Origin of the sequence: Rhizobium sp. CSW-27, from assembly GCF_018760785.1 — a bacterium.
Taxonomy (GTDB): Bacteria; Pseudomonadota; Alphaproteobacteria; order Rhizobiales; family Rhizobiaceae; genus Neorhizobium.
In genome coordinates this window covers 1-56474 of sequence record NZ_JAHHZO010000015.1, presented here as the reverse complement: position 1 = coordinate 56474, position 56474 = coordinate 1, and the positions used below count along the sequence as shown (strand labels likewise).

The window sequence follows — 56474 nt, the reverse complement described above, 5'->3', positions numbered from 1 at the left end:
CAAAGTGTCACAACAGTTGTGGAGAGAAGGACATTACTACCAATCTCTGCTTGCTGTCCCTATGGAAAATTTCCCATAATCACAAACGAATCAAGTGGGGACTACAGGGAATGAAAAATGCTGCTTCGGAAGCCTTGTTCGTTCCCTCGTCTGCAGAGGCGGCACATGTCCTTCGCGCGGATCTGCGCGGTATCCTCGCTCGTGTTGTCGCAGATTCCGGGTTGAGCCAGACCCGGACTGCAAAGCTTTGCTCGACCGATCAGCCTACACTTTCCAAAATATTATCTGGTCGAACCGAGAGCGTGAGCGCCGATCAACTTCTCCGCTGGTTGGTGCAACTGGGCTGCGAGGTCGATATCAGTATTCGCAATTCGCCGCAGGGATGTTCTGGCTCGATAAGGGCATCCTTTCATGAATAATTACAGCCTACCCACCAAACAGGCCCCTGTGGCGCAGCGGACTGCGGTGTACCTCGATCATCATGCAACCACTCCCGTTGATCCGAGAGTTGCCGAGGTTGCAATTCGAATGATGGTCGAGGAATTCGGGAACGCGAACGGCGTGGAGAACATCCATGGTGAGCATGCGGCGTCTGCGGTGGCGGAGGCAAGAGACAAAGTCGCTCGCCTTTTGCGAGCCGAACCCGATGACGTATATTTCACCTCTGGTTCCACCGAGGCAATTCAGCTCGCGATTTCCCATTCGATCGCGACCCATCATTCTCCACTCAAAATTGCGGTAAGCCGGGTTGAGCACAAGGCCGTCATCGATACCGCATTGCGTGCGGAACGCTTGGGTTTGGCCGCAGTAACGTGGATTGAAGTCGATGAAAAAGCTCGGCTCGATCGATCTGGATATAAGCGCGTGCTCCAAACTGGCATCGACTTGGTGTGCGTGATGGCCGCAAATAACGAGGTCGGTACGATCTATCCTGTCGATGAAATCGTTCGAGAGGCACACGAACACGGCGCGAATGTCCTTATCGACGCTACCCAGGCTGTTGGTCGGATGCCTATCGATCTGGAGGAGTTGAACGCCGCTTACGTCGTTTTGAGCGGCCATAAGATCTACAGCCCGAAGGGTATTGGTGCGCTCGTTTCTCCGGTTTTCGAGCGCGCGTCAGTATTCGGTCTCCAGGGTGCTCACCATCCGACGCCCAATGTCAGCGGCATCGCGGCTTTGGGCTCCGCCTGTGAGCTGATGGAGCTTGAGGGCGAGGCGGAGAGCCGTCGGCTCTCGCAGCTGCGAGATTTGCTCCAGCAGCGCCTCCTCCACTTGGTTCCCGGCTTGGTCGTGAATGGCGACGAAGCGGCCCGCCTGCCTCACAACCTGCACGTTTCCGCACCCGGGGCGCTCAATGACGTCGTTTTGAGCCACCTGAGAGGCAAGGTGTCGATCTCAACCGGTTCGGCCTGCAATACGGGCGCGCAGGAACCCTCGCATGTGTTGAGGGCCATGCGATTGCCGCATTCCCGTATCGATAGCTGCTTGCGGATGGGATTAGGCCGCACCACGACGGCCAGCGACATTGAACTCGCAGCTGTCCAAATAGCTCAGGCTATCCACGACGTTCGTACCGCTTTTTCCGAGGACATCGATGTTTGATATTTCCACTGCCGAAGGCCAACTCAATTATCGATTTTCCGGCCATGAAACCTTTGCATGCCGGTACGCTTGGCTGCCTAAGGCGTATCGAGCCATCACTGCAGATGCCACGATTTTCTACGATGAAGATGCTGCGATGGTCGAGCTCGGAATCGGTAAAAACATGGTTCGGGCATTGCGTTTCTGGGTCGATGCAATGGGCATTGCCCGCCCGACTCCCGAGCGCAGACACGAAATCACGGACCTGGGCCACACCGTATTTGGAAGCGACGGCTGCGATCCGTATCTCGAAGATGCAAGAACACTCTGGCTGCTTCACTGGAACCTTTCCTCGGTCGCCACGCCGGCGCTCTTTGCTTGGCACTATTTGCTCGGTGCCTGGCCTTACGCCGAGTTTTCGCGGTCTGAAGCATTGGCAGCATTTGCCCGACTTTCGCAACGGCTGGGGCATAGCCACTCAGAAATCACATTGAGCCAGCACCTGGACGTCTTTCTGCATACGTATCTTTCAGCGCGCGGCTCAAGGTCGGGCATTGAAGATTCTCTGGATGGCCCCCTGGTCGAGTTGCGGCTCCTCCAGCAGACCGGAGAGCGCCGAAGCGAAGGCGGTCGCTGGGAGGCCGTCTATGCGTTTCGGAACGAGCCCAAGGATAGCATTCCCGACGAACTTTTTGCTTACGCAGTTCTGGATTACTGGGAGCGGACGGCGCCTGGCGAGAGGACGATACCGATCCGGCAGATTCTTTCAGCAGCGGGCGCGCCTGGGCAATCGTTCAAGCTCCCCGAGGACGACATTCGCGCACGGCTTGAACGCCTTTCTCTCGATCCACGATACGGCTTCACCTACCGTCCTTCGGCCATTCAAGGGCTGTTGACCCGCGAAGGCCCGGTCAGGGCAGACGCTCGAGCCATTTACACGAATGAGGCAGCCGTCGATGCTTGAGCCGAGCACTGTAACCATCTCTGAGATTTTCTCCATCCCCGGCCGCTTCCTTCGATCTGTCCAAATCGAGAAGGACTTCTTGGACGCATCTGCGCTGGAGAATTATATCGTCACGCCACCCATGGCAGACGCCTTGCTTCAGATATTGGCGAGTGTCCGTGACGGTTCTAAGCGACGTGCATGGCGTATCACCGGCGACTACGGTGTCGGGAAGTCGTCGATGGCGTTGGTGTTGGCTCGCCTGCTGTCGGATCCGACAGCAAAGGATGCTCAACAGGTCGCGAACAGTATCGGCTGGCATCCCTCCGACACCGTTCAACGGTTCGTTCCTGTTTTGGTAACGGGAAGTCGAGAAAGTATCCCGACGGCCGTGGCTCGCGCAGTGCGCGAAAGCATAGCTGATCCAGGCTTAAAGGATTTTCTGAATTCCCGCATGGAAGCGGCGTTGGAAGCTTGTGAAACGACCGGCTCGGTCCGATCGCTGGAGCAGCTTGTTTCTGCGATGATCAAGCGCGCGGCAGAGCGGAACCTCGGACTGCTACTGATCATCGATGAGCTGGGTAAGCTTCTTGAGCATGCGGCCCTGAACCCCGACCACGAAGATGTCTTTGCGCTGCAACGGCTTGCAGAGTTGGCGGCTCGCAGCAACACCAGCCCCCTCTTGTTGGTCGGCGTCCTGCATCAGGGCTTCCAGGCCTACGCAGAACGGCTCCCGCTTGCACTGCGCCACGAATGGGACAAGGTGGCTGGCCGATTTGAGGAAATCGTCTTCGATCAGCCGCTGGTCCATTCCGCCGCCCTTGTTGCCGGGGCGCTGGGTGTTGATGATGCCGCCCTTCCGATAACGGTTCGGACGCAAGCGAATGCGGCGCTTGAGTTGGCCCGGCAGGTCGGGTGGCTTGGTGGACGCGGCTTCGCGATCGAACCCGCTCGCTTCTACCCACTACACCCGACCCTTCTTCCGATCATGGTGCGGTTCTTCTCGCGCTTCGGACAGAGCGAACGGTCCCTCTTTGGCTTTCTCTTATCGAGCGAGCCGATGGCGTTACAGGCATTTGCCGCCACCACACCGGTGGGTGAAGACTGGTTCGACGCAGCGCGGTTCTACGATTACGTCCGCGCTTCCTTTGGACATCGCGTTTCGGCCGGAAACTACCAGAGCCAATGGCTTCGGATCGTCGCAACAATCGATAGCTGTGTGGACATCGATCCGTTCAAACTCAAAATTCTAAAGGCTGTCGGGCTCCTCAATCTGCTGGATTCTGATGACTTGCTTCCGACTTACCGCTCGCTAGCCGCCTGCTTTTCGGGCGCAGGCGACGTCGATGCCGCAATCAACGGTCTTGTCCGCGAGGGCCTGTTGTTTGAGCGCGGCGGCTCGGGAGCTTTTCGCCTTTGGCCAAGCTCCAGCATAAATCTCACAGCTTCGTTTAATGCTGCGAAGCGAGCCGTTGGTGAGATCGAAGCTGTCGCACCGGCACTTACCGAGATACTGGACAGTGAGATGGTGCTTGCGCGCCGTCATTATCTCGAAACAGGCACAATGCGGTATTTCGAGCTGCGCTACGCGACGGCTGAAGATGTTGCCAAGGCAGCTAATAAGGTGACAAACGCTGACGGTCTGATCATCGTGGCGCTTGCCGACCAAAAAGATCAGCAGCAGATTGCGCGCGAAATCTCAGCCGCCTCGCCCATTTCCGACAATCCCGCGATCTTGGTTGCCGTGCCCGGTCCAGTCTGGCAGCTTGCCTCCTATCTCCGAGACGTCATGGTCTGGCGCTGGGTTGAAGCCAATACGCCGGATCTGTCGAGCGATGATTTCGCCTCAGCTGAGGTCAAACGTCAGATCGCAAGGACACACCAAGCGCTGCTTGCCCAATTTGCCGAGTTAACGAAGATCGACGGCAAGTCTGGAATGGAATGGATCTATGCTGGCAGAACCTTTGAAGCGACCGGCAACCTGCCAAAGATTGTCTCTCAGCTTTGCAACGAGCTTTATCCGCTGAGCCCTCGAGTCACCAACGAGTTGATCAATCGTAACGTCTTGAGCAGCGCCGCAGCTTCGGCGCGAATGCGTCTGATCGAGGGTCTGTTCAAAGCACCCGAGATGCCGCTTTTGGGGATCGATCAGCGAAAAGCTCCGCCTGAAAAATCGATGTATCTTTCGGTACTTCAGAAGGGCGCGCTCCATGTCGCGGATGGCGAGAGCTTTACGTTGCAGATTCCCCAAGCTTCGAATGATCCGCTACATCTGGAGCCCAGCCTCGCCGAAATCGTCAATATGATTAAGGCAGGAAAGGGTTGTAGGGTTACGGTCACAGATATCCTCGCTCGGCTCTCGAGCCGCCCTTACGGCGTGCGCGATGGACTGGCGCCTATCCTTCTGGCGGTTGTGGTGAGGGTTCATAGCCACGAACTGGCTATTTATGAAAACGGGACATTCCTTCCGAGATTCGGTGCCATGGAGTTCCTGCGCCTTATCAAAGCGCCGCAGGCTTTCGAAATCCAGCATTGCAGCGTCGAGGGTGTGCGCTCAAGCGTGTTTACACGTCTTGCTACCCTGTTCGCCGCGGGAATAGAGGGTCGTCAGCCCGTCCTATTGGACGTTGTTACCGAGCTTTGCCAATTCGCCGCAAAGCTCCCAGAGTATACGAGGAAAGCGAAAGGCTTGTCTCCGACAACGCTCGCGGTGCGTGACGCCCTTCTATCGGCTCGCGAACCGGCAACACTGCTTTTCGCCGACTTACCCAACGCGTGTGGTCTGCCGATTTTCCGGATCGATGAGGCGGATGAAAGTTCGGTTGAAGAGTTTATCAGTCGATTTACAGATGCGGTGCAGGAGCTTCAGAACACTTATGCGGATCTGATTGCACGCATTATCAAGAGGACGAGCGAGGCAGCCGGTCAAGATCCGGAGAAGTTCGACCGGATCGCTCTGGCGTCTCGCGGTGCCCGCGTCTCTCTCGCTGCGCGCGAGCCGCGCTTGCGCGCATTTGCTCTTCGGCTGCGAGATCCCGCTTTGCATGACGAAGCTTGGGCGGAATCTTTGGCAAGTTTCGTGGTGGCCAAGCCCCCTGCTCGCTGGATGCCAGGAGATGAAGCGCGATTTACCGAGGAGATTGCAGCGCTCGCCGAGTTGTTCGCAAAGGTCGAGAGCACGGCATTCTCGACATCCGAGGATCGACCTGACGCCGAAGCGATCCGCCTGAACATAACCCGTGGTGACGGGAGAGATCTTGTGCGGGTCCTTCACCCAATCGATCTGGACGCCGCGGATCAAAAAAAGATGGAAACCTTCACGGATTGGCTTCCACAGGGCGATGCCCAACGGATTCAGATCCTTGCAAGCCTCCTATGGCAAGAGCTGTCCCGTACGAAAGAACCTTCCGCGGAAGACACGGACTCCGCCGTTCCGACACCTGTGAGAATGAAGAATGACAACTGATTACGCTTCTCAAATCATCTCGTCATTTGGACCAGACCGACCACGACATATCTTGAGCCTTTCTGGCGGTAAGGATAGCGCAGCACTAGCTATTTATCTGCGTGATCGCGTCCCGGACATCGAGTACATTTTCCACGATACGGACAAGGAGCTTCCGGAGACATACGATTATATCGGTCGTCTTGAGGCGATCCTTGGCAAACCGATTGTCCGTACGACCCCGACCGATAGTTTTGACCACTGGCTGACGGTTTATCGCGGAATGCTGCCGTCGAACCACCGTCGGTGGTGCACGAAAATGTTGAAGTTGAAACCATTTGAGACGTATGTCGGCGATGGACCTGTCATAAACTACGTTGGCCTTCGTGCGGACGAGAATCGAACCGGGTACATTAGCACCAAGCCAAACATCTTAGCCGTCTATCCATTTCAGGACGATGGGCTCGTGCGGGCGGACATCATTGGGATACTAGAAGATTCAGGCCTTGGTCTTCCTCCCTATATGGACTGGGGACGATCGCGGTCCGGTTGCTACTTCTGCTTCTATCAGCAGAAAATCGAATGGGTCCGTTTGCTAGAGACGCATCCGACCTACTTCGATCTAGCTATGGAATATGAGGAGCGGGCTGTTCAGTTCGGGGAGCAGTTCTTCTGGTGCCAAAACGAACCCTTGCGCGAACTTGCCAAACCCGAGCGGGTGGCAAGGATCAAATCGGATTGGGACAAGGCACAGGCCAAGAAAAGAGCCAATCGCAAATCCCTCTCTCTTGTTGAAACGCTTGGTGGTCTTGAAGTGGAAGACGACAGCCACTTACGTGATGGTTGTCTCGTGTGCTCGATCTGACTATCGAATAAATTCAGCAATTAAACCCTTTGTAGTCGGCCTGTGGCAATATACATCTGGCACCCCCGCCACTGGTTCCCAAACAGTTCAAACAATGACCGAGCCCGAACAAAAACCCAGCTTCCGCATCAACGCTCGCATGATCCTGGAACTCGGCGCCGAGTTGATCAGCTCGGATGGGGTTGCCCTTTACGAGCTCATTAAAAACTCGGTGGACGCTGGCGCGCCCCGCGTCAAAATCTCAGTCAATGTCTGCCTCAAACACTCGAAGTTTCTCGAGTTGGCGGACGCAATAGATCGTGCGAGGATCAGATTGATCACGCTTACAGAGGATGATGCCCCTCCGTCCGAGAGCGAGATGTTGGCCGTTCTCAAAAGAGAGATCGCTGGTGCGATGGCCCATGATTCGACCGACGTCCAGAAGGCCGAGCTCAAGCGATTTATGGCGACGGCGGCAAACCTGGTACAGCTCCGCATTGCATTTGAACGTTTCTACGACCGCCATAACACAATCATTGTCGAGGACCAGGGCGAGGGCATGACCCTCCAGGATCTCAAGGAGATCTACCTGACGATCGGAACGCGATCCAGGCGAGCAGCGAACACGCAAGCGCAAAAGGACGGCGGAAAATCGTTTCTCGGTGAGAAGGGTGTCGGTCGTCTTTCGACGATGCGCCTGGGCGACCAACTCGATGTCGTAACGACCAAGACTGGCGAACAGCGATGGAATCGGCTGGTCATTGACTGGGACCGCTTCACCCATGATTCCGATGCAAGGCTCGAAGATGTGCGCGTCAAACCGCGCTTGAGCAAACCCAAGGACGATCCGGAGATTCAGGGGACGACCGTGATCATCCGGCATCTGCGCTCCGATTGGTCGGCAGACAAATTCGAGCAGGCCGTCGTCCAAGAGTTCTCCAGGCTTATCGACCCCTTCGAGCCGAAGCGTGGAAACCGGCTCCTGCGCCTGTTTTACAACGGCCATCCGCACTATCTGCCCGAAATCGATCAGCTTCTTTTCAACCGCGCTCATGCTCTCTGCTCCGCCAAATTCGACTATGATGACGAGGGACGGCCGTCGCTGAGGGGCTTCGTCAATTATCGCCTGCGCGGGAAGGAGTACTCGTTCGCGTTAACGGAACCTGATCTGCGAGGCACGACAAAGGGACGCCCCTTCAGCGCTGTGGAAAAGCTAGGCCCCTTCGAGGTCGAGTTCTGGTGGTTCAACCGCCAGCTCTTCACCAAGGCCAACGGCGTGACCAACGCGGCGGAAATCAAAGCATTGATCCGGCGCTGGTCCGGCGGCCTGATGCTGTTTAAAGGCCATTACCGTATCAACCCATACGGCGGGCCGGAAGATGACTGGCTGTCGCTCGACAAGAAGGCATTTTCGGCCCGCGGTTTTAAGCTGAACAGGCAGCAGGTCATCGGCCGTGTGGTCATCAGCGCGGCGAATTCGGGGTTGGTCGAACAGACCAATCGTGAGGGACTGACCGACACGCCTGAAAAGGAGGTTTTCATCGACCTCCTGCAGCACGTCCTGTTCAACGAGTTCAAGAACTTCCTCGACAAGTGCGACCGCGACGTCCGAATTCAGGAACTGACGACGCTTGAGGATCTGGAGGAGAAGATCGAAGCGACGGAGGATGAGATCTCCAGCCGTCTGCGCGGGATCATCGCCAGGGTACCACAGGAGCGCAAAGCGCTCGAGGAGATCGAACATCTGGTTGAACGCCTCCAGGAATACATCGGTCAGGCGCGGACACTGGCCGAAGAGTATGAGTCCGATCGCGCCAAGTTCGTCTACCTCGCGGGCATCGGGCTGATGGTCGAGTTTATCCTTCACGAACTTGGACGAGCAACCGCTCATACGCTTGACACGCTTCGTTCGATCGAGGCACAAACGCCGCGTTCGACCCTGCCCGCCGCATTGCCGGCCGCCTTCGATACCTTGAGCGACCAGCTGGAAACGATCGTCAAGCGCGTCGACACGCTTGACCCGCTCAGCACATCACGCCGCCAGCAGCGGGAAGATTTTGACGTCTTCCAGGTCCTTCGGCAGATCGTCGAGTCCCGCTCAGCTCAAGCGGAGCGGCATCACATCCAATGGGAGGGGAACTTCAAGGGTTCGGGCGAACTGATGATCAACGGCGTCAGGGGCATGTTCATCCAGATCATCGAAAACCTCATCTCCAACGCCGTCTATTGGCTCGGCGTTCAAAAAGACATCGAACCTCGGCTTCAACTAACCATCTCGATCGAAATCGACCCCGATGAGAAAACCGTCGCGGTGACTGACAATGGCACGGGCGTCGATCCAAGCCACAGCGAGCGCATTTTCGAGGCCTTCGTCAGCCACCGCCCCGCGCGCGACGGGAAGGGCCTCGGCCTCTACATTTCTCGTGAGATCGCGGCCTACCATGACTGGCAGCTAAAGATGCTGCCGCAGAGCACGGTTCGTCCCGACCGCTATAACACCTTTGTTTTGGATCTTTCCGCCGGCCGTAAACCGAAAGCTTGATGATGCCACACGCTGCAGAAGCCCTTGTCGCGACTTTTGAGAAGAACAACGTCCTGTCGATCGCCATCGTCGACGATGGTTATGACCCGCCCGACACGACTATTATCAACGAGCAGCGCTGGATTGGCTTTACGGTTGCCGTCGACGATCTGAACGGGAAACTCGGACGTCATGCGAAAATCCTCGCTGATGTCGGTGAATTGCCGACTTATGGCAGCCTGAGGAATGACGAGGTCCGCAAGCTTTGGGACTATCTCGTCGATCTCGAAATCGGTGACCCAGAGTGCCTCAAGACCGATACCGTCGCGAAGGCGCTGAAATCCGTCTTCCAGTCGTTCAGCGGCCAGCGCATTCAAAAGAGGGCGCAGCTCCGGCACGTCGAACGTGCCGCACGCGAAGCGACGGGTAAGGAGCCGGAATGCTTCCCTTCCACGGCAAACGCAGCGGCGCTTAAGAGTTTCGATCTCATTTTTATGGATTTCTTTCTAGGCGACGAGACCGACCCCGCAGACGAGCGTCTCAATGAGAAACTGTCCCTGGCGCAGGAGAATGCCTGTCGGCTGGTGAGAGAGGTTTCGATCGCGGCAAAACCGAACGCCACGCCGCTTTTCGTGGTGATTAGCAGTCTTGCGACCAACGACGACGTCCCGCAGTTTCGCGACAGTGCCGAACTGCTTGCCTCAAAATTCCGCTTCCTGTCTAAGACAGACATCGAAAAGGATCCCGCCCGCAGAGACTTCGTGCTCAGAAGTCTTGTGAGTCAGCGCGCGGCCGGTGACGCAGTCGAGAAGCTGACTGCGGACTGGGAAGGATCGATCCGTCATGCGCTTGACGACATGATGAAGTCGGTCCGACGGCTGGATCTAGCCGACTATGCCTATTTGCAGACTTATCGACTGACCGACGAAAAGATATCGTTGCTGAACTATCTGACCTGGCTCTACAACGGCTACCTGGGCAGCTTTGTCGAGGAGCGTCTGGCCAAAACAGACGCCGACACCACCAAGCCACTCGCCGAGTATACGAAACCGTCGGCCGTGTTGCGGCCCATGTCGGAAATCCCCCGCATCTATTCGCGTATCACGACCACCAAGGTCAGCGATTTCGGGGATAGTCCGGCGCCCAAAATCTGGACAGGCGACCTATTTGTGCGCAAGGCGGTCCTTGGAAAATATGCTTTACCGGAAGCGACGGCACCAGCCGACGACCAGGATCTTGACGCCTCAGTCGCTGTCCCCGCTGCCCCTCCCGCTCCGGCCCGGGACCTCGCGGCGGCCGTCGAGGGCATACAGACAGGAGAAGCCGGCGCAGCAGCGGATGCTTCACCAGCACCGAAAGAACAGCAGGAGCCGGAACTACCCGACGTCGTTGCCGCGGTCACCCCGGTTTGCGATCTTGTGCCCGGCCGCGAAAAAGCGCGAACGGTCATGCTCGTTGGCGGCGAGCTGACCGAGCTCGGCAAGGCCAAAGAGGCTTCGAACCATCTACTGGTCTATGACCGGCCGGGCGGTCTTCCAGATCAGGGCGTCGAATTCCTGATCAAGTGGGATCCGAAATGGCCGCTGGCTTATCCGCACTCCGCCTTCGATGGTGAAGGCGTGTTGGGAACGGATTATATTCGCGTGACGCGGCTGCGTGAGCTCTACGCTGCCGAAATCGCCCAGTCCATGGCCGCAGATCTTGCGCGTGTCGGCGTCCCGATTGCGCCCCCGTTCACACGTCCCCTCGATGTCCAGGTGAGGATTGCCGGCAGGAAGACGCCGATCCTCAGCACGGTTGGCGTGTCGCAACGCCCCTATGCTTGGGACCTCCACAAAAAGAAGACCGGCGCCGGAAGGGAATGGGTGTTTTCCGAGACCTTCCTGTGGGACCTGCGCGCGGCCGTCAAAGCGAACGCCCCGGAGGATCATGCGGGCTTGGCACTGGTTGACGATCTCGCCAACCTGGAGCCACTTCTCCGGCCCTTCCCTACGAGCAACAAAACCCCCAACCCTGCTCAGCCAAAGCTGGTCGTCAGGGAAGAAACCGTCGCGCCAACGGATGTGCAAAAACCGGGGAATAACGAGATTATCGTGATATCAGTTTTTGCTATCGACTAGGTGCGTAACGCCGCCAAAGGAGTAACCGTGCCAGCATTGATCGATGGTGCAGAGCAAGCCGGAAAATATCTAAGCTTTCGACCTCGAGCTCGATTGCCGAATAGATCCGCACCGGAGTTCACCAGCTATCGGCGTCGAGTGAAAGATCGGCGTCACGCTCCTCACACCCCAGCTGCGGGAGTCGCGGCCGAATGAGCGTCTAAAGATTGCCTTAAGCCGGAGACACGTCCCTGCGTCAGCACAGATCTCCTGCTGTCGCGAAAGCACCTCTCTGCCGCAATTGCTAACAGCAATTGCGGCAAAATCTCCGACGGGCCGCCGCCTCCGACGATGTTTTGCTTTGCCCTGCATCCACGCAGGACTCGCACCCCGACCAGGCGTCTCGCCGCGGTCGACTTAGTCGCAAGGCTCGAAGAAAACGCTCTTTAGCGGCGGCGTCACAAGGCTCTAGCGCAGTCGGTGCGAGCAACGAGACAAGAGCACGCAATTCAACTTACGATTACCTTTTCGTTTGACAGTATTTCTGCGAATCGGCCACCGTCGGACTCTTGGTGGGGACGGAAATGCGAAAACTTTTCGAACAACTTCTTGCGGCGGGTACGGAGAACGAGGTTCAGGCGATCTTGGACGCTCAAGGACTTTCAGGCGACAATGACAGGTGGCGCCCCTACGGAGATAACGAAGCCTTCTATGGTGTCGTTGAAAACCAGCAAGCCCATCCGGTCCCGGCCCTTGTCGAGAAGGTTATGAACGGTATCGACGCGATCCTTGAAAAGAAGGTCGTCGAACACGGCATCGACATTCGCTCGGAGCACGCCCCCAGCAGTGTGCAGGAAGCGCTCGACCGTTACTTTCCCAATCATAAAAACTGGGATATCGGCGATGCACGCCGCCAGCAAGCGAGGGACCTGCAGATTGTTGCCTCGGGGCCCCGCCGCGATACCTCACTGCTGATCTACGATAATGGTGTCGGACAGGCGCCGGAAGACTTTCCAAACACCTTTCTCTCGCTCCTGCGTGGCAACAAGAACGACGTTCACTTCGTACAGGGCAAATACAACATGGGCGGCGCCGGCGCGATCGCGTTCTGCGGCGACCTGCGCTACCAACTGGTGGCGAGCAAACGGTTTGACGGTTCACGCCCGCTGGGCTTCACACTGCTTCGCCGCCATCCGCCGAAGCTTGCCGCGGCCGCCAACCGGAAAAATACCTGGTACGAATACCTTGTCTTCGATGGCAAAGTTGCCAGTCTCGACATCGACGAAATGGACATCGGTCTGGACGGACGCCGGTTCAGCACGGGTTCGCTGCTCAAGCTTTATTCTTACCGTTTGCCAGAAGGTGCACGATCGATCATTTCCCGAGACCTGAACGTCAGCCTCAACGAATATCTTTTTGAACCGGCGCTGCCGTTCCTCACGGTCGACAACAACGACCGCTACCCCGACAATCGGGCGCCGGTGACCGCCGTTTATGGTCTGAAGCGCCGCCTAGAAGTCGATAAAGACTCTATCGAGGCACGTTTTTCCGAGACGTCGACTACAGCTGAATTCGGCCAGATCACGATTACCACCTATGTGTTCAAAGCGTTATCGCGCGAAACCGTCAAGGAGACGAAGCAATACATCCAACGCGAGTATTTCAAGAACAATATGACCGTGCTGTTTTCTCTCAACGGCCAGGTGCAAGGCTCATATTCGTCCGAGTTCGTCACGCGCGGACTGAAAATGCCGCTTCTCAAGGATTATCTGCTTGTTCATGTCGATTGCACCGACCTGCATCTAGAGGTTCGCAACGAGCTTTTTATGGCTTCCCGCGATCGATTGAAGGCGAGCGACACCGCTGAGGCGCTGCGCAAACATCTGCGCGAAATTCTCTCGACCGGCGAGCTCAAGGACATCGCAAAACGCCGCAAGGCATCGTTGACCGTCGACAGCGAAGACGCAGGCCAGATGCTGCGTGACATGACCCGCAATCTGCCAATGAACGACGCACTGACTAGAATTCTACAGCAGACGTTCCAGCTTTCGACGCAACGACCCGGCGAAGCTCCAAGAAAAGATCGGGACAACGAAGACCGCCCGAAGCGCGAGCCACGCGAGACCATACCCTTCGATCCAAAACGCTATCCATCCACCTTTCAGGTCAAAGGAGGAGATGGCAAGCAGAACGACATCAAGCTGTTCAAGCTGCCGATGGGCGGGTCGCGTACGATTTCCTTCGCCACTGATGTCGAGAACGAATATTTTGACCGCAGTGACGATCCGGGCAGCCTGCGTCTAGCGGTCCTCCAGCAGGGAACGAGCCACCGGACGGGTGGACCTCTCTCGCCGCCATCTCAGAAAGGCGATCTACTTGATCTGCGACGCTCCAATCCCTCGGACGGAACGATCAAAATCGGCCTGAAGGCGTCTGGCGAAATGAAGGTTGGAGACACCGTAGAGGTCCGCGCCAGCCTCTCCAGTCCATCGGGTGAATTGGTCGAGACCGTCCTGGTGCAGCTCACCGAGCCAGAACGCAAAGTCGTCGAACCGAAGCCGGAGCCTACACCTCCACTTGGTATTCCCGACCTCATCCTATGTTCGCGCGATGGGGTCAACAACACGAAGTCTTGGCACGATATTCAGGCTGCGGGCGTTGAAATGAGCTTCGACGTCGTCGTTTATCCCTTTGTCGATGAGGACAAGCTCTCGCGCATTTACATCAACCTGGACAGCAGCGTACTTCGAGATTTCAAAAGCGGAAGCCGGTCGCCGGACGCGGTCGAGCTTGCCGAGCGGCGCTATGTCAGCACCGTTTATTTCCACACGCTGTTCTTGTTTGCGACGACAATGTCCCGGAAATATTCTGTTAGACGCGGAAAGGAGCCAGAGGCGCTGGAAGAAATCGAGATCGCCGATTATATAGCGGACCTATTCACCGCATCGTACGCGCAATTTCTTCTTAGCTTCGACACCGCCGACCTGGTCGATGTTATCGGCTGATTCACGATAGTGTCTCATGCAGCTCCGGGCCGGGATGGCGCAGGTCGAATCGCGCGCCGGAACCAGCCGTGAAGCCAAATATGAATGGTTTCATACCGGCTAGAACCCCTCTCCGCCGATCTCGTCCGAGGCAATCACCTCGTCACAAGACACCCCATGCCCGAAACCTCCCTCTCCCGGTCATCTCCCTCAAACCCAGCTCCTGAACGATCCGCCGCGCGCCTTGCGGCGTGACCTCAAGCGTCTTCGCCACCATGCCGGCCGAGATCAGCGGCCGCGACATGACAAGCTCGACGAGCTCCGGCAGCCTGGATGACGTTCGCCGTCCTTCGAGTTTGCGCATCATCATCTGCCGCGCCAGCACCAACCGGTCATGTTCTTTCAGCCCCGTCTCGGCGGAGATTGTTAGCGCCCTTGCTATCGCCAGCAACCGTGTCTCGCGATCACGATGCCGGCGCCGATCGACGGGGATCGCTTTCAGCCCGAGATTGATCGCCGCGAGATGCCCACCGGTGGTCACGCCACCCTCACGCAGGATCGAGGCGGCCAATAGCCGACCGAGCCAAGGCGCATGCTGGAGCACGGCGATCTCGTTCCAGGCATCGAGTGCCACGATGGCCTGCAGGACCGGCGGCAGATCCCGGGCCCGCGCCAGCACAGCCTGCCACTCCGCCAGCCGCTCGTCCTCATCCCAGTCGAGGTCGTAGACGAAGGGATCCTTTTGCGGAGCGTCTTTGACACGGCCCGGCTTCTTCACCTCTTCGATCGCCGCCTCGGATCGGGCAAGCACCGCATCGATCGCGGCAAACGCATCACTAAGACCGTCGGCATCAGGATGTTCGGCCTCCCCTACCCCAGCCCCAGTGCCGCCCACCTCAACATTGCCATCCGGCACCCCCTCCTCGTCTCCTCCCGATGATGCCGCGAGCCACGCCCGCCCGCGCAGCGAAGCGAGGCCTTGAGCAGAGAGCGCCCAGGCGGGTGGATGGGCGGCGATACGGCGACGGGTTTTCAGGATGTCGCGGGCGATGGTGAGTTCGTGCGTGGGTGCGCGGATGTCGCGAAGCGCGTCATGCAGGACGAGGTCTTCGAGATGAACGAGTTCACCGTCGACCCAGAGCGAGGCATGCGCCTCGAGGAAATGCGCGCGCTCGAGAAAGCCCTCACCGACGGGGGAGCGGCCAATGCGCTCGTCGAGACGAGCAAGCGCGACCCCTGCCTCGGAGATCGACCGCAGCAGGCTCTGGATGGGCAATTTGGCGAGATCGTAAGACATTGAAATTATGGTAAATCATTCGTTAAGAGAAAGCTATAACACGATTACGGTTCCGTACTTCTCATAAATGTGCCCGCGGTGGCTCACCGCCGATAAGTAACCCTTATCGGTGGTGATTGATTTGACGGCTCTGAAGGCTTAACGTCGTGGCAAATCACGGCGAACATCACAGCGGAATTCGTAGATCTTGATGACGAACAAAAGGATGAAGAACAACTCAGTCGCTACGAACGGTGGCCTTATGACGCTGGCTTCTGGCGAGGTCAACGAAACGGCACCTCACCTCTTCGAACAAAGCCGGAGGCAGCGGGCCGTGATATCCGCTCTCGCTGTCAACAGGGCGAACATCTGGCCCCGGCCAGACGAAACGATTGCTTTCGGTCAGCACGATCCAGGATCGCTCGTCATCGAGACCCAGGCGGCGTTTGGTGGCCGGCGGGATTTCGATCGCATCTCGGGGATCGGATGGTGGGGAATGGGTGATCGGCAGGACACGTACTGCAGGCGTCCCGTCCTCAAGCGTCGCAACAATGGCCAGCACCAGAGCGGGGCGGTCCTTGTCCCCCTCCTCTCGTCCGTCCAGATGCTGCCAGTGCCAAAGATAGGAATAGCGAAAGACCCAGCCGACCTTCGGTTCAATCGGCAGCATTCTTGTCCATCAGCAGTTCGGCATTGAGATGATCCAGGCCCGGCTCCATCGTCGAAGCCTCGATCGCGGCAAGCTCGTCGTCAGTGATCGCAGCCGTCAGATCGACCCGCCGATCGCGCTTGGCGAGACGCAGATAATCTTCATAGGCCATGAGCACTGTACGCGGCCGGCCGTTCTTGGTGATGATGACCGGCTCTCGCACAGCGGCATCCTGGTAGGCGCCAAAATTCTTCGATACCGCAGCTGCTGTCACAGTCGACGTCATGGCAAATCTCCTTTGTTCCGGAATATACGGGCTTTCCGGAACTTTTGCAAACATGCTACTGAACGTGACGGAATGCAATGACGCGAAAGCCACTAACATCCAAATCGACCGACGATGTGGTTACGCGACGTGTGGAAGAACTCGATACCATCGCTGCCGTACTCCCAATGGAACGCCGTGACGAATTGGCTGAGCTCCTGACGGACCAGGATGTCGAGACGCTCCGTCATCTCGTCAACGAAGGCATGGGCGCAAATACACTGCGCGCGCTCACCTCCGATCTCGCCTACCTGCAGGCCTGGTCGCTGGCGGCATCAGGACGATCACTCGCCTGGCCCGCGCCGGAAGCGCTGCTGCTGAAGTTTGTCGCTCATCACCTCTGGGATCCGGAAAAGCGTCTGACGGATCCGGATCATGGCATGCCGGCCGAGGTCGAGGACAAGCTTCGCCTCCAAGGGTTTCTCCGTTCTTCAGGCCCCCATGCACCCGACACCGTGCGCCGACGTCTGGCAACCTGGTCGACGCTGACCAAATGGCGCGGACTGCAAGGTGCCTTCACCTCCCCTGCCCTCAAGTCGGCCATCCGGCTGGCGGTGCGTGCAACGCCACGCCCGAAGCGGCGCAAGAGCGTCAAGGCCGTGACAGGCGATGTCCTGTCGAAGCTGATTGGCACCTGCCGGGCCGGCAGCCTGCGCGATGTCAGGGACAAGGCGATCCTGATGGTTGCCTTTGCCTCCGGTGGGAGGCGCCGCAGCGAAGTGGCGGGGCTGCGTAAGGAGCAGTTGGTCATGGAAGCACCGATCCCGGTTGAAGGATCAGCTCCTCTGCCATCTCTGTCCATCCATCTCGGCCGCACCAAGACCAGTGGCGCCGACAACGAAGAGGTCGTCTATCTCACTGGCCGGCCCGTCGATGCGCTGAATGCCTGGCTGGAGCTTGCCAGGATCGACAGCGGCAGTGTGTTTCGCGCCATTGATCGCTGGGGCAATCTCTCACACCGTGCGTTGGATCCGAAGGCCATCAACGATATCGTCAAGCAGCGTGCCGCCATGGCCGGGCTGAACCCTGCGGAGTTTTCCGCCCATGGCCTGCGCTCCGGCTACCTGACCGAGGCAGCCAATCGCGGCATCCCGCTTCCAGAAGCCATGGAGCAATCCCGGCATCGATCGGTTCAGCAAGCATCCGAATACTACAATAGCGCAACGAGACGGAGTGGCAGAGCAGCCAGGCTGCTCTAGTTCGGTGATGCTCTCTCATGGGAGGGCGCGCCAGCTATAAACCGTGGAACGAGTGCTGTATGAAATGCGGCGCCACTGCCGTACGATCATGCCTCTACCTTGTACGTCGTACAACCCATCACCCCGTTTTCCGATCGCCGTTCGCATTGGCACGCATCAGTGACATTAGCATCGGTCCAAGCCCGAACTCCCCTGCCCGCGCTCGGCGCGTGAGATCGCGGAGATATCCACCTGCCGAGTTGATATGCCCTGCCCTCTCCAAGATTGCAGCCATGGCAACCGCGGCGTTCTCGGGACCCATCACCTCGCAAGCTTCCTGGTAAGCCGACGGGCTGACGCCAAGCATCGATCGAACAACCACCGCGGCCCCCATCAGCTCGCTCCAATGGGAGATCGTGCCGCCGGGCCCGTAATCCAAAATCTGCGGGCAGGCTTTCAGGACCATCGACAGCGGGAACGCCTTCATCTGTTCCGGCTTTGCCAACGGCTGAGCAACCGCATTGGGTGCTACTTCCAGCTCGACGGCTCCGCCCTGCTCTTTTCTAGAGCCAGGTTCAAGTTCATAGATGGATTCGGGTTTTGAATTCTGTATGTGACAGCCATTTTGGACAGCATTGCCGTCCATATTTTGAGAATCTAACTGATTTTTCAGAAGGTTGAGGATTTCGGTGCGCAAGAGCTGAATCTCGTCAAAGATTGCCTCCACCTGGTGACGGTCAGGATTGCGGGGAAGTCGGCTGACAATGCCGACATACATGTCTTCGATGGCCTCCCAGTCGCCGTCGGCCCCCTCCTCCATTGCGGCGGAAATTAGCTTGCGTACATCACGCCGGCAGATAGTCAGCGCCTCTTTGGCCCGTCTGAACTGCAGGCGCTCGGCAGCGACTTCCTGTGCCAGAATTGCAAGTTCCGCAGCACGAGCCAAAAGTGGAGAAAGATCGAACCCAAAGGCTTGCTCGATATCGCCACCCTTGCCTCGGTGAGCGTAGCGCTTGCCGTTCGGACTATCCTTGCGCTGGATGAGCCCGGCTTCGACCAGGGCAGCCAAATGGCGCCGCAAGGTCGTTCCAGTGATGCCGTGCGCTCTGACAGAAAGCTGAGCGTTCGAAGGGAAGACCACCAATCCGCTATCGCAGTTGAGCTCGCTTTCCGGATAAAACGTCAGCAGTGCGTCCAGCACAGTCAGCGCCCTGTCCTGGAGGCCGAGGCGTTCACGGGCCTCACAGGCGTCGCGAAACACCTTCCATTTTTCAACCGGGCGGTTTGGTTTTGTCTCGGACGTCTGGAGCTGCCTCTTTACAAGAGCAAGCACAGCCGGCCGCCGCCCAAAGGGCGTCGTCACATTTCCAGTCTGCATATTCCTTCACCTTTCTTCAGGCAAAAGAAGTCCGCTCACCAAAACGATGCCAATGACTCTTGACTGCGATTCATGAAAATGCGATTCTCAGGCTGCTTAGACCAATGAGAGAGGCTTCCATGACGGCAACGTTTGGGGGCCTTTTTCTTTTGCTATCTCCCTTCAGTCTCTTTGCTCGGAGATTGAGCTTGATTTTTGAAACTCGAATAGAGTTCCGGAAGCTGCTGCATCACGAATGATGCGAAGTCCTCATCACGAGTTCGATCAATCTGAATTTTGCAAGATTTGCCAGAAACGGCCAATCTTGCGATTTCAGTGCCATCGGACAGTTTCGCGACCAATGCGAGATTTGGCGATGCCGGGCTGGCCTCATTCTTTGCCTTCGCAGCACGAAGGACGACCGCGAATCGCTCATCGCTGTCCTTATGCCGAAAAGTGGCGTGCTCGGTTGCTTTCCGGATTTTTGTTTCCGCACCTGTTTCCTTCAATAGTTCGGCCAGCTCCTGCCATCTTGGACGACCAATCTTTGGAGCTCGACCGATCGCAGTGACTATCCACTGAGGAACGGCCCGGGCCACCGTTACAAGCTTCGATGCTTCCTGGCGGTCCACAGAGAGTGCTGTTTGAATTAGAGCCCGTTGGAAACCTCCGTCTTCAAGCCTCAATGCAAACGTTGCACGTTCGATGAATGTCAGATCTTCACGGGCTGAATTCTCGACGCCTTGTGCAACGATGAGCCGATCATCGTCCAGCTCCCGGACGTAAGCTTTAACTTTGAGACCAAGATCCGAGGCCGCTTTTACTCGCCGATGGCCATAGGCAATTTGATAACGACCGGGAGAGGTTGGATGAACTCGAACAAGTATCGGGATTTCCTGACCATGCTCCTGAAAAGACGTTTTCAGCGCCTCGACAGCTGCTAGATCCTGGTCAGCAAATCTGTCTGCAAAAGGGGAGGGGTCGAGCAATTCGGTATCAAGCTCGACAGGAACCGCGCCGCTTGAAACCTGCCGCTTCAGCTCTTCGTAGTCCCTTTCGACCTCGGAGAATGTATCCTTCAATGAGCGAACCGCTCCGGATGCGACCCGTTCAACCGGAGGCCTGACACCCTCTACGGACGCAGAGCCGGATTCTGCTGCGAAAAGAGATCGGATCGATTGTGTGCGTTTACTCATCTTATCCTCTCGGGGCCATCAAACCAGAACGCCGTCATCTGTAGTCAGCTGACAACAGCTTAAGCCATTGAAAAATAATGACTCAAACTAAGTTCACCGCTGCCATACCTGGTTCAGAAGCCCAACGACTTCTTCGTTTACTGCGTTGATTGACTCCATAGCTCGATCATAAGTGGACCGGCCAACTGCACCTCTGGTCAACTCATAGAGCGACTGCTTTGTAAGCCCAGCATTGGCAATGGCAGTCGACTTCCATGCGGTCGCAGACATCACGTCGGCACCAAATACGTCTCGCATAAGTCCAACAATTTCTTGCTCCGGAACATCGCGAGGATCATGACGCGTGACCAGGAAACGAAGGAAGTCGTAATCTAGGCGACCGCCGGCTTCCTCGATCACGGAGACCAGGTCGGAGGTCATCAACAAGAACTGACTCATGGAAGCGACATCGACCATCTGGGGATGCACGGTGACGATCATGCCAGTGGCGGCATTCAAGGCCCCCATGGTAAGGAAACCCAATTGTGGTGGGCAATCGACGACAACAACGTCAAATTCGTCCTCCACCTGAGCGATCGCCCCTGCCACGCGACGGAAGAAGAGATCCTCCGCTTTACCCCTATTTTGCAGCATGAATCTTGGAGTCTGATGCTCGAATTCCATGAGCTCCAGGTTCCCGGGCACAATGCTGATCCCTGTGAAATAGGTCGGTCGGACCACGTCTTTCATCAGTACTCGTTCTTCATCGTACCGGATGGCGCCGTACAATGTGGTGTTCTCGGCGACGTCGAACTCCGGCTGATAACCAAACATCGCTGAGAGGGAGGCCTGCGGATCCAAGTCGATCGCAAGAACCCGGTAGCCTTGCAGAGCGAGCCCCTGCGCGAGGTAGACAGAAGTGGTCGTTTTGGCCGACCCTCCCTTGAAGTTTGCGACCGTGATCACCTGCAACTTTTCACCGCTGCGCCGCTGCGGGAAGAATCTTGCAGCTTCCTTCGGCCTGACGGTCGCTAGATATCGCCTGAGTTCATTGATCTGTTCCAGAGTGTAAGATCGGCGCCCGCTGTTACCCAAATCCGGTGTTGGCCCCAATCCGTCAATCGAGAGCTGTCGAAGATAGCCGTCAGACACGCCAACAATCTCTGCGACTTCCCCGGAGGTAAATGATCGCAGGGACTTCTGTGCCGTTGGTGGGAATGCACGCTCTCCTACGGCTCGGAGCCTCGCTGAAAGCGCTTCAGCGCGCTGAGTAATGTTGGCTGAAGTTGATGGTTTTCCGATGTTGCGATGGATCACGTTCACTTTTGCCTCTATCCTCAGACGGTTTTTTAGCGTCAGACGCGCTATTTCCGTCTCAAGGATAAGTCACGATTCCCGTTGGTCTGCAAGAGAAATAGGGTTAACAAAACCTTAACAGCTCAGGAAGGAGCTCACACGTCTATCGTTAGGGTCGGCCATTACGCATTGCGACCAATGGCTTAGCGGATTTTGCGACTTCGCGGTCAAAGCGTCTTACTAACACTTTTGTTAGTCACTGAGGCATCCCGCCGAACCCGAAACGTTAGACTCGCACCTGACTGAGCTAGAATCAGCAGCTGACACTTTTGGCAGTAGATCGAAGCTGGATGCCCCGGCAAAGCTCCTCGCACCACCAACGCAGGGGAGATTTGCCCGATGCGCATCATCGCCATCAAGAACCCGAAAAGCGAGGTTGAGCACCGTCTTGTCCACGAAATGCACCGGCTCCGCGCCCGCATTTTTTGCGGTCACCTGGCATGGACCGTTCGTTACGCGTCCGGCCTCGAGATGGACGGCTTCGACAAGCTAAGTCCAACATACATCCTTTGCATTGACCGTTCCGATACTGTGATCGGATGCGCTCGGCTCTTGCCGGCGACCGGCGGCACGATGCTTGAGAAGGTATTTCCTCAACTCCTGGAGACCGGGCAGCTCCCTACGCACAATCGGATGATCGAAAGTTCTCGATTTTGCGTGGATACAAACGCTGCTGCCGAGCGGGAGCGGGCGGGGCTCCATTCGGCGACACTTGCCATGTTCGCCGGTATCGTCGAGTGGAGCATCCTGAATGGTTATCGGGAGATCGTGACAGCCACGGACGTCAGACTAGAGCGCATCCTTCGCCGGGCCGGTTGGCCCCTCCGCCGACTCGGCCCGCCTGCCCAGATCAACGAAACGAAGAGCGTCGCGGGCCTGCTCCCCGCAGACTGGGTGAGCTTCGATTGCCTTCGCCCCAGCGCCTATTCGTCAAGTTTCCCACTTCATCAAAAGGAAGCGGCCTGATCATGCTCAGCACCCAAAACCGCTCACTCCCCCGTCTCGTCAGCAAGCTGCAGAACGCTTTGGGAGATCATCTGTGCGTCGCGCTCGAAGACCCGAGCGTGGTCGAGATCATGCTCAACCCAGACGGTCGTCTGTTCATCGAAAGGCTCGGTCACGGCATGGCTGCAGCTGGCGAGATGACTCGGTCTGCGGCGGAAACCGTCATCGGAAGCGTCGCCCACGTTCTGAACTCGGAGGTCGACGATGACAGGCCGATCGTGTCGGGAGAACTACCGATCGGCGGGCATCGCTTCGAAGGCTTACTGCCGCCGGTGGTCTCGGGTCCGTCGTTCACGATCCGCCGTCGCGCGTCTCGCCTTATCCCTCTGGATGACTACGTATCGAACAAGGTGATGACGGCAAAGCACGCTGAGGTCATTCGCAGCGCAATTGCCTCGAAGCTCAACATTCTCGTTGCCGGTGGCACGGGCTCTGGCAAGACCACCCTTACTAACGCGATCCTTGCGGAGATCGTAGCGAGCTCTCCCGACGATCGCCTGGTCATTCTGGAAGACACCGCCGAAATCCAATGCGCTGCAGACAATGCAGTCAGCCTGCACACCAGCGACGCGGTCGACATGTCGCGTCTCCTGAAAAGCACGATGCGGCTTCGGCCGGATCGGATCATCGTCGGAGAGGTCCGAGACGGTGCAGCGCTCACGATGCTCAAGGCCTGGAACACGGGACACCCCGGAGGCGTGGCAACCATCCATTCGAACAGCGCACGATCCGCGCTTCAGCGGCTCGAGCAACTGACCGCTGAAGCCAGCCATCAGCCGATGCAGGCCGTCATCGGTGACGCTGTCGACCTGATCATCTCGATCGAGCGAACCGCAAAGGGCAGGCGCATCAGCGAAATCCTTCACGTCACCCGCTTTGCGGGCGGCCAGTACCAGACGGAACCCTATGCAGAGGAGAGCCGAGATGCAGCATAACAGATCCTTCCTGACACTTGCCGTGTTGGCTTTTGTTGCAATCGCTGCTGCGTCGCCCGCCTTCGCCAGTTCCGGTGGAAGTCTTCCGTGGGAAGGTCCGCTCGAGCAGATCCAGGAATCCATCACGGGCCCTGTCGCGGGCTACATCGCACTGGCAGCCGTCGCGATAGCCGGGGGGATGCTCATCTTCGGTGGCGAGCTCAACGATTTCGCCCGCAGGCTTATGTACGTCGTGCTGGTCGCCGGCATTCTGCTCGGTGCGACGACGATCGTCGGCTTGTTCGGCGCAACCGGGGCCTCGATCGACCTGCCATCGGAGCAGGTCGCGCTGTTCCATTCGCGTCGGGCAGGGGAGGAGGCATCGTGAGCCTCCACCGCAATCGCATTCATCGCGCATTGTCACGGCCGAACCTCCTGATGGGTGCCGACCGTGAGCTGGTGCTGATCACCGGGCTTGCGGCCGTGATCCTGATCTTCGTGGTGCTGACGGTCTACTCGGCGCTCTTCGGCGTGGCCGTCTGGATCGTCATCGTCGGTTTACTCCGCATGATGGCCAAATCCGATCCGCTGATGCGGAAGGTCTATGCCCGTCACATTTCATATAAACCCCACTACCGGCCAACGGCCGCGCCGTGGCGCAAATACTAGAGGAGTCCCGATGGCAGCCCTCAAACGTTTCCGCGCGACCGGTCCCTCGTTCGCAGATCTCGTTCCCTACGCCGGCCTGGTCGATAACGGTGTTCTGCTCCTGAAGGACGGGAGCTTGATGGCAGGTTGGTATTTCGCGGGTCCGGACTCCGAAAGCGCGACCGACCTCGAACGCAATGAGCTGTCCCGACAGATCAATTCCATTCTGTCACGACTGGGGACGGGGTGGATGATCCAGGTCGAAGCCATTCGGGTGCCGACGGTCGACTATCCCGCGCCAGGCCAGTGCCACTTCCCTGATCCTGTCTCCCGCGCGATTGATGCCGAGCGGAGAACGCATTTCGGGCGGGAGCAGGGGCATTTCGAGAGCAAGCACGGAATCATTCTGACCTACCGGCCACTCGAGTCGAAGAAGACGGCGCTCAGCAAATACATCTACTCCGACGAGGAGAGCCGCAGAAAATCCTATGCAGACACGGTCCTGTTCGTGTTCCGCAACGCGATCCGGGAAATCGAACAGTATCTCGCCAATACCCTGTCGATCGCCCGCATGCAGACCCGCGAGGTCCGCGAGAGGGGAGGGGAGCGGGTCGCACGCTATGACGATCTCCTGCAGTTCGTTCGATTTTGCATTACCGGTGAGAGCCATCCGGTTCGCTTGCCGGAGGTTCCGATGTATCTCGACTGGCTGGCGACGGCAGAGTTGGAGCATGGTCTGACGCCAAAGGTCGAGAACCGGTTCCTCGCGGTGGTCGCCATCGATGGCCTACCGGCCGAGAGCTGGCCCGGCATTCTCAACAATCTCGACCTGATGCCGCTGACTTACCGCTGGTCTTCGCGCTTCATCTTCCTCGATGCGGAAGAGGCGCGCCAGAAGCTCGAACGAACCCGGAAGAAATGGCAGCAGAAGGTTCGCCCCTTCTTCGACCAGCTTTTCCAGACGCAAAGCAGATCAGTCGATCAGGATGCCATGACCATGGTCGCCGAGACCGAAGATGCCATCGCCCAGGCGTCGTCGCAGCTTGTCGCCTATGGCTACTACACCCCTGTCGTGATTCTGTTCGATGGAGACCGCGACGCCCTGCAGGAGAAGGCGGAAGCCATCAGACGGCTGGTCCAGGCGGAGGGCTTCGGAGCGCGTATCGAGACCTTAAACGCAACAGACGCGTTTCTCGGCAGCCTCCCCGGAAACTGGTACGCCAATATCCGTGAGCCTCTGATCAATACGAGCAATCTGGCGGACCTCGTTCCGTTGAACTCGGTATGGTCTGGCAATCCGGTGGCGCCGTGCCCCTTTTATCCGCCTAACTCACCCCCACTGATGCAGGTTGCCTCTGGATCGACGCCGTTTCGCCTGAACCTGCATGTCGACGATGTCGGCCATACCCTGATCTTCGGACCGACTGGTTCGGGCAAGTCGACCCTCCTCGCGCTGATCGCGGCGCAATTCCGGCGCTATGAGTTCGCGCAGATCTTTGCCTTCGACAAAGGTAATTCGCTCCTTCCCCTGACGCTTGCTGCCGGTGGCGATCACTATGAGATCGGCAACGACCAGAGCGGGGAGGGGAGGGCGTTGGCATTTTGCCCGCTATTCGATCTTTCGACAGATGGCGATCGGGCCTGGGCGACTGAATGGATCGAAATGCTCGTCGCCCTGCAGGGCGTCACCATCACGCCCGACCATCGCAATGCAATCTCACGCCAGATAGGGCTGATGGCGACGGCGCCCGGAAAGTCGCTGTCGGACTTCGTCAGCGGCGTGCAGATGCGCGAGATCAAGGATGCACTCCATCACTATACCGTCGATGGCCCTATGGGTCAGCTTCTCGATGCGGAAGAGGACGGCCTGACGCTTCGAGCGTTCCAGTGCTTCGAGATCGAGCAGTTGATGAATATGGGCGAGCGCAATCTCGTGCCCGTTCTCACCTACCTCTTCCATCGAATTGAGAAGCGGCTCGACGGGTCTCCAAGCCTGATCCTGCTGGATGAAGCCTGGCTGATGCTTGGGCATCCGGTGTTTCGCGACAAGATCAGGGAATGGCTGAAGGTTCTCCGCAAGGCCAATTGCGCCGTTGTTCTGGCGACCCAATCGATCTCCGACGCCGAGCGCTCCGGCATCATCGATGTGCTGAAAGAATCGTGCCCGACCAAGATTTGCTTGCCGAATGGCGCTGCGCGCGAGCCAGGAACGCGCGAATTCTATGAGCGGATCGGGTTTAACGAACGCCAGATCGAGATCGTCTCGGGCGCCATCCCCAAGCGCGAATATTACGTCGCCACGCCCGACGGACGGCGGCTCTTCGACATGTCGCTCGGGCCGGTAGCCCTAAGCTTCGTTGGCGCATCCGGAAAAGAAGATCTGAAGCGGATTCGCGCGCTGAAGGCGGAACACGGCCAGGAATGGCCTACCCATTGGCTTGAATCGAGAGGAGTTCACAATGCCACGTCGCACCTCAACGTCCAGTAACTGGATCGTCGCAACGATGACCGCGGCAATCGCGCTGTCGGCGATTGCTCCCGCCTATGCGGGATCTGCAACGGGCGCTGCCACCGAATGGACGCAGCTTGCCAACAACGCTCAGCTCATCGACCTCCTGAAAAGCTCCGGCCTTCAGGTCGATAACCAGCTGACCCAGATCACGCAACTGGCGGAGCAGATTCAGAACCAGCTGAAGATCTACGAGAACATGTTGCAGAACACGGCGCAGCTCCCTGATCACATCTGGGGTCAGGTCGAGAGCGATCTCAACCGACTGCGCAGCATTGTCGATCAGGGGCAAAGCATTTCGTTTTCGATGGGCAATGCAGACGATGTCCTTCAGCAGCGGTTCAAGAGCTATGCCGACCTGAAAACCAACCTGCCCAATGCCGAATCCTTCTCGAACACCTATCAATCCTGGTCGGACACGAACCGGGACACGATCGGCAGCACGTTGAAGGCAGCGAGCCTGACTGCAGATCAGTTCGACACCGAAGAGGGGACGATGAGTTCGCTTCGATCGATGTCTGAGTCAGCCGACGGCCAGATGAAGGCCCTCCAGGTCGGACATCAGATCGCCGCCCAGCAGGTTTCCCAGATGCAGAAGCTGCGCGGCCTGGTTTCCCAGCAGATGACGATGATGGGGACGTGGCTGCAGACCGAGCAAACGGACAAGGACCTCGCGCAGGCCAGGCGAGAGAAATTCTTCAATGCCGACGTTACCACGATCCCGAGTGGCCAGAAGATGGAGCCACGCTGGTGAACCGCACGGTCCTGATCGTCATGGTGCTGGCTATGGTCGCTGCGGCGGCTTCTGGCGCCACTTTCTATTTCGTCCAGGTGAAGACCCCGGCATCACCCGAAATGAGCAAAGAGCAACGCATCACCCGTGAGAAATTCTTCGGCACAGCCAAAGAGCTGCCCCCGATCGAAAAAGGTCAGGAGATGCGGCCGAGATGGTGAAGCGCAATCTTGAACAGACCTTCGTTCTTGCGGGCATAGCCTGCCTGGTCCTCGCCACTCCCGCGCTCGCGCAGCAAGGACAGGTTCTGACAGAACTCGAGAACCAGGTTTCTACTGCCGCCAAGGGATGGGAGACCACCATCATGGACGCGGCAAGGTCACTGTTCTGGATCCTTGCGGGGATCGAGGTCGGCATCGCTGCCGTGTGGCTCGCTATACAGGCCGCATCCCTTGAAAGCTGGTTCGCCGAACTCGTCCGGCGGATCATGTTCATCGGCTTCTTCGCGTTCGTTCTCACCCAGGGGCCAACGCTTGCGCGGGACGTCGTCAACAGTCTCTACCAGATCGGCGCGGGCGGCGGATCGGCCTCACCAGCCGAGGTGTTCGACGCCGGTATCCGGGTGGCATCGCAGATGTCCGAGCAGGCAAGGTTCGGGGTGTTCGAGGACAATGCGCTTGCAATCGCCGCCGTCCTGGCGATGGGCGTCGTCGTCATTTGCTTCTCCTTGGTCGCGGCAATCTTCGTCGCGGTGATGGTTGAGATGTATGTCGGACTTCTGGCCGGCATGATCATGCTCGGGCTTGGCGGCTCGTCCTTCACCAAGGATTTTGCAGTCCGCTACCTTGTCTATGCCTTCGGCGTCGGCATGAAGCTCATGGCACTGGTCATGATCGCGAAAATCGGATCCGAGGTCCTTCTCGGCCTGGCGCAAGCACCAACAGCTGAATCCGATCAGTTCATCACGACACTGGCGATCGCCGGCATATCGGTGGTCGTGTTCATCATCTCCATGTACGTGCCCACGATTATCCAAGGCGTCGTTCAAGGGGCATCGGTCACCGGCGGGATGGAGACCATCCGCCATGGGGGGCAGGGCGCTTCATTTGCACTTGGCGCAACGTCACTCGCGGCCGGCGCTGTCGGGGCCGGTGCCGCTGCAGCTCAGTCGGCACGCGCGGCTGGGTCCTCTGTCGCGGGAGCGGCACTTCGCGGCATGGGTGCCGGGATCGGTTCGGCCGGAAAAGCAGCAGGCTCGGCCGCCAAGGAAAAGGCGATCGGTTCGCCTGGTGCTTATGCCGGCTCGATCATGGGACTTGCCAACGCCAAGCTTGACCAGAGCCGCACGGGACAAAGCGGCCCCAGAACGCCGCCCGAACGCAACGACAAGTAATCATCAGAAAGGCAGAACGCGATGGCAGCAAACCGGCCACCCGACAGTCCTTACCTTGCCGCGCGGCAGGAATGGACAGAACGATATGGATCTTATGTTCAGGCCGCGCGCGCATGGCGGATCGTCGGCATTCTTGGACTATCGATGGCCGTGATCGGCTTCACCTATGCGATGTATCTCAGCACGCAGGTCAAGTTGGTGCCCTACATCGTCGAGGTCGACAAGCTCGGCACCTCGGTAACGGCCGGCTTCCCCCAGCAGATCGAATATGCAGATGCCCGCGTCGTTCGCGCGACACTCGGCAACTTCATCACGAGCCTGAAGTCGATCACGCCGGATGCGGTGGTGCAGAAGCAATATATCGACCGGACCTATGCGCTTCTCAGGACGTCCGATCCCTCGACCCAGAAGGTCAATGCCTGGTTCCGCGGCAACTCGCCGTTCGAGAAGGCGAAGACGTCAACGGTCGCCATCGAGGTCAACAACATCGTGGCGCTCTCCAACCAGACCTACCAGATTGACTGGACCGAGTACGAACGCGACCGAAAAGGCAAGGAAACCGGCACGCGCCGGTTCCGCGGGATCGCGACGGTCGCGCTCACCGCGCCACAGGACGAGGCGATCATTCGCCTCAACCCGATCGGTCTTTATGTCCAGGACTTCGACTGGACCGCACAGCTTTAAGGGCAGGGGAATTCACATGCACAGAACAGGATTGATCGCGGCCGTCGGCTGCATGGCAGGACTCGTCCTCGCGGATTGCGCAGTCGCACAGAGCATGACGTCGAACGAGGTGAAGGGGACCAACATCTCGCGGAAATGGCGGGGGACACCAGGTCTGGTGACGACCGGTCCAGACGGGAAGGTGATCTTTCTGTTCGGCGAGACCCAGCCCTCTGTAGTGTGCTCGCCGCTTCAGGTTTGCGATATCGAGCTGCAGGGCGGCGAGATCGTCCGCGATGTGCTGGTCGGCGACACGGTCCGCTGGAAGGTCGAGCCGGCGACATCGGGGGCGACCGGCGGCCAGGCAATACATCTGATCGTCAAGCCGTCGGAGGCCGACCTCGTCACATCGATGGTCGTCACGACCTCTCGGCGGACTTATCATATCCAGCTCAAATCCCACCCCAGCCAGTACATGGCCCGGATCGGCTTCGAATACCCGGAGGATGTTTCGACCAAATTGGCTGACATCAATGCCCGGCTTGAGACCGGCGGTATTCCGGGAGCCGCTCCGGACAAGCTGAACTTCTCCTATTCGGTCAGTGGCGGCGCCTCATGGAGGCCGAAGCGCGTCTATTCCGACGGCACCAAAACCTACATCCAGTTCCCCCGGTCGATTTCGGGGCAGGACGCTCCGGTGCTGTTCGTCGTCAGCGGCGGCCAGAACCGCATCGTCAATTACCGCATGAAGAACGACATGATGATCGTCGACTACGCCGTCGACAAGGCCGTGCTCGTCTCCGGGGTCGGCTGGCGCCAGCAGAAGATCACGATCCGGCGGGGAGGCTGACCGATGAACAAGACCATCGCCGCCATCATCATTACCGCCGTTCTTTCCGGTTGCCAGACTGCGGATGAAACGCTGGCCACAGGTTCCACTCCGATTTCTGTCACAGGGGCCACCGCAAGCGCAATCGCCGGCGACATAGCAAGCCGGCTTGCTGAACAGGTTGGACCTGCCGGCACCACGACGCTCAAAATGGAAAAAGACACCTCCGAATACGCCGCCGCTCTTGAGGCCGCGCTAAAGGGATGGGGGTACACGGTCGTAACCGATGAGAAAGTCAGTAAGGATCAGAAGCCTGTCGAGTTCGCGTGGTCAATCGACAGTTTCGACGGTCAAGTACTGGCGCAAGTCAGCACACCAGCCCTTGCGCTTGGTCGGGCCTATACGGCGAAGTCATCAGGCGCGACACCCGCCAGTCCGCTTTCGGTCATGCAGCGAAACTGAGGGAAGGCGAGACCATGGTTCAATCGCTCCAGCTCGGCACGGCGGGTAATGCTGACGATCAACAAAGCATGCGGCGCCTCAATCGCCTGCCGATCATCGTCGCGATCGTCATCATCGTTCTGTTCTTCGGCGTCGTGATCGTCGGCCTGTCGTGGCGCGGTCTCACCTTCAACCGTGGAAATGAACTCGACACCACCTCTTCGTCACCGGCGACTACATTTGGCGATCAACTGAAACGAGGCGTGACGGACGGGATCATAGGCGAACCGGAGCAACGAGAAGTGTTTCAGCCGACGCCCGTCGTTGTCGAACGCGAGCCGGTGAGAGAGGCCGTCGTGGAGCGGCAGAATGAGGTCCGGACGGAACGGCGCTCACAACTCGAGCCGGAAGCCGAGTGGAAGGCGCGGCTGAAGCGCGAACAGGACGAGCAAATCCTCCGCGAAGCGCAGCGTCAGAGGATGGCAAGCCTCCAGGCACGGGCAACAGCGCTCGATTCTCCGCTCAAGGTCGATGTTTCCGAGGTCCAGAAGAGCGCTTCCGAAACCAGGGCCGGCGCCCACCAATCGCTCAATGCCACGACGAACAGTGCGTCTGATCTCTACAGCGCCGCGATGAAGTCCGGTTTGCTCGGACAGAACGTCGATCAAAACGGTCAGACATCGAAGGAGGATTTTTTCAATCAGGACATCAAGGATCTCGGCTATCTCCCAAACCAGATGGTCCCGCAGTTCTCGCCCTATGAGTTGAAGCGCGGGTCTGTCATCCCTGCGACCATGATCACGGGCTTGAACTCTGACCTTCCAGGCAGAATCTCAGCGCAGGTCAGTCAGAACGTTTACGACAGCGCCACTGGTTACCGGCTGCTCATTCCCCAAGGGGCGAAGCTATTTGGTCGCTATGATTCCAAGGTGACGTTCGGACAGAAGCGCGTGCTTGTCGTTTGGACCGACCTTATCTTCCCCAACGGCTCGACACTTCAGATCGGCGGCATGGCCGGAACGGATGCCGAGGGGTATGGCGGCTTCAAGGACAAGGTTGATCGCCATCTCTGGCGAACATTCGGTTCTGCGGCACTTGTCGCTATCATCGGCACTGGGATCGATATGTCGATGCCGGAGAGTTCGACGCTGGCCACGCAGGATACGGCTTCAGATGCAGCGCGGCGGAATTTTGCCGAATCGTTCGGCCGTGTGGCGGAGCAAACGATCTCAAAAAATCTGAATGTTCAGCCGACCATCAGGATCCGGCCGGGCTACAAGTTCAACGTGCTCGTCGATCAAGACATAATTTTTCCGAGTTCATATCGGCAATAGAACAGACCGCGGCGCAATTCGGTCGTCGTTTATGTAATTGAATCGCGGCGACATAATACAATCTTGCGTGGATAAATTCTTTCTCTTAATAGTCCACTTTAGGCGAGCGCAATCATGTGCTTCACCTCCGTTTCGGAGCGACCGAGCCCTCGACAAAGGGCACTGCCAGTTATGACTGCAACCTCGTTGCGTTCATACCCTCATTCAAAGGAGGCCATGAATTGAACCAATGGTTTGAGCGTTTGACCGAACAGGTCGCCTTGGCGCATGACGAAGCCGCGGTGAAGGCGACCCTGGAGAAGTTAAGCCGGGAAGCGGGTTTTGGCGCGTATGCCTACCTCAATCTGCAGGCGGAGACGCAAACGGCGATCTCAAACTATGACGTGGAATGGCAGCAGCGATATTTCGAGAAATCCTACGCTTTGATCGATCCTGTCGTGCGAAACGCGCGTGATCAGCTGGAAGCCTTCGCGTGGTCCAACGAAGCGTCGCTCAGAATGAGCAAGGAGCGCCGGAATTTCTACGGCGAGGCCCGTGAGTTCGGAATACGCTCCGGTATCACAATCCCGATCAAGACTGGATTTGGGCGGATGGCAATGCTTACGCTTGCTTCGGAAGAGGCCGATTTCGCGATCGGGCAGGCGCTGAGCCCTGTGCTCGCGGCTTCCGCGGTGGCGCAATTACACTCAAGGCTCGAAGGTCTTGGCGCCAAGCCGACCCATCACACTCCAATCCGCATGAAATCTGATGAACTGACCTGCCTGCGCTGGTCTGCGGAAGGCAAGTCCATGAAGGCCATCGCCATCATTGAGAACACGACATACGCCAATGTGGCATTCTTCCTCCGCAACGCCAAATCGGCGCTGGGCGCGACAAGCTTGCCCCAGGCGACCGCAATGGCCAAGGAATTCGGCCTGATCTAGGTCAGTGCCCCTTAGATTTCGGCATGTCGGGGATATAGCCCAAAATGTCGAGAAGCGTTGACACGACCGTCTGTTGCGCGTGGACGGCGATCATGGCAGCGATGTAGTCTTGGCTAGCCTCCCGAGCTGATTTCGGCTCAGACGCACCGTCGAGCTTTGCCTCAAGCATCACCGCGTTGTCGCGCAGGCGACGGTGCTTTTCGATCTCGCGCACGACGTGGCGCTCGATCTCTTCGGGCGGCTGATCACTCATCAATCCGATAAGTGGGCGCAATATGAGTTTGGTATCAGACACAGGCCCGTCTGCACTTGCTTTGAACATTATCGGTCCAATTACCGTCCATATACCACCGATGTAAACCTTCTTCGAACCGAGGTATCCACGGAGGCAAATCGGTTTAAATCTCAATTACATACTATAGTTGATAAACTTAAAGTATGTAAACGTCGATCTTCAGCGCATGGATATGCGCAAGCTGGTCGGCCGGAATTTTGCCCGCCTCCGTCGGGAAAAAGGCCTGACACAGGAGGATGTGGAAGCACGCTCCGGCTTCAGCCAACAGTATCTAAGCGGACTCGAAAGAGGGAAGCGAAACCCCTCCGTCGTCACCCTATACGAGATCGCCCAGGCCCTCGGCGTCAGCCATGTAGAGCTGGTCACGCCAGAGCAGTCAGACTGAGTAGTCGAAACTCTCTACCGGTCAGTATGACTGGAATTCTCTCTGAACCTACCGAGGACCGACGTCCCACTTCACAACGCGCAGCGAAATCGCTATATATTCTCCACAAGGAGAATGATTATGGTTCAGATGTCGCGTGCCTATACGCCTGCGGAAGCGGCCGCCGTCAGCGAAATCGCCGTGAAATCGGTGCACAACGCTATCGACAAACGGATCATCGCGCGTCGGCTTTCGGAAGACGAAGGGCGGGCACTGTCCGACGACGACCTGCTGCGCCTCAAGCTCTGGTATGGAGTCGGCTCGATCCTGTCCGCCGAGCGCCGCCAGCGGCTCTTCGACACAATTGACCAAAATCCGGACGCCGATACCATACGAGCGGACGATTACCTGATCGTCGATGTTGCGCGCGCCCGAGAGCAGCTTGCTGCGCGAGCGGAGGCGCTTCGGGAAGCGGAGCGGGTAATCGGATCTGTGAAGGGTGTCCTTGGCGGCGAGCCGGTCTTTAACAAGACCCGCATTCCAGTCAGAGCGATTGCCGCCATGAAGGCCCAGGGCGCGACCACCGAGGAGATTGTCGAAGGATATCCTTCGCTCACCATGCGTATGGTCGAACTCGCGGAGATCTGGACGGCTGCTCACCCGGCTCGGGGTCGGCCTCGCAAGCTTTCCGACCTTGGCGCGACCGTGAAGTCGTCAAAGCGGCTCTCCCTTTCGAAGGCTGCCGACAGGCCGGCCGGTAGCTGATACCGTGAAGTTCCTGATTGATGAATGCCTGCACACCTCGCTCGTGGCCGTTGCCAACGATAACGGCCACGACGGCTTCCACGTAAACTGGCTTGGCCTGAGCGGCGAAAAGGATTGGGATCTGATGCCACGCATCGTCGCGGAGGATTACACCTTCGTCACGAACAATGCGCGTGATTTTCGAAAGCTCTACGGCATGGAAGACGTCCATGCCGGTCTGATCATCATTGTGCCTCAGGTCGTTCCAGCGCTACAGCGAGACCTGTTCGAACTCATTTTGCAGGAGATCGCCGGCGGCGACGAACTCCTCAATGAAGTGATCGAGATCAGCATCGAGGATGACGAAGCGGTACTCACGCGCTACTCGCTCCCGACGACGTGAAGTAAACGCTGACAGGCTCCAGGCCAGCCTTGGGACCAAGCTCTATTTTGGGCCGCCGATCCTCGTCAGATCGATCCGGATGCTGGCATCGTCAGGCTCCGATCGCTCTTCTTTCACCTGCGGCGTGGCGTCGGCGTCCGGATTCTCTCCAGCATCGTCGACCTCCACCACTGATTTTTGAACGACAGCGCCACCGGGGTCCTCCGCCTGGAACACGCTCTCGCCCTCGAACTTCCCAGTCTGCCACGCATGCACAGCATCGTCGAAGAGCTGCGGGAAGACCTCTTCACTCGTCGGGTTGCCATACCATTTGGCGACGATGCGGAGGATCTTGGCAAACATCGTCGTGCCCATCCGCAGATTGGCGCAGGGCTCGACCAGATTGACCTTCAGTTCGGAAACATCCTTCAGGCCAATGCCCGCCGGGATCTGGGTGAGGCCGACCCGCACGACAGAACCACCGATGTTCTCGCGAACGATCTCGATCGCTTCCTCGGGCGTTTTCGGCTTGGGAACGAGGATCAGGCGGCCGCCGGACCTCACTGTGATGGCCAGCGGATCCTCCGACCCAACGGCCTGCACGAACTGTTCGACGATTGCCGGCTTCAGCGATGGGTCGGCACATTCCTTGATCAACGCAGCATCCAGCATGCGAGCTCCTAAAGCTTAAGTGTTGAACGAGATGACGAGAGGCAGGCCGAACAGGCGAGCCCAGGCCTCACTGCCCGCCCGCTGGATTTCGATGATAGATGTCCCTGCGGTCCACCAGCCGTTCCCGACTGCGACGATGGCGTCGGGTCGGTTGAACGCCGATTGCAGGACCGGCCAGACAAGAAGCTGCTCGTAGCAGATCAGCGGCGCCACGGTCTGGTCGCCAACATCCACGACAGCATCGGCGAAGATATGTGCCCGGGCGCCGCCTTGTTCGCCAACCCAGGCTCGCCATGGCTGCCACATCGATCCGGGCACAGGCATCCTCTCCCGATAGAGAATGTCGCTCCCATCAGCCGACACTTTCACAAGCACATTGTCATAGCCTTGGCTGTCGATGACGACCGCTCCCGCGATGACAGTGATGCCCTTATCCGTGAGAGATCGCTGCCAGAAGCGGCCAACCGTCGGCGTCCAGAAGCCGAGAGTGCTTTCCGGCAGCACGACCGTTGTGCCTGGCGGCTGAAGGCGCACGAGGTCGATCAGCTCCTGTTGCCGCTTGAGGCCAGCTTCGCGACCAAGAGATGCGCCCATTTCGAGGTCGACACCTATCCACGACGCAGGTAGAACCGGCGGTGTCCACTCAGCGGCGGACCAGAGCCAGAGGCCCGTCATGGCCAAGGCTGCAGCCGGCCGATATTGCGTCGTCATGACGATCAGGCCGGCTGCCATCGCACCCAGACCCAACCATCCCCAGCCCGGAAACAGAACGCCTGCGGCGGTGATCGGATGCGCCCATCCAAGAATGCCGAAGGGTGGGATCGCCATTGCGACGCAAGCAGCCAGATAGCGGAGTGGTTTTTGCCATCCCTTGCGATCCGTCCAGAGCAGGGAATGCACTCCTACGAAAGCGGAGGAAGCGACCAGCCATAGCAGAAGACCGGGCCAGATATCCGATGAATAGAAGTTCGATACACCCTGCGGCAATCCCCGCGATGCGGCGAGGAAGTAGGCCGCGGAGGCTGCCATTGCCTGCAGGCGCGTCCGCGCCAGAGACCAGAGCATGGGGAAGCTCGCTGCGAGCGGAAGTAGAAGGACATGACCGCTCCAACCGATCCATCCAGCGCTCGTCGATAGTACGACGAGGACAACCGTCCGGAAGAGGTTATGGCGCATAGGTCCAGACCTCCTGCGCCAGTCCGAGTATGCCATCCATCGGCAGAGGACCAAAATATCGGCTATCGAACGATCCCGGAAACTCAGAATGCAGAAAGACCATCCCTGGCGGGACGACACCCCCATCGTATTGCACCATCTCACGTCCCTGGCCGTCCACGGGTGCAACGCGCGAGTGTGGCAACGAGTGACCATCGACGCGGACATCATCATCGATCTCGATCATCTGTCCGGATGTCGCCACAACGGTCTTGATGAGTGGCGCGACCCAGCCTCTGCAGAGGCCGAAGCGCAGATATCCACGCGCGCGGGCTTTATGCATTTTGTCGGTGTCGGGTGGGCAAATGAAGACGCGATCGCCAGCCAGGATCGCGCGATCGGGCTTGACGATCCGCCACAAGCCCAGCGGCTCGCTTGGTGTGAGATTGACCCTGAAGCCCTGACCTCCGATCAGCACAATGAAACCGAGAGTGAACAGACTGACGCTGGAGATCCGATAGAACCAGACAAGCCGTTTCATGCGCCGTAGCACTCTGTGTCGATGACGCATCTTCACTTGAGGGCCAGCCCCTGGGACTTCGTCTGCCGCAGCGTCTCAGCCTGCTTGAGTGCCGTCACGCTGCGCTCGTGGGCCGACAACTGCTGAACGGTCCGCATCGTGTTCCAGGCCTGTTGCACCTCGCTCTTCTGGGCAGCATTCATGCCTGAAGTCACGCGCTGGAATGCCTCGCCATCTGTGTCCTTCGCCGCAAGCGGAAGCAGGGTCCTTTCTCCAAAACGTTCCGTGACCGCCTTGGCAAAACCCTCCAGTTCAGCCTTCACCATCTTGTCGGCGAGCGCATATTCGAGACCCGAGGGCAGATCATTCCTGTCGATCGCGTCACGTACCCGTTCGAGCACGCTCTTCGCATTGGCAGAGAGGGCAGGGATCTCCAGGGCGACCTGTCTACGGACAGCGAGCTCCTGTGCGTGGTTGCGACGTTCGGCCTCGCCACGCTGGCGCAGGTAATCACCGATGCTGTCGGCCAGCGGCGCGGCATTCTTCAGCGCTCGATCTCTGTCCAGTTTGTCGGCGCGGCTGGCGAGCAGACCGGTTTTGCCCTTGAGAGCGCCGAAGGTTTCAGGCTCTGCAGTGATCCGTGAAAGCGTCTTCGCCGCAGTTGCCGGATCGCTCAACATCGCGTCGACATCCACCGCCTTGAACGCTGCTTCGGGCTGCGCGTAAACGTGATGGAAGCGCATGGACACTTCCTCCCACTGCTTCTTCAAGGCAGGGTCGGCGGCGATCCTGTCTTCGACGGCCTGGTCGATTGTTTTGGGGAAGGTCGTGATGCCTGATACCATCGGCTTTTCCTCCTTGGCTGTGTTCGGGATCGAGATATTGCCGCTGCCACGGGTCAGGCCGAACCTTGCGCCGAGGGCTGAGAGTTTTGCCGCAAGATCGATAAGCCGCTGCTTCTGGCGTACGGTCCAGGCGAGCCGATCCCTCGAGATTGTGCGGGCGACATTCATCAGATGCAGGCCACGCGCCTCTGCAAAGCGCAGCGCGGCGCGATAGGACAATGCGCTCTCATAGTCGAGGGTCGTTTCCTTCGATCCATCGCTGGCAAGCCGCTCCTTGAGCCGCTCTGTCGCTAGTTCCGCAACGTGGATGACTTTCCAGGTATTCCGCTCGGCCGTCGTGCCATCCGGCAATGTGACCGTCTCAGATCCATCGTGCTTGAGACCGATGCGAACACCGATATTAGGCCGAGCCTCCTCGATGGCCCGCTTGAGGTCGACACCCCAGATCGTGCGTTGCTGTCCGTCACTATCTTCGAGCGTTACGTAATAGCTGTCGCGGTTTCCGGGCTTGTGTTCATAGGGCGCGACACCATGCTCGACGAGCATTCCGCCGCGGCGGTTGGTGAACTCTTCCATGCTGACATGGAGCTCGGCTGCCTCTCGATGGCGCGTCATCGCGACATAGGTCAGGTGACGGTCGAGCGTGCTGGACGCGAGGACTTTGACACGGTCGACGGTTGCTCCCTGGGACTTGTGGATCGTGGTCGCGTAGCCATGATCGACATTGGCGTAGAACCGCTGTTCGACGATAACCTGCGTGCGGCTCTCCCCGTCGCCGATCTCGGCCACGATGCGACCGGGTGCTGCATCCAAAACCTTGGCCAGCATGCCATTCTTGACGCCGAGGCTGCCCTCGTTCTTCAGGAAGACGATCTGGTCGCCAGCGGCAAAACGACGGGGGCCGTCCTCGGTGTTGAACGCAAAACCTTCGCCGACAATGCCGCGCTCGACGAGCCTGCCACGCGCCAGCTCGTTCAGTTCGCGCACGTCACGACGACGATGTGCAAGGATGAGCGTAGTCTTGTCGGGATCGAAATCCCGGTTCCAGCTCTCGATCAGTCCTCCAATCGCGTCCTTCCTCGTCCAGCCCGTTTGCACCAACCCGGCCTGCTCATAGGCGTTCAGTGCTCTCGCCACGTTTCCACGCGCCAGATCGAGTGAAGCATCCCGCATCCACAGATCTTTCTGGCGGTAGATGGTGTCCAGCTCCGCATAGCCGACGCGATCCGTGATGGCCCGGAATGCGGCGCCGGCCTCGATTGGCTGCAACTGATCGGGATCACCGATCAGGACCAGCTTGGCGCCGGCCTTCGTCACCGCTTCCACGAACAGTGCGAGCTGACGAGAAGAGACCATGCCCGCCTCGTCGATGACGAAGATGGTCTTTTCGTCGAGGTGATCCCGCTCCTTCTTCCAACGCAACTCCCAGGACGAAAGCGTGCGCGAGACGATGCCGGCTTCCTTCTCCAAGCCTTCTGCCGCCTTGCCGGCCAGCGCCCCACCGACGACCCGATAGCCAGCGGCCTCCCATACCTCACGCGCGGCCTTCATCATCGTGGTTTTCCCGGCGCCGGCACGGCCGATGACAGCGGCAATCCCCGCGTCGCCAGCGACATGTTCGATCGCCGTCTTCTGCTCGTCGGACAGACGATCGTGCCGAGCAAACGTGGTATCGAGCACAGCCTTGCGAACACCGTGCGAGGACCGCTGCGAGAGCCAGATCGCACGATTGGCCATCTCCGCTTCCAACCGGATCAGCTCGCGCGTCGTGTACTTTACCGATGTCCGGGCACCACTCGCAAAGTTCACTCGCTCGCGATCAAGCCGCAGCGTCTCCGGGCTCTGCAGGATGCGCGCCATCAAGCTTTGGAAAAGGCCGGCATCATCGATATAGCGATGGAGGATTTTGGCGACATCGCGCTCGTCGAAGACGCTTTTTTCCCGCGTGATCAGATCAAGCACGATCTCTGGATTGCGCTGGATCCGGCGGGCATTTTCAGCACGCCGCCCCTCCTGCAGTTCCAGCCGCTCAAGCGCGGCTTTCTCCTCAACCCCCTCTGCTTTCCTCTCGATCGCCTTCGTGCCGACGCCGAGATGGATGGTCGGCGTAAGCTCGATGCCCTGCTTCTCGAAGGACCGGCCATCGACCCGGATATCGAGGCCCGCAAGCGCGAGATGCCGGTTCAGGCAGTCGAACCAGCCGTCGCGAAACCCATTGAAGTTTTCGAGCCCACCGGCCCAGAGTTCGTAGACGATCTTGCCGCTGTCGTTGCGAAGCGGTTGGCTATCTGGTCCGGTGACCGCTACCTTCTTCGGTCCGAACCCGTCCTCGGTCAGCGGTCGCAACGTCGTCATCAGGTGGATGTGCGGATTGCCCGGTGCGTCGTGAAACACCCAGTCGGCAACCATGCCCTGAGCTGTGATGTGGCGCGCCACAAAGTCCCTGACGAGCTCGATGTTTTGTTCGGCCGACAGCTCTAACGGCAGGGCGATGGTGATGTCCTTTGCGAGCTGCGCATCAGACCGCTTCTCAAACTCTTCGACCTTGTTCCAGAACGCTTCCGACGCACCAGATACAGACCGATCGGCAATCATCGATTGCAGCCATTCAGGCGCATCGGGCGGAATGACGAACTCCTCATGAAGGAGGCCCTGCTTGCGGGTGTAATCGATCGTGCGGGCTTCCCGCTCATAGTCCATCCTGGCGCAATGCCGGTAGGCCGCCGACAGCACGGCGCTGCGGCCTGAGCCGCGGGCGATAATGCTGACGGAGAAATGCGGGACGGCCATTCCAGAAAACGCTCCTGCGATCGAACAAAATCAACGTGTTCGTAAGGATCGGGTGGCCCCGCCAGGGCCCACAAGCAACGCGTCGCATCAGCGACGTATAATTGCGCCCTTCGGATCCGTCCTTCGAACGGACGGGATGATGCTCAAAAGCGTAGGCTCCGCCTACTCGCATTTCTGTTAGTAGATCGGCACGCCGATCTGAACGACTCTGGCTGCGTGAACCACGTCATGCAGCAACAGAGGACAATCCAGAGATGAAGAAGCCCTCCTCCAAGATCCGCGAAGAAATCGCCAAACTCCAGGAACAGCTCAAGCACGCGGAAACGAGAGAGGCCGAGCGCATCGGACGCATCGCGCTGCGGGCAGGGCTTGGAGAGATCGAAATCGAGGAGACGGAGCTTCAGGCGGCGTTCGAGGAATTGGCGAAACGCTTTCGCGGAGGCAAACCCGGTTCGGTCGGAAGGAAAGGGGCCAGCGACAGCAGCACGGGCAGCGGGCAGACCGAGACGGTCGGCTCTGGCTCGACTTCGGGCATCGCTGGTGAGGCTTGAGCGGATGAGCAGGAACGCGACTTCCGATGCCCGGAAGAAGGACACGCGCGACAAGATCGAGCTTGGCGGCCTGATCGTCAAAGCCGGTCTCCGCTACGAGAAGCGGGCGCTTCTGCTCGGCGCACTGATGGATCTGCAGCGTCGGCTGAAGTCCGACGACAATGAGCGAACGCGATTGACAGCGATCGGGGCGGAGGCGTTCGGCAATGAATGCGAATAGGATCGTTCTCGTCATTCTGCCTGCGGCCATGATCGCGGCGACCGTGTTCGCGCTCACCGGCATCGAGACATGGCTTGCCGGGTTCGGAAAGACGGAGGCTGCAAGGCTTGCTCTTGGACGGATAGGGGTCGCGGCGCCATACGTGGCGTCTGCGGCCCTTGGTCTGATTTTCCTGTTCGCGACAGCCGGATCGGCCAGCATCCGTGCCGCGGGGCTTGGTGCTGTAATCGGAAACGCCGCAGTTATCCTGACAGTTTGTGCCCGGGAAGGTGTGCGGCTTGCGGCGTTTTCCTCTCAGGTGCCGGCGGGCAAATCCGCGCTGTCTTATCTGGATCCATCGACCATGATCGGCGCTGCTGCGGCACTAATATCTGGCTGCTTCGCGATGCGCGTGGCGATAATCGGCAACGCCGCCTTCGCCCGGGCTGCGCCCAAACGCATCACTGGCAAACGCGCCCTGCATGGCGAGGCTGATTGGATGACGCTCCCTGAAGCCGACAGACTGTTCCCGGCGACTGGCGGCATCGTGGTGGGCGAGCGGTATCGCGTCGACCGCGACAGTGTCGCTGGTGTTTCGTTCCGTGCCGACACCACCGAGACGTGGGGTGCTGGCGGAAAGTCACCGCTGCTGTGCTTCGATGGCTCGTTCGGCTCTTCCCACGGCATCGTCTTTGCCGGATCGGGTGGCTATAAGACGACCTCCGTCACGATCCCCACGGCGCTGAAGTGGGGAGGTTCGCTCATCGTGCTCGACCCCTCGAACGAGGTCGCGCCCATGGTCTCGAGGCATCGGGAAGAGGCGGGGCGGCGTGCGCGGATCCTCGATCCGAGTAAACCCGCAACCGGCTTCAACGCACTCGACTGGGTCGGCCAGTATGGCGGCACAAAGGAGGAGGACATCGCCTCGGTCGCATCATGGATCATGAGCGACAGCGGTCGCGCGAGCGGTGTCCGTGACGACTTCTTCCGTGCCTCAGGCCTTCAACTCCTGACGGCGATCATCGCCGATGTCTGCCTCTCCGGTCATACGCCGAAGGAGCAGCAGACACTGCGCCAGGTGCGCAGCAATCTGTCAGAGCCTGAGCCGAAACTTCGACAGCGTCTGCAGGATATCTACGACAACTCGGAATCCGACTTCGTGAAGGAAAACGTCGCCGCCTTCGTGAACATGACGCCGGAAACCTTCTCCGGTGTCTATGCCAATGCCATCAAGGAGACACACTGGCTTTCGTACCAAAACTATGCGGCGCTAGTCTCCGGTTCGACATTCCGCACCGAGGACATAGCATCTGGTAAGACGGATGTGTTCATCAACATCGATCTGAAGACGATGGAGACCCATAGCGGATTGGCGCGCGTCGTGATCGGCTCGTTCCTGAACGCGATCTACAATCGCGATGGCGCGATGGATGGGCGAGCGCTCTTCCTGCTCGATGAGGTGGCCCGTCTCGGCTACATGCGCATTCTGGAGACCGCGCGAGACGCCGGCCGCAAATACGGCATCACGCTGGCTATGATCTATCAGTCGATAGGCCAGTTGCGCGAAACCTATGGCGGACGCGATGCGTCGAGCAAATGGTTTGAGAGCGCGAGCTGGATATCCTTCGCAGCGATCAATGATCCGGAGACCGCCGACTACATTTCTCGACGCTGCGGTACGACCACAGTCGAGATCGACCAGGTCAGCCGTAGCTTCCAGTCGCGGGGCTCGTCGAGAACCAGATCGAAGCAGCTCGCGGCCCGTCCGCTCATCCAGCCGCATGAAGTGCTGCGCATGAGAGCTGACGAGCAGATCGTCTTCACGGCAGGCAACCCGCCGCTGAGGTGCGGTCGCGCCATCTGGTTCCGGCGAAACGACATGAAAGCCTGCGTTGAGCAGAGCAGGTTCTCGCGTCGCGAAGCGCCCGCCCATGAGCAATGAAGAGCATCGGAGAAATCAGCATAGCGACGGCCGCCAGGGCGTGATTTCGGGAATTCTCGTCATGCTTCGGTTCGGAGAGCGGGCAGCCGCAGGAGGCTCAGCATAGCGCCGCGTCAGCGGAAGCCGGGACCGACTGCACCCGACCGAGGCATTCCGCTTTTGACAGCCATCTATCGCTCGGGAACTCCATCGGTCAGTCCGTCGAAAACCTCCATCATCGCAGTGGTGATGGCTTGGTCGAGAGCGTTGCCAGCAGCGCGGACGTCATCTACGGAGCCATCGCTAGCAGCACGCGCAAGCTCGTAACCCTGATCTACGCCAATCTGCTTGGCCAACTCGATCGCCCAAAGGCCGAAGTCCTCACGGTTATCGATCTGGACAGCTTCTTCCATCTGCGCCTCCCTTCGTTAGTTCGCTGTCTCCCTCTTACTGACACTTCACCTATCACGAGTGCAGATGTTGGACCCGATGGTGTTGCTCGTCACCAAGGACGGGCATCCGCTTTCGGACCTCGGCTCCTGCGGGCTAGCAAGAATTGTCGCATTTGATATCGGTCGGTTGCCAAGCAGGCTCGCGAGTAGACAGGCAGTTGGTATCGCCGATTGACTACCTATCGAAGATGCCACACCTCCCTCCTCGAGCCAGGCGGCGTTTGCCGAGGCGCAGAAGTCCGGCATGAACAAAGTGAGCCAGCGCTTCGGTACTGCGGACAAAACCGCCTTTTGTAGCGGCATGTGACGCCTTGGCTCGGCGGTTAACGTCGTAACTACAGGCTCTGCTGACAAGCGCCATGTCGTTTACAGCCTTGGCGGTGTGTTGCGTGAGCGACTCCGCCCTACACTTTGAGCGCGGTTCTCGTCATCGAAAGTCAGCCTCAGCCGAACCGCGCCAAACAGGCTCATGCGACCGACCGTGTTGCTGTCGGTTGGCTAAGCAAGGTTAACGTCCTTACCGGAGCCAAATCTCCCTGGGATCGGTGCACGCCCACAATCAACGATGAACCGGCATCCGCTAGATCCGAAAGGAATTCCCAAATTGCGGAATGCAGACTTGGATCGAGCGATGCGAAGGGCTCGTCGAGGAGAACAAGCGCTGGTTTTCGCAACGCAGCTAGCGCGATGTTGAGGCGCTGCCTCTCCCCACCGGACCAGGTCGAGGCGGGCAAGTTCCAGATCTGCGGCGGCAGCGCCAGGCGCTCAAACACCTGCGTCACGTAGGAGGGGAGCGCCACCTCGCAACCAAGCTCCATGCCCGACTTGCCGGGAATCGCTGGCAGAAACTGCGTGCAATAGCCGATGGCGGCTCGACGCACCACGACGAGTTCCGGTACAGAAAGGCCAAGCAGATCGCGCCGCCACTCGTCGATTTCCAGGATCGCCGTGCCCGCCGTCGCCGTACGAGTGCCGTAGATCAGGTCGAGCAGGGTTGATTTTCCCGAGCCGGAGCCACCGACTACCAGTCCCACCTCCCCTGCTGTCAGCGTAAAGCTCACCGGACCGACAATGCGTTCTCCATACCGCTTTTCGAGGTTTTCCACGCGTAGAATTGCCATTTCCACCCTCAAATCATCGCTGAGACGAGATCACGCGCCACCGAATGGCGGGGATCGGCGATCAACCGGTCGGGCGGAGCCTCCTCCACCATTCTTCCGCCATCGAGCACGATCACACGGTGGGCGATCAGGCGGGCAATCCTGAGGTCATGAGTTACGAGCAGCGCCGCTATGCCCGAACGGCGCAGTAGCTCGGAGAGCAGGGCTAGAAGCAATGCCTGAGCAGTTGTATCGAGGCCCGTCGTCGGCTCGTCGAGAAAGAGGATGCGTGGGCGGTGCACCAGCGCGCGGGCAATCTGCAGTCGCTGCTGCATGCCGCCGGAAAAGGTGCCCGGAAGGTCACCGGTCCGCGCCGCATCGAGATCGAGCGCAGCAAACCAGCGCTGCGCAGCCGCTAGCGCCTTGCCGAAATGGCGCTCGCCATTGTCGAATAGCGGCTGGACGATGTTGGCGGCCGCGCTCCGCGCCATGTCGAGCGTGTCACGTGCGTTCTGCGCGACGAAGCCGAAATGCCGGCGACGGAGAGTAACAAGGGCCTGCTCAGGAATGTCGTACAGCGATGTCGGAGCCTCGCCGCCGTAGGCGAGCAGCACCCGACCCTCAGTAGGGCGCAGCCGCCCTGCGGCGATGCGCAGCAGCGTCGACTTGCCCGCGCCGGACTTGCCCACGAGACAGAGGACTTCGCCTGGATAGAGCGCAAGCGCTACGTCCGAGACGAACCGGCCATCGAAGGAGATGCGGTCGAGCGTCAAGATCGGAGAGGGCAGATCAAGCACCGGCATTCTCCTCAGATCGCTGCGAACAGCATTCCGTATCAGAACAAACCCATTCACTCGTTCCGTCGTCGCTGAGAAGGAGGTGGTCGAGATGGCTGGTCGCGCAACCGCAGATGACGCATCGCCGCCCGTCCTCCGGAAGGCCGGGGTCGAAGGGTACATCCTCGAAGGCGACGCTTTCGACCCGCGTATAGGGTGGCAGCGCATAGAGCCGGCGCTCACGCGCCGCGCCGAAAATCTGGATGGCGGGTGAATTGTCGAGGCGGGCATTGTCGCGCCTTGGGATCGGCGAAGGAGACATCAGGTAGCGGCCTTCGACCATGACGGGATAGTCGTAGCCGGGCTGAATGACGCTGCGGCTTCCCGTCCTCTCCTCGAAAAGCCGCGTATAGACCCTGCCGTAATCGGCCTCGGCGTGCATGCGGGCTGCCTCACCCGCGGAATTGACGAAGGCGCGCAGGGGATCCGGCCGCGGTACCTGGTAGATCACGACCTGCCCTTCAGAAAGGGTTGCCTCCGGCACGCGCTGGCGCACCTGGATCAGCGTCGCCTCGCGGGTCAGCGTCGTGGTGGCGACGAAGGCCGTGCGGGTAAAGAAGGTGCGGATATTTACGGCATTCACCGTCTCGTCGGAGCCGTGATCGGTGATCTTCAGACGGTCGTCCCTGCCGAGGAGGCTCGCCGTAACCACCATGCCGCCGACGCCCCAGCCATAGGCGATCGGCATTTCCGGCGCGATGAAGGGCACCTGGTAGCCGGGAATGGCCAACGCCTTCAGGATCGTACGCCGCACGCATCGTTTGCTGTCCTCGTCGAGGTAGGCGAAGGTCTCAGTCATGCCCGCCCCTCGCCCGCCGGATTGTTTCGAGATCAGCTTGGAAATCGGAGTAATGTGGCAGCTTGAGATGCGAGACATAGCCGCTCGCTTCCACCCCGTCGCCATGCGCAAGCACCAATTCCGCGTCAAGTCCGGATTTAATCGCCTGATCGACGGCGGCCATCGCCACGGCCTTGCGTTCGTTGGCACCGAAGGCGACGCCGAAGCCCGGCGAAAGATCCGATTGCACCCCGTCGAGCACCGGAGCCACCATACGGCAGGCCGTCACCTCGACGTCGCCGATAGAGACCGTGAAACCGATATCCTCCAGCTCGACGAAGACTTCCACCTCGCCCACCGAAAGATCCTCGACATAGGGATGGGACGCACCGGCTGTGCGAAGGCGTGTATAGGCGAGCCCCGTCAAGAACCCCTCCTCACCACGAACCAGATGGCCAAGCGTTTCAGACCCGCCGTAAGGGGGACGCAGCGGCACCCGAGTGATATCGGTGGGCTCTTGTCCGGACGATGCCCCCTGGCCGTTCTTCTCCGCAGGCAAATGATCGTAGTGTGGAAATGGCGCGGGAACCATGGCAGGCTCCGCTGCCCCCAGATCGTCTGGTCCTGCCGCTCTCGAGGGGCTAAGGAGAGCCGCCCCTTCCATTAGCGAGAAATCGAGCAGCCGATGGGTGTAGTCATAGGTCGCGCCGAGGATCTGACCGCCCGGCAGTTCCTTTGCGGTTGCGGATATATGCCGGTCATGGCGCATGGCCAAAAAATCGATGGGCTCACAATGCCCCATGCGCCGCAGTGTAGCGCGATGGGCCCGCAGGAGGAACGTCGCCTCCGCCACATCGCCCTGGGCCTGCTTCAGCGCAAGGGCGGCGAGGTCGCGGTCGTAGAGCGCGCCTTCTGTCATCACCCGGTCCACCGCGCCGCGCATCTGCTCGCGGATCTGCGTGACCGACAGTTCAGGCACGGACGGATCACCCCGCCGGTTACGCGCCAATGCCTTGAGGCTTTCCGCAATGGCGGTCTCGCCGCCCTTAACGGGAACATACATCGGATGCCTCCAACCTTACGCTGCGGGGAAGGCAGACGCAGCGATCGCCTGCCGTCAGGATGACGTCAACGCCGAGCGGATATGCCGCATTGTTACGCGCCCATTGCGCAAGGAACGCCGCCGGCAGGCCGAGCGGCGCGAAGGTACGGCCCCCGGGCCCGACACCCGGCCCCGCCAACCTGAGCGGCAGGCCGCCGGAAAGATCTGCGACCTCCGCTATGATGGTGGCGGAAAGATGCGGATCAGCCGGGGTTCCCGTGGAGAAGACGTCGAGACGGTCCAGCATCTCGCTACGACAGAGCGCGAAGGCGCATGTCTTTTTATCCACCATCGGCCACCGCGCGGCCACCGCGCGATCCCGGACCTCCGCAAAGCTTTCGTCGATCCAGAGGGGCGTGGTGGTGTCGGCAAGCGTTGTAAGAACGACAGCGTGCGCCGCCTGCCGTTCCGCCAGGGTGACGATTGTGCCGGGATAGGAAAAAGCCTCCAGAAGCTGGCGGAATGCACGCTGATCCTCGTGGACACGGTTCACGCCGCTCCGGTCGATCTCGATCTTCACGGTGCTCCTCCCTCCCGCGCCGCTGTGAAGAAATGCGCGGCCGTCGCCTGTGCTGCATCAGCCTTGCTGCGTCGTCGTTCGCCGATGGCCACCTTGGCCGGTTGCAGCAATTCCTGTGCGAGGCAGGCTCTAAGTTGCGGTTCCTGGAGAAGCGCATCGAAGACAGCGGCTATTTCCGCCCGCTCCGGGTCGCGACCAAGCACGACCGCATAGCCGCGCCGGCCGTCGACATCGACGACGCAGCGCGTTATGGTCGCCTCGCCGAGATGGAAGGGCGTTCCAGTTACGGGCGCTTTCGCACGTAACTGGAGGAGACCGATCTCCGGCTCGACGAGCCAGCGTGCCCTTTCGCGCTCTCGACAGCCGTCGAAGGCCGCCCGCAGCAGGTCGATGGGTGCGCGGGCGAGCACGCCCATCCACTCTTTGCGTTCGGCCTCTATGGGAGCGGATTCAGGCACGGCTGACCTTGGCGTCATAGACATCCTCGGGGGCGAGCGGTACGAGACGGTCACCCATTTCCCGCTTCAGCGCGGCAAGACGAACCTCATCTTCGGCAGTGCGATCTTCCTTCCGGGCGAGCGTGATGAATTCGCCGCGCACATGACCCGGCCGAATTGTCACCTCGACTACCGTGCCACGATAGGTGAAGCGGAAATAGTACTTCCCCTTCGGGCTTTCCTCGATGCCCTCCCAGCCGAGCGATCGGTCAACTGTGTAGCGGCCATCCGTCAGGGCGCGGGTGACGAATTCGATGGCGTCGCGTCCACCGGGGCCAGGGAAGGCAGTATCGATACGCACCTCGCGACGCTCCACCGGTCGGCCCTCGTCCAGTAATGGGAAGGCGCGCTGCATTACCTTCAATCCGTGCGCCACGCCGCCCGGGAAGCCGGTACCGTGATACTTCAGAAGTTCGGCAAAGTTGACGGTGAAGGTTTCGCCGTTTTCGAGATATGTGATCGTGTCCAAGGGAGACTCCTGTCGGTTATGGAGAAAGGGGCGCCGCCCCGAAGATCGGGGAAACGATGTCGGTTCGGCCGGGGCCGGCGGCATGGCGGGAAAACGGCACGCCGTAGAGACGGGCGAGCTCCGCGTCCGTCATCATCTCCGAGGCCCGGCCATAGCGGACCTCGTCCCCGGCATGCATCATCAGCGCCCGGTCGGCGAGGAAGAGGCCATGCTGCGGATGGTGGGTCGTGAAGACGATCGTGTGGCCCCGCGCCTGCCGGAGGCGCATGAGGACACCGAGCAGGAGATCCTGGTTGGCAAGGTCGAGCGAGGCAGCCGGCTCGTCCAGCACCAGCACTTTGGCCTCCGTCGCCAGCGCCCGGGCGAGCAGCACGATCTGCCGCTCGCCGCCAGAAAGCTGGCCGAAGGGTCGCTCGGCGAAACGCTCGGCGCCCACGGTCGCAAGTGCCGAGAGCGCCGCCGCCTCGTCCGCCTTGCCCGGCAGGCCGAAAAGCCCGAGCCGCCCGGCGCGTCCCATCGTCACGATGTCGAGGCAGCGGTGCTGCTCGCCCCCACTCTGCGACTGCGGTACGTAGCCGACGACCGCCGGCATGGTGCGCTCGCCCTCGGTGAGCGCCAGCGAACCAAGCAGGGTGCGCAACAGCGTCGTCTTGCCCCGCCCGTTGCAGCCGAGGATCGCAAGAACCTCCCCCTCCGGCAGCTTGAAGCTGACATGGCGGAAGATCCAGCGCTCACCCCTTCGAAGGCCGGCATTTTCGAGCACAATCATCGGGCCAAGCCTCCCCGCGCCTGCCGCGTGCACAGGAGGTAGATGAAGACCGGTGCGCCGATGACCGCCGTCAGGATGCCGAGCGGCAGTTCGGCGCTGGTCACCGTGCGTGCGAGCGTATCGACCGCCACCATGAAGCTGGCCCCGAGCAGCGCCGCCGTGCCGTGGAAACGCCGGTGGCCTTCGCCGACCAGGAGGCGCGCAGCATGGGGAATGACGAGCCCGACCCAGCCGATGACGCCAGAGACCGCGACGCAACCGCCGATGATGACCGAGACGGTCGCGAAGACCAGCCAGCGCGAGGCCCCGACATTGACGCCGAAGGAGCGCGCCTCCTCCTCTCCCATCGATAGCACCGCAATGCGGAACCGCAGCCGATAGAGAAGGGCGATGGCGACGAGGATAACCGGCCCGTGCTCGCCGACCTTCTGCCAGCTCGAAGAGGAGAAGCTGCCCATCAGCCAGAAGACGATGGCGGGAAGCGAGGTCTCCGGGTCGGCGACATATTGCGTGAGCGAGATCATCGCGGAAAACAGCGCATCAATGACGATGCCGGCCAGCACGATGGACAGAATCGAGCGCCCCGCGACATGCGAGATCACCGCCACAAGCACCAGCGCTGTAAACGCCGAGGCGAAGGTAGCCGCAAACAGCACCGCGGCGCTTCCCCCGACGAGCAAGGTAATCGCCCCGCCGAAAGCCGCACCCGAGGAGAGGCCGAGCACGCGCGGCGAGACAAGCGGGTTGCGGAAGAGCGCCTGCAGGGCTGCCCCGCAGAGCGCGAGCCCCGCGCCGACGATCGCCGCCAGCAGGATGCGCGGCAGGCGCACGTTGACTAGGATGCGCTCCTCCATCGTCTCGGGCGAAAGGCCCCCGAGCAGCCCGCGCCGGAGGATGTCCGCGATCTCGCCGAACGGTATGTGAAACCGGCCGACGGAGGCGGAGGCGAACGCCGCCGCCGCAAGGAGCAGGACAAGCGCCAGCCAGTGAAAGGCGGCGCCAGCCGCCTGCCCGGACAAAAGCCGGGCTTGGGCCGGAGCGGACATCATTTGCGCGCGAACTGCGCGTAGTTGGCAGCGGAGGCATTGAGGTCGAGCTTGAGCACGGTGTCGATCTCCTCTTGCGTCGGCGCGTAGTTATAGAGCCGTTCGAAGCCGCTCTTCACTTCGGCGCGCAGATCGAAATGGAAGAGGTCGGGATGAGCGAGATTGGCGAGCCACATCCAGGTGAAGGGGCTCTCGTGGCTGGCGCTGTCCCAGACATAGCCGCCGTTCGGCGTCTTGTAGACGCGGCCGGCCTTCGCCGCGGCGGTCTGCGAAAGGATCGCGTCATCGAGGATCGTCTCGCGGCCGGCATCGGCCTCGTGCGCCGTCAGCATGATGAGGTCGGGATTCCAGGCCGCGATCTGCTCGGCATTAACCTCGGCCTGGACGCCGAGCCCCGCGCCAACGTTTTCGCCGCCCACCAGAGTGATAAAGAAGTTCTGGTAGCTTTTTTCGCCGGTCGCCGTGAACTTGCCCTTGGAGGAGCGCAGATGCAGAATCTTCGGCTTTGCAGCCCCGGGATGGGTGGCGAGCGTCGCCTTGATCTCGTCGATCACTTCGTCGCGCCACTTGAACAGCGCGTCGGCCCTGTCCTGCTTGCCGAGGATGCTGGCAACGAGGCGGATGTTTTCCCGCGCTAGCTCCTCCGTGCCGCCATTACCGCCACCGACCATCAGTGCGACGGGAATGCCAGCATTGCGCAGCGGCGCGACGAGCTCGTCGCCGCGTCCACCCCACTGGATAACGAGATCCGGCTTTAGCGCGGCAATCGCCTCGACATTCGGCATCCATCCGTTACCGCCCTCCGCGACGATGCCGCTCTCGATCGACGAGGCATCAGGGAACATCTTCTTGAGCAAGCCCGTCTCGAAAGCCTTCCGAGAACCCGGGTTCATGCCGACCACGTGCTCCGATGTGCCATCGACGGCGATGACGGTGGCGGCTGCTGGTTGCGGCAGCGTCACGATCCGCTTCGCGGGCCCCGGCAACGTGACCTCCGCGCCCGTCACATCTTTGAAGGTAACAGGGTCGGCAAAAAGCGGTGTGGGGGCGAAGGCGAGAAGGAGAATAGCGGTAGGCAGGCGGAGGTTCAACATCATCGGCTCTCCTGTACATTTATGAGTATCAAAGTCATGTTTTTGCTATAGAGAGAGTGGCGTTACATCAAGTCGAACAAATCGGACAATGCGAGAAGAAATTTCGAACAGGTTGGCCTCCCTCTCCATTCGCGATCTGATGCTCGTCGCGGCCGTAGACCGTTGCGGTGGCTTTCGCTCGGCGGCAGAGGAAATGGGTATCAGCGCCTCAGGCCTGTCGCATCAGGTGCGCAAAGTAGAGGCCGTGCTCGGCGTCACCATTTTCGAACGCGGAAGCCGCAACGTCACGCCGACTGACGCTGGCATCGTCATGCTCGGACGCATCGGCGCTCTTCTTCAGCATATAGAGGAGATAGGACGAGAAGCGGACCGGCGCAGCGGCGCGTTCGGCGGGCGCCTGCGCATCGGCGTGATCTCGACGGTCGGCCCATTCCTTATCCCGCGCGTCGTCTCCTTCTTGCGGGACCGGCACCCGTACCTCGAACTGGCTCTCATGGAAGGAAAGCACGAAGGCCTAAGCCGCCGGCTAAAGGATGGTGAAATTGATCTCGTGATCACCGCCTGCCCAATGGCCGACGAAGCGTTCAACCAACTGGAGCTACTGAAGGAGTCCTTCCACCTTCTCACACGTGCGGACGATCCGATCGTGGCCTTCGAGCAGATTGAGCAGGAACAACTGCTGACGCTCAACCTTCTTCCCCTGAGCGAGGACGATTTTCCTATGGACAAGTCAGGCCGGGCTTCAAAAGGCACCCATGGCTCCGACACCTCAATTTTCCGATCATACGGTCTGAGCATAGAGACCCGTGTACGCCTCGTGTTGGCACACGGCTATGTATGCCTTGTACCTTCCCTTACCTCCGGCGAACTAACCTCAGGAGGTAAGCTGGCGCTGGTGCCGATTAAGCATATGCCGATCGGCAGGAAAATCTTCGCACTTTGGCGCCGCAGTTCACCCTATTCGATAGACTTCGAAACATTGACGATCGAGATTTCTTCCCTGATGCGTCAACGCGAGGACCAGATTCCCGGGGAAACCGGATATGCTTAACTTCATAGGCTTTTGAGTTTGCACAGCTTCACCGCTCTCTCGCGTCATCGCTCGCCTCCTCGTTGATCGAGAAATGCCGCGAGATCCTCTCAAGGGGAATCCTCAGTATCACCACGGCATCACGCGAGCCGCCGATTGTGAGGCTACCGCGATCATAGCGACGTCTATCCAGTTCGCCCGCGAACCCCATTTGTTTCCTTCAGAGGCGTTCTCAAACGGTCACTTTCACACGCTTTCCGTCCGCTAATGGCGCAAAGCGGCGAAGCCTGCACCTTGCGGGAGGATCGTGACCCGAATGGGCGAAGACCGCCTGCGGGCTTCGTTCGCTCCCGCGAATAGAGCCGTACGCCGAAGGCGGACCGCCCGAACCCAATAGTATCTCACCATCACAAAAATGAATCGGTCACACCCGAGCGATTCAAAACTCTCGTTGGACGGCAGTTTCGGGAAGCATCATCATGCCGGCATGATCACCCAGCCCTACCATCTCTATATCGAAAGATCGGACGCCACGAAAAACATGGCCCGCTTCTATGCGATGTCCATCCAGCCCAATCTGTTTGGAGAGGCTTGCCTGACACGGTCTTGGGGACGTATCGGAACCACCGGCCAGATAATGAGCCACCATTTCGAAACGGAGCAAGAGGCTGTGGTCCTCTTTCTCGATCTCCTCCGACAGAAGAAGCGGCGCGGTTACGCAGCGGTCATTCGACATTTGCGCATCGACAGCTGATAGCGACGCCCAATTCAAGGACTACGCATGAACAGTAGATCAGAAGATGTCGCTCGTCGGCAGGTGTGGCGCTTCATCAGAATGATCCAGGTGGCGATCTTCGTCATTGCTCCAGCTGCCCAAGCCTTGATCGGCAACAAAGCTACGCGAGCGATGCCGGATCTAAAGTGAGCCTGCCATTTGAAATGTGTGCCACCGGCTCGCGTAAGGCATGCGTCGTTGACGGGGACACGATCTGGCTTCGTGGCCAGAAGATCCGTATCGCCGATATCGACACACCGGAGGTGAGTGAACCGAAGTGCTCGTCGGAACTCGCCCTCGGCAACCGCGCCACGGCCAGAATGCTCGAGCTGATCAACGAGGGTCCGTTTGAACTCAAAGCTTGGCCTGGCCGCGATGCCGACCGATATGGTCGCAAGCTTCGTGTGCTGATCCGCGACGGTAGAAGCCTGGGCGATATTCTGGTCTCGGAAGGTCTCGCCTGGACCTGGAGCGGCCGACGAGAGCCATGGTGCTGAGGCTTGGAGATCGGCCCGGCGAACCGGGCCATATGGCGGTTAGGTCCGCCGGTTCCAGTCGGTCTCGAAGTTGACCTCGACTTCGACGAGGAACGGGATTTTGATCGCGATCTTCATGCCGAGCTTGCCCTTGCGGAAGAAGTGACAGATCACCTTGGCGAGGTTGCGAAGGCGGCGGCCGGTGACTTTGAGGAACTTGGCGAGCTGTTGCATTTGGTTTCTCCTGCTGATTGCATTTCGTCGCGGGGATGAAATGCGAATCGGGAAGGAGTGCTGCACCGGTGACGGCCGGAGCGTGAGCGGAGGACCTGATGACGGCTGAATTTTGTGCCGCGAGGAGCCGCAGGCGGGGAAAATTCTGCCGGCATCAGGTTGCGGCGGGACGCACGATCCGCATCATTCCCAATGTCGATGAAATGGGATCGACAGGAGAATCGCGGCAGCTCGACTTCGAAGACGACGGACGATGGAAACCGCCTCAAAAAGGCGGTTCGCTTTCAGCAAGGCCGTCCAGGTCGGCAGCCGCGACGATCAGCTCCGCCTGGGCGATGTCGAGTTCGGCCGCGATCTGGCGGCGCTCGACGCCATCGACAGCGTTGCGCAACTCGGCCCGCAGTTCTTCGATCTGGATTTCGAGTTCGTAGGTCATCTTCGTCTCCCTGACGTCTGTGAACGATGACCGGTGGGTCCGAGAGGTGATGGCGGGGTCAGGGATCGCGCACGACCGGCAGAGCCGGGGAGTGGGGGAGCCGATTTGCGGAAGCTGCCCTTGAGGGCAGGCAGAGCAAATTGGGGGAACCGCTCATCCTTGAGGCCGGCATTGCCGCTTGGCACAATCCTGCATTCTGAGCAGCTTCCCCCGCTTACCGTATGCCACCAAAAAAGCCGGGCCTGGCTCGATGCCAGATCCGGCTTTGATCTCTCGACAGGAGAGAAGGCCCCGCCGGTGGCGGAGCCTCGTGATCCTGATCAGTCGCGGTTTGGGCGGGACCAGATGAGCTGGAGGCCTTCCTCGCCTTCGACCTCGGCGAGCGTTGCGTAGATCGGGGCAGGGAAGCTGGGATCGTCGAGCTTGACCGAGAGGTAGTCGCGGCCCTCACCGGAGGTCTTCTGCCAGGCGGCGCCGAGTTCAACGCTTCCGGCGTAGACGCGGAACTGCGGGCCCTTGTCGGAAGGGTTCTCGACCCGGGCGATGCGTGCCTTGACGTTCAGGGCAAGCGTGCGGATGGAGCCGGTGAAGCCGTTCTTTTCGGAAGTGAAGGTGCCGATAGTCGCCATTGTCGTATTCCTTTTCTCGTGTTCGGGCCGCGCCCATCGCGGCCTCGATGGCAGTCGCAAAGACCGGGGACGATCGGACCGCACCCAGCCGGGGTCCCCAGCGCGCCTGCGCGTTGGGGTGGCGATTGGGCCGCAATGCAATGGAGGGCGACAAGTCGCAGATTTGTTAGTGGGAGAGGAGGAGCCCGTGAGGGATCCGGGGTAAGAAATCTTAAGCCTTGTCGTTGCGGGAAGACGATCGAGGCGCAGCCGGTCTCCGGTCAGACATGCCCCATCGAGCCCGCAGATGGGTTGCCGGAAACTCTGTCGTGAAGGGATATGGCAATGGCGCTCACCGCATTTGCCCGTGGGAAGAATGGCAACCTGGATCATGCTCCGCTTGTCCCATCGTCGGAGCCTGCTTCGATTGGGGAGTAGGTCACGTCCAGCCGTGGTCCGGCTTGCCTGCCATGCCCTGCGCGATATCGTTGCGCTCGCGAATCGTAGCCTGGAGGATCAATGCGTCAGCAGACCAAGCCGTTCATCATCGAACGCAAATCGTCCCGCAAACCGAAACCCGACGCTCTGAAACCGTCGATCTGGGGAAAGCTGGAGACTAACATCGCACAAGGTCTCCAAGATCAGCGTGATATGGAAGAAGCGGCCGCCAACGGTGGTGACGACCG

At 59.5% G+C, this 56474-nt stretch carries 57 protein-coding genes; 32 read left to right on the top strand and 25 right to left on the bottom strand.

Annotation, left to right across the window (positions count from 1 at the left end):
• The first annotated feature begins 110 nt into the window (after nt 1-110).
• From KLP42_RS27300 to KLP42_RS22100, 8 genes are all read left to right on the top strand, one after another.
• Nucleotides 111-419: an XRE family transcriptional regulator gene (locus KLP42_RS27300; protein ID WP_215569567.1), complete on the top strand. Its 309-nt coding sequence runs from the start codon at nt 111-113 to the stop codon at nt 417-419.
• Nucleotides 412-1605 (top strand): cysteine desulfurase family protein, encoded by a 1194-nt coding sequence (locus KLP42_RS22130; RefSeq protein WP_215569565.1) that lies wholly within the window; start codon nt 412-414, stop codon nt 1603-1605. The genes KLP42_RS27300 and KLP42_RS22130 overlap by 8 nt, the downstream gene beginning before the upstream one ends.
• The gene (locus KLP42_RS22125; protein WP_215569563.1) at nt 1598-2548 is read left to right on the top strand and encodes a DUF4007 family protein; all 951 of its coding nucleotides are present in this window, start codon (nt 1598-1600) and stop codon (nt 2546-2548) included. The genes KLP42_RS22130 and KLP42_RS22125 overlap by 8 nt, the downstream gene beginning before the upstream one ends.
• Entirely contained in the window at nt 2541-5993 is a 3453-nt protein-coding gene (locus tag KLP42_RS22120; RefSeq protein WP_215569561.1) for an ATP-binding protein, read from the top strand. Before KLP42_RS22125 ends, KLP42_RS22120 begins: the two co-directional genes overlap by 8 nt.
• The gene (locus tag KLP42_RS22115; protein WP_215569552.1) at nt 5983-6837 is read left to right on the top strand and encodes a phosphoadenosine phosphosulfate reductase family protein; all 855 of its coding nucleotides are present in this window, start codon (nt 5983-5985) and stop codon (nt 6835-6837) included. Before KLP42_RS22120 ends, KLP42_RS22115 begins: the two co-directional genes overlap by 11 nt.
• A 94-nt stretch (nt 6838-6931) precedes the next feature.
• Entirely contained in the window at nt 6932-9358 is a 2427-nt protein-coding gene (locus tag KLP42_RS22110) for a sensor histidine kinase (protein ID WP_215569550.1), read from the top strand.
• Complete coding sequence (locus tag KLP42_RS22105) at nt 9358-11457, top strand: hypothetical protein (RefSeq protein ID WP_215569548.1); 2100 nt, start codon at nt 9358-9360, stop codon at nt 11455-11457. Before KLP42_RS22110 ends, KLP42_RS22105 begins: the two co-directional genes overlap by 1 nt.
• A gap of 563 nt (nt 11458-12020) precedes the next feature.
• Nucleotides 12021-14441 (top strand): hypothetical protein, encoded by a 2421-nt coding sequence (locus KLP42_RS22100; RefSeq protein ID WP_215569546.1) that lies wholly within the window; start codon nt 12021-12023, stop codon nt 14439-14441.
• 142 nt (nt 14442-14583) lie between these two features.
• On the opposite strand, the gene KLP42_RS22095 is transcribed toward KLP42_RS22100, so the two are convergent.
• The 3 genes from KLP42_RS22095 to KLP42_RS22085 all read right to left on the bottom strand — a co-directional run bounded on the left by KLP42_RS22095 (nt 14584) and on the right by KLP42_RS22085 (nt 16631).
• Entirely contained in the window at nt 14584-15726 is a 1143-nt protein-coding gene (locus KLP42_RS22095) for an RHE_PE00001 family protein (RefSeq protein WP_215569658.1), read from the bottom strand.
• Nucleotides 15727-15934: 208 nt separating this feature from the next.
• Entirely contained in the window at nt 15935-16366 is a 432-nt protein-coding gene (locus KLP42_RS22090; RefSeq protein WP_215569543.1) for a plasmid maintenance toxin (PemK-like), read from the bottom strand.
• Nucleotides 16353-16631, bottom strand: a complete 279-nt coding sequence (locus tag KLP42_RS22085) for a type II toxin-antitoxin system Phd/YefM family antitoxin (RefSeq protein WP_215569540.1) — start codon at nt 16629-16631, stop codon at nt 16353-16355. Before KLP42_RS22085 ends, KLP42_RS22090 begins: the two co-directional genes overlap by 14 nt.
• A 77-nt stretch (nt 16632-16708) precedes the next feature.
• Between KLP42_RS22085 and KLP42_RS22080 the strand changes: the two genes are divergently transcribed.
• Entirely contained in the window at nt 16709-17869 is a 1161-nt protein-coding gene (locus tag KLP42_RS22080) for a site-specific integrase (RefSeq protein ID WP_215569538.1), read from the top strand.
• 118 nt (nt 17870-17987) lie between these two features.
• Here the strand turns inward: KLP42_RS22080 and repC are convergent, their stop codons facing one another.
• The 3 genes from repC to repA form a co-directional block, all read right to left on the bottom strand.
• Nucleotides 17988-19226 (bottom strand): plasmid replication protein RepC, encoded by a 1239-nt coding sequence (gene repC, locus KLP42_RS22075; RefSeq protein ID WP_215569536.1) that lies wholly within the window; start codon nt 19224-19226, stop codon nt 17988-17990.
• A 152-nt stretch (nt 19227-19378) separates the two neighbouring features.
• A complete protein-coding gene (repB, locus tag KLP42_RS22070; RefSeq protein ID WP_215569533.1) occupies nt 19379-20401 on the bottom strand; it encodes a plasmid partitioning protein RepB in 1023 nt (340 codons plus the stop codon).
• A 93-nt stretch (nt 20402-20494) separates the two neighbouring features.
• A complete protein-coding gene (gene repA, locus KLP42_RS22065) occupies nt 20495-21703 on the bottom strand; it encodes a plasmid partitioning protein RepA (RefSeq protein WP_502941337.1) in 1209 nt (402 codons plus the stop codon).
• 372 nt (nt 21704-22075) lie between these two features.
• Between repA and traI the strand changes: the two genes are divergently transcribed.
• The 13 genes from traI to KLP42_RS22000 all read left to right on the top strand — a co-directional run bounded on the left by traI (nt 22076) and on the right by KLP42_RS22000 (nt 33128).
• Nucleotides 22076-22702, top strand: a complete 627-nt coding sequence (gene traI / locus KLP42_RS22060; RefSeq protein WP_215569530.1) for an acyl-homoserine-lactone synthase — start codon at nt 22076-22078, stop codon at nt 22700-22702.
• Between the two features lie 2 nt (nt 22703-22704).
• Complete coding sequence (trbB, locus tag KLP42_RS22055; RefSeq protein WP_215569527.1) at nt 22705-23676, top strand: P-type conjugative transfer ATPase TrbB; 972 nt, start codon at nt 22705-22707, stop codon at nt 23674-23676.
• Entirely contained in the window at nt 23666-24043 is a 378-nt protein-coding gene (locus KLP42_RS22050; protein WP_215569525.1) for a TrbC/VirB2 family protein, read from the top strand. The genes trbB and KLP42_RS22050 overlap by 11 nt, the downstream gene beginning before the upstream one ends.
• The gene (locus KLP42_RS22045; protein ID WP_174014220.1) at nt 24037-24324 is read left to right on the top strand and encodes a conjugal transfer protein TrbD; all 288 of its coding nucleotides are present in this window, start codon (nt 24037-24039) and stop codon (nt 24322-24324) included. The genes KLP42_RS22050 and KLP42_RS22045 overlap by 7 nt, the downstream gene beginning before the upstream one ends.
• A gap of 10 nt (nt 24325-24334) precedes the next feature.
• Complete coding sequence (locus KLP42_RS22040) at nt 24335-26791, top strand: conjugal transfer protein TrbE (protein WP_215569523.1); 2457 nt, start codon at nt 24335-24337, stop codon at nt 26789-26791.
• A complete protein-coding gene (gene trbJ, locus KLP42_RS22035; protein ID WP_215569514.1) occupies nt 26763-27566 on the top strand; it encodes a P-type conjugative transfer protein TrbJ in 804 nt (267 codons plus the stop codon). The genes KLP42_RS22040 and trbJ overlap by 29 nt, the downstream gene beginning before the upstream one ends.
• On the top strand, nt 27563-27766 hold the full coding sequence (gene trbK, locus KLP42_RS22030; protein ID WP_215569506.1) for an entry exclusion protein TrbK: 204 nt from the start codon (nt 27563-27565) through the stop codon (nt 27764-27766). Before trbJ ends, trbK begins: the two co-directional genes overlap by 4 nt.
• Complete coding sequence (trbL, locus tag KLP42_RS22025) at nt 27760-28938, top strand: P-type conjugative transfer protein TrbL (protein ID WP_215569504.1); 1179 nt, start codon at nt 27760-27762, stop codon at nt 28936-28938. Before trbK ends, trbL begins: the two co-directional genes overlap by 7 nt.
• 21 nt (nt 28939-28959) lie before the next feature.
• Entirely contained in the window at nt 28960-29622 is a 663-nt protein-coding gene (locus tag KLP42_RS22020; RefSeq protein ID WP_215569502.1) for a conjugal transfer protein TrbF, read from the top strand.
• 16 nt (nt 29623-29638) lie between these two features.
• Entirely contained in the window at nt 29639-30451 is an 813-nt protein-coding gene (gene trbG / locus KLP42_RS22015) for a P-type conjugative transfer protein TrbG (RefSeq protein ID WP_215569500.1), read from the top strand.
• A 3-nt stretch (nt 30452-30454) separates the two neighbouring features.
• Nucleotides 30455-30892, top strand: a complete 438-nt coding sequence (trbH, locus tag KLP42_RS22010) for a conjugal transfer protein TrbH (protein ID WP_215569498.1) — start codon at nt 30455-30457, stop codon at nt 30890-30892.
• A gap of 14 nt (nt 30893-30906) precedes the next feature.
• Nucleotides 30907-32205, top strand: coding sequence for an IncP-type conjugal transfer protein TrbI (gene trbI, locus KLP42_RS22005; RefSeq protein WP_215569496.1), 1299 nt, complete (start codon nt 30907-30909; stop codon nt 32203-32205).
• 221 nt (nt 32206-32426) lie between these two features.
• Nucleotides 32427-33128, top strand: coding sequence for an autoinducer binding domain-containing protein (locus tag KLP42_RS22000; RefSeq protein ID WP_252193176.1), 702 nt, complete (start codon nt 32427-32429; stop codon nt 33126-33128).
• A gap of 1 nt (nt 33129) precedes the next feature.
• On the opposite strand, the gene KLP42_RS21995 is transcribed toward KLP42_RS22000, so the two are convergent.
• Nucleotides 33130-33450: a transcriptional repressor TraM gene (locus KLP42_RS21995; RefSeq protein ID WP_207591875.1), complete on the bottom strand. Its 321-nt coding sequence runs from the start codon at nt 33448-33450 to the stop codon at nt 33130-33132.
• Nucleotides 33451-33589: 139 nt separating this feature from the next.
• Between KLP42_RS21995 and KLP42_RS21990 the strand changes: the two genes are divergently transcribed.
• The 3 genes from KLP42_RS21990 (at nt 33590) to KLP42_RS21980 (ending at nt 34934) form a co-directional block, all read left to right on the top strand.
• Nucleotides 33590-33808 (top strand): helix-turn-helix domain-containing protein, encoded by a 219-nt coding sequence (locus KLP42_RS21990; protein WP_207591874.1) that lies wholly within the window; start codon nt 33590-33592, stop codon nt 33806-33808.
• A 120-nt stretch (nt 33809-33928) separates the two neighbouring features.
• On the top strand, nt 33929-34552 hold the full coding sequence (locus KLP42_RS21985) for a DUF433 domain-containing protein (protein WP_207591873.1): 624 nt from the start codon (nt 33929-33931) through the stop codon (nt 34550-34552).
• Nucleotides 34553-34556: 4 nt separating this feature from the next.
• The gene (locus KLP42_RS21980) at nt 34557-34934 is read left to right on the top strand and encodes a DUF5615 family PIN-like protein (RefSeq protein ID WP_207591872.1); all 378 of its coding nucleotides are present in this window, start codon (nt 34557-34559) and stop codon (nt 34932-34934) included.
• 42 nt (nt 34935-34976) lie between these two features.
• Here KLP42_RS21980 and KLP42_RS21975 read toward each other — a convergent pair whose 3' ends face one another.
• Genes KLP42_RS21975 through traA form a run of 4 tightly spaced genes read right to left on the bottom strand, consistent with a single transcriptional unit; the run spans nt 34977 to nt 40895 of the window.
• Nucleotides 34977-35585: a TraH family protein gene (locus KLP42_RS21975; RefSeq protein ID WP_207591870.1), complete on the bottom strand. Its 609-nt coding sequence runs from the start codon at nt 35583-35585 to the stop codon at nt 34977-34979.
• A 15-nt stretch (nt 35586-35600) separates the two neighbouring features.
• Nucleotides 35601-36761 carry a conjugal transfer protein TraB gene (locus KLP42_RS21970; RefSeq protein WP_215569494.1) on the bottom strand — a complete coding sequence of 387 codons (1161 nt, stop codon included), beginning with the start codon at nt 36759-36761 and terminating at the stop codon, nt 35601-35603.
• Complete coding sequence (gene traF / locus KLP42_RS21965) at nt 36751-37281, bottom strand: conjugative transfer signal peptidase TraF (protein ID WP_252193175.1); 531 nt, start codon at nt 37279-37281, stop codon at nt 36751-36753. The genes KLP42_RS21970 and traF overlap by 11 nt, the downstream gene beginning before the upstream one ends.
• A 32-nt stretch (nt 37282-37313) precedes the next feature.
• Entirely contained in the window at nt 37314-40895 is a 3582-nt protein-coding gene (gene traA / locus KLP42_RS21960) for a Ti-type conjugative transfer relaxase TraA (RefSeq protein WP_215569492.1), read from the bottom strand.
• 254 nt (nt 40896-41149) lie between these two features.
• Between traA and traC the strand changes: the two genes are divergently transcribed.
• From traC to traG, 3 genes are read left to right on the top strand one after another with little or no spacing between them, the layout of a single operon-like run.
• Entirely contained in the window at nt 41150-41446 is a 297-nt protein-coding gene (gene traC / locus KLP42_RS21955; RefSeq protein WP_207591867.1) for a conjugal transfer protein TraC, read from the top strand.
• 4 nt (nt 41447-41450) lie between these two features.
• A complete protein-coding gene (gene traD / locus KLP42_RS21950; RefSeq protein WP_207591866.1) occupies nt 41451-41666 on the top strand; it encodes a type IV conjugative transfer system coupling protein TraD in 216 nt (71 codons plus the stop codon).
• A complete protein-coding gene (gene traG / locus KLP42_RS21945) occupies nt 41653-43587 on the top strand; it encodes a Ti-type conjugative transfer system protein TraG (protein ID WP_215569490.1) in 1935 nt (644 codons plus the stop codon). Before traD ends, traG begins: the two co-directional genes overlap by 14 nt.
• A gap of 170 nt (nt 43588-43757) precedes the next feature.
• Here traG and KLP42_RS21940 read toward each other — a convergent pair whose 3' ends face one another.
• The 11 genes from KLP42_RS21940 to KLP42_RS21890 form a co-directional block, all read right to left on the bottom strand.
• On the bottom strand, nt 43758-43979 hold the full coding sequence (locus tag KLP42_RS21940; RefSeq protein WP_207591863.1) for a hypothetical protein: 222 nt from the start codon (nt 43977-43979) through the stop codon (nt 43758-43760).
• Between the two features lie 506 nt (nt 43980-44485).
• Entirely contained in the window at nt 44486-45139 is a 654-nt protein-coding gene (locus KLP42_RS21935; protein ID WP_207591861.1) for an ATP-binding cassette domain-containing protein, read from the bottom strand.
• An 8-nt stretch (nt 45140-45147) separates the two neighbouring features.
• Nucleotides 45148-45915 (bottom strand): ATP-binding cassette domain-containing protein, encoded by a 768-nt coding sequence (locus KLP42_RS21930; RefSeq protein WP_207591859.1) that lies wholly within the window; start codon nt 45913-45915, stop codon nt 45148-45150.
• A complete protein-coding gene (locus KLP42_RS21925; protein ID WP_207591848.1) occupies nt 45908-46753 on the bottom strand; it encodes an alpha-D-ribose 1-methylphosphonate 5-phosphate C-P-lyase PhnJ in 846 nt (281 codons plus the stop codon). Before KLP42_RS21925 ends, KLP42_RS21930 begins: the two co-directional genes overlap by 8 nt.
• Nucleotides 46746-47795, bottom strand: coding sequence for a carbon-phosphorus lyase complex subunit PhnI (locus KLP42_RS21920; RefSeq protein ID WP_207591844.1), 1050 nt, complete (start codon nt 47793-47795; stop codon nt 46746-46748). Before KLP42_RS21920 ends, KLP42_RS21925 begins: the two co-directional genes overlap by 8 nt.
• Entirely contained in the window at nt 47779-48354 is a 576-nt protein-coding gene (phnH, locus tag KLP42_RS21915) for a phosphonate C-P lyase system protein PhnH (protein WP_207591842.1), read from the bottom strand. Before phnH ends, KLP42_RS21920 begins: the two co-directional genes overlap by 17 nt.
• Nucleotides 48351-48830 carry a phosphonate C-P lyase system protein PhnG gene (gene phnG, locus KLP42_RS21910; RefSeq protein WP_207591837.1) on the bottom strand — a complete coding sequence of 160 codons (480 nt, stop codon included), beginning with the start codon at nt 48828-48830 and terminating at the stop codon, nt 48351-48353. The genes phnH and phnG overlap by 4 nt, the downstream gene beginning before the upstream one ends.
• Complete coding sequence (locus tag KLP42_RS21905) at nt 48805-49320, bottom strand: hypothetical protein (RefSeq protein WP_207591835.1); 516 nt, start codon at nt 49318-49320, stop codon at nt 48805-48807. The genes phnG and KLP42_RS21905 overlap by 26 nt, the downstream gene beginning before the upstream one ends.
• A gap of 16 nt (nt 49321-49336) precedes the next feature.
• Nucleotides 49337-50089: an ABC transporter ATP-binding protein gene (locus tag KLP42_RS21900; protein ID WP_207591833.1), complete on the bottom strand. Its 753-nt coding sequence runs from the start codon at nt 50087-50089 to the stop codon at nt 49337-49339.
• Nucleotides 50086-51138 carry a FecCD family ABC transporter permease gene (locus tag KLP42_RS21895; protein WP_252193173.1) on the bottom strand — a complete coding sequence of 351 codons (1053 nt, stop codon included), beginning with the start codon at nt 51136-51138 and terminating at the stop codon, nt 50086-50088. Before KLP42_RS21895 ends, KLP42_RS21900 begins: the two co-directional genes overlap by 4 nt.
• A complete protein-coding gene (locus KLP42_RS21890) occupies nt 51135-52232 on the bottom strand; it encodes an ABC transporter substrate-binding protein (protein ID WP_215569486.1) in 1098 nt (365 codons plus the stop codon). Before KLP42_RS21890 ends, KLP42_RS21895 begins: the two co-directional genes overlap by 4 nt.
• An 85-nt stretch (nt 52233-52317) precedes the next feature.
• On the opposite strand from KLP42_RS21890, the gene KLP42_RS21885 reads away from it, so the two are divergent.
• From KLP42_RS21885 to KLP42_RS21870, 4 genes are all read left to right on the top strand, one after another.
• A complete protein-coding gene (locus KLP42_RS21885; protein WP_207591831.1) occupies nt 52318-53280 on the top strand; it encodes a LysR family transcriptional regulator in 963 nt (320 codons plus the stop codon).
• 466 nt (nt 53281-53746) lie between these two features.
• The gene (locus KLP42_RS21880) at nt 53747-54013 is read left to right on the top strand and encodes a WGR domain-containing protein (RefSeq protein ID WP_207591829.1); all 267 of its coding nucleotides are present in this window, start codon (nt 53747-53749) and stop codon (nt 54011-54013) included.
• A 27-nt stretch (nt 54014-54040) separates the two neighbouring features.
• Entirely contained in the window at nt 54041-54184 is a 144-nt protein-coding gene (locus KLP42_RS21875) for a hypothetical protein (protein ID WP_207591828.1), read from the top strand.
• Nucleotides 54181-54531 (top strand): thermonuclease family protein, encoded by a 351-nt coding sequence (locus KLP42_RS21870; RefSeq protein ID WP_296036012.1) that lies wholly within the window; start codon nt 54181-54183, stop codon nt 54529-54531. Before KLP42_RS21875 ends, KLP42_RS21870 begins: the two co-directional genes overlap by 4 nt.
• 39 nt (nt 54532-54570) lie before the next feature.
• Here KLP42_RS21870 and KLP42_RS21865 read toward each other — a convergent pair whose 3' ends face one another.
• From KLP42_RS21865 to KLP42_RS21855, 3 genes are all read right to left on the bottom strand, one after another.
• Complete coding sequence (locus tag KLP42_RS21865; protein ID WP_207591827.1) at nt 54571-54744, bottom strand: hypothetical protein; 174 nt, start codon at nt 54742-54744, stop codon at nt 54571-54573.
• 265 nt (nt 54745-55009) lie between these two features.
• Nucleotides 55010-55180: a hypothetical protein gene (locus KLP42_RS21860; protein ID WP_207591826.1), complete on the bottom strand. Its 171-nt coding sequence runs from the start codon at nt 55178-55180 to the stop codon at nt 55010-55012.
• A 320-nt stretch (nt 55181-55500) separates the two neighbouring features.
• The gene (locus KLP42_RS21855; protein WP_215569483.1) at nt 55501-55809 is read right to left on the bottom strand and encodes a DUF736 domain-containing protein; all 309 of its coding nucleotides are present in this window, start codon (nt 55807-55809) and stop codon (nt 55501-55503) included.
• Nucleotides 55810-56474 lie beyond the last annotated feature (665 nt).

Excerpts from the sequence above, each read along its gene's own strand:
- trbG (WP_215569500.1), top strand. The coding sequence starts at position 29,639 with ATGCACAGAACAGGATTGATCGCGGCCGTCGGCTGCATGGCAGGACTC.
- KLP42_RS22110 (WP_215569550.1), top strand. The coding sequence starts at position 6,932 with ATGACCGAGCCCGAACAAAAACCCAGCTTCCGCATCAACGCTCGCATG.
- KLP42_RS27300 (WP_215569567.1), top strand. The coding sequence starts at position 111 with ATGAAAAATGCTGCTTCGGAAGCCTTGTTCGTTCCCTCGTCTGCAGAG.
- KLP42_RS22020 (WP_215569502.1), top strand. The coding sequence starts at position 28,960 with ATGGCAGCAAACCGGCCACCCGACAGTCCTTACCTTGCCGCGCGGCAG.
- KLP42_RS21970 (WP_215569494.1), bottom strand. The coding sequence starts at position 36,761 with ATGCGCCATAACCTCTTCCGGACGGTTGTCCTCGTCGTACTATCGACG.
- KLP42_RS21940 (WP_207591863.1), bottom strand. The coding sequence starts at position 43,979 with ATGGAAGAAGCTGTCCAGATCGATAACCGTGAGGACTTCGGCCTTTGG.
- trbB (WP_215569527.1), top strand. The coding sequence starts at position 22,705 with ATGCTCAGCACCCAAAACCGCTCACTCCCCCGTCTCGTCAGCAAGCTG.
- KLP42_RS21865 (WP_207591827.1), bottom strand. The coding sequence starts at position 54,744 with ATGCAACAGCTCGCCAAGTTCCTCAAAGTCACCGGCCGCCGCCTTCGC.
- traG (WP_215569490.1), top strand. The coding sequence starts at position 41,653 with ATGAATGCGAATAGGATCGTTCTCGTCATTCTGCCTGCGGCCATGATC.
- KLP42_RS21860 (WP_207591826.1), bottom strand. The coding sequence starts at position 55,180 with ATGACCTACGAACTCGAAATCCAGATCGAAGAACTGCGGGCCGAGTTG.
- KLP42_RS22085 (WP_215569540.1), bottom strand. The coding sequence starts at position 16,631 with ATGACGTCGACTGTGACAGCAGCTGCGGTATCGAAGAATTTTGGCGCC.
- KLP42_RS22130 (WP_215569565.1), top strand. The coding sequence starts at position 412 with ATGAATAATTACAGCCTACCCACCAAACAGGCCCCTGTGGCGCAGCGG.
- KLP42_RS21875 (WP_207591828.1), top strand. The coding sequence starts at position 54,041 with ATGAACAGTAGATCAGAAGATGTCGCTCGTCGGCAGGTGTGGCGCTTC.
- KLP42_RS21925 (WP_207591848.1), bottom strand. The coding sequence starts at position 46,753 with ATGACTGAGACCTTCGCCTACCTCGACGAGGACAGCAAACGATGCGTG.
- KLP42_RS21885 (WP_207591831.1), top strand. The coding sequence starts at position 52,318 with ATGCGAGAAGAAATTTCGAACAGGTTGGCCTCCCTCTCCATTCGCGAT.
- KLP42_RS21990 (WP_207591874.1), top strand. The coding sequence starts at position 33,590 with ATGGATATGCGCAAGCTGGTCGGCCGGAATTTTGCCCGCCTCCGTCGG.
- KLP42_RS22040 (WP_215569523.1), top strand. The coding sequence starts at position 24,335 with ATGGCAGCCCTCAAACGTTTCCGCGCGACCGGTCCCTCGTTCGCAGAT.
- traF (WP_252193175.1), bottom strand. The coding sequence starts at position 37,281 with ATGAAACGGCTTGTCTGGTTCTATCGGATCTCCAGCGTCAGTCTGTTC.
- trbI (WP_215569496.1), top strand. The coding sequence starts at position 30,907 with ATGGTTCAATCGCTCCAGCTCGGCACGGCGGGTAATGCTGACGATCAA.
- traC (WP_207591867.1), top strand. The coding sequence starts at position 41,150 with ATGAAGAAGCCCTCCTCCAAGATCCGCGAAGAAATCGCCAAACTCCAG.
- KLP42_RS22050 (WP_215569525.1), top strand. The coding sequence starts at position 23,666 with ATGCAGCATAACAGATCCTTCCTGACACTTGCCGTGTTGGCTTTTGTT.
- KLP42_RS22125 (WP_215569563.1), top strand. The coding sequence starts at position 1,598 with ATGTTTGATATTTCCACTGCCGAAGGCCAACTCAATTATCGATTTTCC.
- KLP42_RS22105 (WP_215569548.1), top strand. The coding sequence starts at position 9,358 with ATGATGCCACACGCTGCAGAAGCCCTTGTCGCGACTTTTGAGAAGAAC.
- traD (WP_207591866.1), top strand. The coding sequence starts at position 41,451 with ATGAGCAGGAACGCGACTTCCGATGCCCGGAAGAAGGACACGCGCGAC.
- KLP42_RS21995 (WP_207591875.1), bottom strand. The coding sequence starts at position 33,450 with ATGTTCAAAGCAAGTGCAGACGGGCCTGTGTCTGATACCAAACTCATA.
- KLP42_RS21895 (WP_252193173.1), bottom strand. The coding sequence starts at position 51,138 with ATGATGTCCGCTCCGGCCCAAGCCCGGCTTTTGTCCGGGCAGGCGGCT.
- trbL (WP_215569504.1), top strand. The coding sequence starts at position 27,760 with ATGGTGAAGCGCAATCTTGAACAGACCTTCGTTCTTGCGGGCATAGCC.
- trbH (WP_215569498.1), top strand. The coding sequence starts at position 30,455 with ATGAACAAGACCATCGCCGCCATCATCATTACCGCCGTTCTTTCCGGT.
- KLP42_RS22090 (WP_215569543.1), bottom strand. The coding sequence starts at position 16,366 with ATGCTGCCGATTGAACCGAAGGTCGGCTGGGTCTTTCGCTATTCCTAT.
- traI (WP_215569530.1), top strand. The coding sequence starts at position 22,076 with ATGCGCATCATCGCCATCAAGAACCCGAAAAGCGAGGTTGAGCACCGT.
- trbJ (WP_215569514.1), top strand. The coding sequence starts at position 26,763 with ATGCCACGTCGCACCTCAACGTCCAGTAACTGGATCGTCGCAACGATG.
- KLP42_RS21900 (WP_207591833.1), bottom strand. The coding sequence starts at position 50,089 with ATGATTGTGCTCGAAAATGCCGGCCTTCGAAGGGGTGAGCGCTGGATC.
- KLP42_RS22080 (WP_215569538.1), top strand. The coding sequence starts at position 16,709 with ATGACGCGAAAGCCACTAACATCCAAATCGACCGACGATGTGGTTACG.
- KLP42_RS21935 (WP_207591861.1), bottom strand. The coding sequence starts at position 45,139 with ATGGCAATTCTACGCGTGGAAAACCTCGAAAAGCGGTATGGAGAACGC.
- repC (WP_215569536.1), bottom strand. The coding sequence starts at position 19,226 with ATGCAGACTGGAAATGTGACGACGCCCTTTGGGCGGCGGCCGGCTGTG.
- KLP42_RS22115 (WP_215569552.1), top strand. The coding sequence starts at position 5,983 with ATGACAACTGATTACGCTTCTCAAATCATCTCGTCATTTGGACCAGAC.
- KLP42_RS22120 (WP_215569561.1), top strand. The coding sequence starts at position 2,541 with ATGCTTGAGCCGAGCACTGTAACCATCTCTGAGATTTTCTCCATCCCC.
- KLP42_RS21855 (WP_215569483.1), bottom strand. The coding sequence starts at position 55,809 with ATGGCGACTATCGGCACCTTCACTTCCGAAAAGAACGGCTTCACCGGC.
- KLP42_RS22100 (WP_215569546.1), top strand. The coding sequence starts at position 12,021 with ATGCGAAAACTTTTCGAACAACTTCTTGCGGCGGGTACGGAGAACGAG.
- KLP42_RS21975 (WP_207591870.1), bottom strand. The coding sequence starts at position 35,585 with ATGCTGGATGCTGCGTTGATCAAGGAATGTGCCGACCCATCGCTGAAG.
- KLP42_RS21985 (WP_207591873.1), top strand. The coding sequence starts at position 33,929 with ATGGTTCAGATGTCGCGTGCCTATACGCCTGCGGAAGCGGCCGCCGTC.
- repB (WP_215569533.1), bottom strand. The coding sequence starts at position 20,401 with ATGAGTAAACGCACACAATCGATCCGATCTCTTTTCGCAGCAGAATCC.
- phnG (WP_207591837.1), bottom strand. The coding sequence starts at position 48,830 with ATGACGCCAAGGTCAGCCGTGCCTGAATCCGCTCCCATAGAGGCCGAA.
- KLP42_RS21920 (WP_207591844.1), bottom strand. The coding sequence starts at position 47,795 with ATGTATGTTCCCGTTAAGGGCGGCGAGACCGCCATTGCGGAAAGCCTC.
- traA (WP_215569492.1), bottom strand. The coding sequence starts at position 40,895 with ATGGCCGTCCCGCATTTCTCCGTCAGCATTATCGCCCGCGGCTCAGGC.
- KLP42_RS21890 (WP_215569486.1), bottom strand. The coding sequence starts at position 52,232 with ATGATGTTGAACCTCCGCCTGCCTACCGCTATTCTCCTTCTCGCCTTC.
- KLP42_RS21880 (WP_207591829.1), top strand. The coding sequence starts at position 53,747 with ATGATCACCCAGCCCTACCATCTCTATATCGAAAGATCGGACGCCACG.